The sequence below is a fragment of the Kitasatospora sp. NPDC059146 genome (genome assembly GCF_042786665.1).
Lineage (GTDB): Bacteria > Actinomycetota > Actinomycetes > Streptomycetales > Streptomycetaceae > Kitasatospora.
This window is the reverse complement of the sequence record NZ_JBHZCY010000055.1, coordinates 5,061-56,185: the sequence shown is the minus strand read 5'-3', so window position 1 is coordinate 56,185 and position 51,125 is coordinate 5,061. Positions and strand designations below refer to the sequence as shown.

The following is a 51,125-nucleotide window of genomic DNA, read 5'->3' as shown; positions in this document are numbered from 1 at the left end:
AGTACGAGGCCGACTCGGGCGCACGCCCAGCCGGGCGCCCAACGCCGCGCGCTGATCTGCCAAGATCCGCCGGACAGGCCCTAGGCCCTGTCCGGGGCCGGTCAGGGCCCGGCGGTGAAGGCGACCCGGGTGCAGTGCCGGCCGGTGCGGACGGTGAGGCCGTGCTCGGGCAGGCCGGCCGGGTCGCCGCCGTCGGAGAGCCAGCAGGCGACGGCGGAGCCGAGCAGCAGGGGGTCGAGGACGGGCTCGGGGCTGCCGAAGTCGCGTGCGGCGTGGGCTTCGAGGAGTCGGCCGCCGGGCAGCCGGAGCAGGTGCCGGGCCGGGCCGAGGGCGGCCACCGCGACGGCGAGGCCGGGCAGTTCGAGGGCGGTGTCGGCGAGCCACTCGACGGCGGGGCGTTCGGCCCGGGCCTCGGTGCGGGCGAGGACTTCGGCGGTGTACCGCAGGGCGTCGCCCGGGTGGTCGTCGGTGAGGGCGTGGAAGCCGCGCGGGGTGTGGTCGTCGGGGTGGAAGGGGTAGCGCCGCAGGCTGACCTCCGTCCCCTCGCTCTTGCCCTCGACGTCGTACGCGCTGGGCCCTTCGCCGCCTCCGGGCCGGGGCGCGGGCTTGGGGTAGGGCGGCAGGACGGGTTCGCCGGCGGGCTCGTCGAGGCCGTCGAGGAAGGAGTAGAGCAGTGGGCGCAGCAGTCGGGCGGATTCGCCGCGGTGGGCGAGCGAGCGGTCGGTGATGGCCGTCAGGTCGGTGCGGTCGTCCGGGGTCCGGGCCAGGGCGAGTTCGAGTTGGGCGGCGAGGTCGCCGTCGGGGTCGAGGACGGGTGCGGCCTGGCCGAAGGCGTAGCTGGGGGACCGCGGGTCGAGTTCGGCGGCGCCGGTGGCGACGATCATCGTGGGCCGTCGCAGGGCGGCGCCGTAGAAGGAGACCGAGCCGTGGTCGCCGATCATGACGTCGGCGGCGACGAGGGCGGCCTGCCAGCCCTGGTGGGGCGGGACGAGGCGCAGGCCCATCCGCCGGGCGTCGTCGAGCAGGGCCGCCGGGTCGTGCCGGCTCCAGATGTTGGGGTGCAGCACGACGGCCACCGCGTACTCGTCGGCGGGCAGTCGGCGGACCAGCCGCTGCGGCAGGTCGGGGTGACGGCCGAATAACGAGTGCTCGCTCCAGGTGGAGTCGACGACGACGAGTCGGCGGCCGTCGACGGCGCCGAGGGCGGCGCGGTAGCCGTCGCGGGAGCGTCGGCTGCGCAGGATCCGGTCGAAGCACGGGTCGCCGACGACCTCGGCGACGTCCAGGGCCTCGGGGCAGGAGGCCCGCAGCCGGTCCAGCTGTTCGGGGTGGGAGAGGCCGAGGACGTCGACGAACACCTCTCCGCGGTGGGTGAGTTCGTTGCGGGAGAGGCCGGCGGAGCTGACCGCGTCGCCGGTGGACTCGGTGACCAGGCGGTTGTAGCCGGCACCGTGCGGGAGGACGACCAGGCGGGCGTCCAGCCGGTGCATGGAGGCGTGGACGGCGCAGGCGACGGCCAGGTCGAAGCGGTGGCGGACGGCGTCCTCCCAGTCCAGCACGGTGTAGCCGGGCAGGCCGTGGAGGTACTCGTCCAGGGCGCGGTCGGCGAAGGCGGAGCCGGGGTTGACGGTGAAGTACCGCTCGATGCCGTCCGGGTCGAGCAGGGTGAGGACGTCCAGGACCCGGGTCGCCGAGGTGAGGGTGCGGGCGACCGCCAGCACGCGGGCCTTGACCGGGCGGGTGTTCCAGCGGTCGGCGGGCCAGACGTGGGGGTGGGACGGCACATCGTGATCGTACTCACCCCGCCGCGCCCCCGGCGTGGTTTGCCGAGTGTCGGTCAGCCCGCCGCCGCGGCGGGCTCCTCGTGGTCGGCGGCGGCGCACTCGTCGAGGAGGGGGCGCAGGGCGTCGTCCACGAGCCGGTAGCGCACCACGCGTCCGTCCTTGTCGCCGGTGACCACGCCCGCCGTGCGGAGCAGTCGCAGGGCCTGGGAGACGGCCGGGTCGCGCATGCCGGTGGCGACCGCCAGGTCGCTGACGGCGAGCGGGCCGGCCCGGTGGAGGGCGAGCAGCAGGGCGAGCCGGCCGGGGTCGGAGAGCAGGGAGAACCGCTCGGCCCAGGTCCGGACGTGGGCGGTGTCCCCGATGGCGGCGATGGCCTCGCAGACCCGGTGTCCGTCGATGGTGCGGTGGCCCGCGCGGTCGGCCGGTACGAGATGCATGCGGACATTCTGGCAGCTCACGACCTGTGATCCTGGACACCTGCACAGGTGCGCAACCTTGCGAGGGTGTGGTCCTGCCCCTACGGTGTTCCCCGCCGTGGTGCTCGGGAAGACCGGTGACGGACCCTCAACAGGTCCCATTCCGGAGCGGCCCTCGCCACTGTGATCGGGGGACAGTCGTCCGGATCCACGTGCCACTGGGTGCTTCGTGCACCTGGGAAGGCGGGTCGGGAAGCCCCGTGAGCCAGGAGACCGGCCACGGCATCTCACGAAGTCATTCCACGAGGTGCTGGAGCGTGATCCGAAGATGACCCTGCCCGAAACCGCCGCGCCCGCCGAGGCGGGCCCCGCCCCCTCCGTACTGCCCACCTTCCGGTGGAAGCGCGAGGACACCCTCCGGACCGCCGGGTTGATGGGGGTGATCCTGGCCATGCACGTGGTGGCCTTCGGGACCCTCGTCTTCCTGGTCGCGCCGCACAACTACGCCGTCGGCACCCAGGTCTTCGGGGTGGGCCTGGGCATCACGGCCTACACCCTCGGCATGCGGCACGCCTTCGACGCCGACCACATCGCGGTGATCGACAACACCACCCGCAAGCTGATGGCGGACGGCAAGCGGCCGGTCTCGGTCGGCTTCTGGTTCGCGCTCGGCCACTCCTCGATGGTGGTCATCATGGCCGCCCTGGTGGCGGGCGGCGCCCAGCTGGCGAACACGCTGATGGACGACGACTCGGCCACCCACAAGTGGCTCGGGCTGGTCGGCACCACGGCCTCCGGCGCCTTCCTCTACCTGATCGGCGCGCTCAACCTGGCGGCGCTGCTCGGCATCCTCAAGGTGTTCCGCTCGATGCGGGCCGGGCAGTTCGACGAGTCGGAGCTGGAGGCGCACCTCGACTCGCGCGGCTTCATGGCCCGGATCCTGAACCGGGCGACCCGCTCGATCACCCGGCCCGGGCAGATGTTCCCGGTCGGCATGGTGCTGGGCCTGGGCTTCGACACCGCGACCGAGGTCACCCTGATGGTGATGGCCGGTTCGGGCGCGGCGGCCGGGCTGCCCTGGTACGCGATCGTCTGCCTGCCGCTGCTGTTCGCGGCCGGGATGAGCCTGTTCGACACCCTGGACGGGACGTTCATGAACTTCGCGTACCAGTGGGCCTTCTCCAACCCGGTGCGCAAGGTGTACTACAACCTGACCATCACCGGGCTGTCGATCGCGGTGGCCTTCATCATCGGCACCATCGAGCTGGTCGGCGTGCTGCACGAGAAGCTCGACCTGACCGACCCGGTGACCGGGTTCATCGCGGACATCTCGCTGGACAACGTCGGCTACGCGATCGCCGGGCTGTTCGTGGTGGTGTGGGCGATCGCCATCGCGTACTGGAAGCTGGCGGGCGTCGAGAAGCGCTGGACGCCCACGCAGCAGCAGTAGCGGTGGCGGCAGTGCCCGCGCGTCGCGAACGGCGCCTCCCCGAGCCGGGGAGGCGCCGTTCGCGTTCCGCCGTCAGTGCCGGTCGCCGTAGCGGCGGCGGAACTGCTCGACCCGGCCGGCGGTGTCGAGCACCCGGGACTGGCCGGTGTAGAAGGGGTGGCTCGCCGAGGAGATCTCGACGTCGATCACCGGGTAGGTGTTGCCGTCCTCCCACTCGACCGTGCGGTCACCGGTGACCGTGGAGCGGGTGAGGAAGGCGAGGCCGCCGACCTTGTCGCGGAAGACGACCGGGCGGTAGGCGGGGTGGATTCCGGGCTTCATGGCTGGGCTCCTCCGAGGGGTTCGTGCGGTCAGCGCTCTTCGCGGAAGTCGACGTGCCGGCCCGCGACCGGGTCGTACTTGCGCAGGACCATCCGGTCCGGGTCGTTGCGGCGGTTCTTGCGGGTCACGTACGTGTAGCCGGTGCCGGCGGTGGAGCGGAGCTTGATCACGGGGCGCAGTTCGCTGCGGGCCATCGGGCGTCCTCCTGGGGTCTCGGGCCCGTGGACCCTCGGGGTCCGGGGGCCTCCGGGTGCGGGGTTCGCGGGGATGGATCGGAACCGTACACCGAAATGGATGTCATTTTCATCTGGTGTAACGTGACCTCCGTCCTGCCCATTCCCGGACGCCAGGGAGCACCCATGTCCGCCCACTGCCGGCTCACCGGCCGCCGGCCCGGCTTCGGCAACGCGATCTCGCACTCGCACCGCCGCACCCCGCGCCGCTTCGACCCCAACATCCAGCGCAAGCGCTACTGGCTGCCCAGTGAGGGCCGGTACGTCCGGCTGGTGCTGAGCGCCAAGGGGATCAAGACCGTCGACACGATCGGCGTCGAGGCCGCCGTCGCCCGCATCCGCGCCCGAGGGGGGAAGGTCTGATGGCCAAGCAGAGCAAGATCGCCAAGAACGAGCAGCGGCGAGTGATCGTCGCCCGCTACGCCCAGCGCCGGGCCGAACTCAAGCGGCTCATCGCCCACCCCGGCACCGCCCCCGCCGAGCGCGCCGCCGCCCAGGCCGAACTCGCCCGCCAGCCCCGCGACGCGAGCCCCACCAGGGTCCGCAACCGCGATGCCGTCGACGGCCGGCCGCGCGGCTACCTGCGCGCCTTCGGCCTCTCCCGGGTCAACCTGCGCGTCCACGCCCACGCCGGACACCTGCCGGGCGTGCGCAAGGCGAGCTGGTGAGCGGCATGGACGGCACCAGGCTCCCGGTGGTGGTGGTCGCCGGGCTGCACCCGGACGAACGCCGGTCCGCCGTCGAGGAGTTGACGGCCGCCGCGGTGGACGCCGTGGTGCTGCGGCACGACCTGCGGGACGCCGCGCGCGGCCTGGTCCACCGCGAACTGCGGGACGCCGGCGGGGCGTTCGACACCGGCTCGGTCCCGCTGGTGAACGACTGCCCGTGCTGCGCCCTGCGCGAGGACCTGCTGCCCCGGCTGCTGGAACTCGCCGACGGCGGCCGGTACGGGCTCGCGGTGGTCGAACTCTGGGGCGGCAGCGACCCGCACCCCGCGGTCGAGGTGCTCGCCGGGGGCGAGGTGGACGGCCGCCCCCTGGCGGAGGCGATCGAACTCGCGGGCGTGGTCACCGCCGTCGACCCGGACCGGCTGGTCGGCGAACTCTCCGTGCCCGACGAGCTGGTGGAGCACGGGCAGCACACCGCCGCCCGGGACGAACGCACCCGCGCCGAGGCGCTCGCCCACCAGGTCGAGTACGCCACCACGCTCGCCGTGCCGCGCGCCACCGCGCACGCGCCGGGGCTCGCGCTGCTGCGCCAGCTCCACCCGACCGCCCGGGTGGTCCGGCTCGGCACCGGTGCGCTCGCCCGGGCCGCCCTCGGCGGCTTCGACGTGGCCGCCGCGCGCGACCGCGTCAACCCGGCGATCGCGCTGCTCCCCCAGGAGAGCGACGAGGCCGGGGTGAGCACCCTGGTCTGGGAGCGCCGCCGGCCGCTGCACCCGGAACGGCTGCACCGGGCCCTCGAACTGCTCGTCCCGGCCGCCCAGCGCAGCCGCGGCAGGTTCTGGCTCGCCAACCGGCCCGACCTGATGCTCGCCTGGGACGCGGCCGGGGCCAACCTCGCGGTCGAGGAGTGCGGGCCCTGGCTGATCGCCCTGCCCGACGCCGCCTGGGACCTCTACCCGCCGGCCCGCCGCGCCGCGGCCGCCCTCGACTGGCACCCCCTGCACGGGGACCGGGTGCAGCAGCTCAGCTTCACCGCGGAGGGGTTGGACGTCGACGGCCTCACCGAACTGCTCGACTCCTGCCTGCTCACCGACACCGAACTCGCCGCCGGCGAACCCGGCTGGAAGGCCCTCCCGGACGGCTTCCGGGACCTCCTCGACCCCGTCCACCACTGACCGACACCGCCCACCACCGCAAGGGAGCACCCGTGCGCAACCGCACCGCCGCGCCGAAGGCCCGGCCCAACCCGCTGGTCGCGGCCGGCATCGAGTACGTCGACTACAAGGACACCGACCTGCTGCGCCGCTTCGTCTCCGACCGCGGCAAGATCCGCAGCCGGCGGGTCACCCGGCTCACCGTCCAGCAGCAGCGGGCGGTGGCCCGGGCGGTCAAGAACGCCCGCGAGACGGCCCTCCTCCCGTACGCCTCCGGCACCACCCGTTAGCCCGGACCCGACGGCCCGGCACCACCCGACAGGAGCCCCCGATGGCAGTTCCCAAGCGCAGGACCTCGCGCAGCAACACCCGGCACCGCCGCGCCCAGTGGAAGGCGACCGGCCCGAAGCTCGTCCCGATCACCCTGAACGGCCGGGAGATGCTCGTCCCGCAGAACCTCGTCCCGGCCTACCGCCGGGGCCTGATCGACCCGGAGGGGAGGTGACGGCGGTCAGCGGGGAGTGCGCGGGGGCGCGCGGGGCGCAGTGGGGTGCCGGCGCATCCCTCGGGGGTGCTCGGCGGGCGCTTCGGGCCGGGGGTTCGTAGGCTCGACGCATGGCGGATGCGTACGCGGGGCGGCGGGAGCGGGTGAGGGAGCACTGCAGCGCGGCCGGCGCCGACGCGGCGCTGATCACCCGGGCGGCGAACGTGCGGTACCTGACGGGCTGCGCGCCCTGCGGGGCGACCCTGCTGCTGACCCGGGACCGGGTGCTGCTGACGCTCCCGGACGACCTGCCGCCGGACGACTCGGGGGAGCACCTGATCGCCGCGGACGTCACCCAGGTGCCGGTGGCGGCCGGGGCGGACACCGCCCTGGCGGCCGCCGCCACCGCGGACCGGCTGGGGGTGCGCGACCTGGCGGTCGAGGAGCACGACCTGACCGTCACCCGGCACCGGGCGGTCGCGGGCCTGCTGGAGGGCGGCCGGCTGGCGGACCTCGGCCAGGTGGTGGAGCGGCTGCGGGTGGTCAAGGACGAGCACGAGATCGCGGACCTGCGGATCGCCGCCGAGATCGCCGACCAGGCGCTGGGCGAGCTGCTGGAGTCGATCCTGGTCGGCCGGACCGAGCGGCACCTGGCGATGGAGCTGGAGCGCCGGATGATCGACCACGGAGCCGACCGGGCGGCCTTCCCGGTGTCGGTCGGCACCGGCAGCCACTCCGGCCAGCCCGCCCACCAGCCCACCGACCGCCGGGTGGAGGAGGGCGACTTCCTCACCGTGGTGATGGGCGCCCAGTACCGGGGCTACGGCGTCTCGACCGCCCGGACCTTCGTGATCGGAGCGGCTCCCGCGCCCTGGCAGGTCGAGCTGCACCGGCTGGTCTTCCGCGCCCAGCGGGCGGGTCGGGAGGCGCTCGGCCCGGGCGTCGAGCAGTGCGTGCCCGACCGGGTGGCCCGGCAGGTCCTGGAGGCGGCCGGGCACGCCGAGGCCTCTCCGCACCCGGTCGGCCACGGCATCGGGCTGGAGATCCGGGAGGCGCCGCGCCTCGGTCCGTCGGACATGGGTAAACTGGACAGCCGCGTGCCGGTCACCGTCGGTCCAGGGGTCCACCTCCCGGGCAAGGGCGGGGTCCGGATCGAGGACACGCTCGTGGTGCGCCCCCTCGAGGAGGGCGGGCCCGAGCTGCTCACCATCACCACCAAGGAGCTCCTCGCCCTGTGACGGCGGCCCCCGGGCCGGCGGCAGGACGCGAACCCTTGGTTCCTTGACAGCTATATCCAGGAGTAAGTGCGCCCGTGGCTTCCACGAACGATCTCAAGAACGGCATGGTCCTCAAGCTGGAGGGCGGCAAGCTCTGGTCCGTCGTCGAGTTCCAGCACGTCAAGCCCGGCAAGGGCCCGGCCTTCGTGCGTACGAAGCTCAAGGAGGTCCTGACGGGCAAGGTCGTCGACAAGACCTTCAACGCCGGCACCAAGGTCGAGACCGCCAACGTCGACAAGCGCGGCATGCAGTTCTCGTACAAGGACGGCGAGAACTTCGTGTTCATGGACATGGACACCTACGACCAGATCACGATCGAGCCGGCCGTCGTCGGTGACGCCGCGAACTACCTGCTGGAGGGCTTCGAGGCCCTCGTCGCCACCAACGAGGGTGCGGTGCTCTACATCGAGCTCCCGACCTCCGTCGAGCTCGTGATCTCCCACACCGAGCCGGGCGTGCAGGGCGACCGCTCCACCGGTGGCACCAAGCCGGCCACCCTGGAGACCGGTGCCGAGATCCAGGTCCCGCTCTTCGTCGTCACCGGCGAGAAGGTCAAGGTCGACACCCGCGACGGCAGCTACCTCGGCCGGGTGAAGTAAGTCCGTGTCGGCCGCACGTAGCAAGGCCCGTACCCGGGCCTTCCAGATCCTCTTCGAGGCCGACCACCGCGGGGTCGACCCGCAGCAGGTCCTTGCCGACTGGGTGGCGCGCGCCCGCGAGCCCAAGCCCGACGAGGGCACCCCGCAGGTGGGCGAGTACACCATGGAGCTGATCGAGGGGTACGTCCAGCACGCGCGTCGCATCGACGACCTGATCGAGCAGTACGCGGTGGGCTGGACCCTCGACCGGATGCCGATCGTGGACCGCAACGTCCTGCGGCTCGGCGCGTACGAGCTGATCTGGGAGGACGGCGTCCCGGACGCGGTCGTCCTGGACGAGTCCGTCGAGATCGCCAAGGAGTTCTCCACGGACGACTCCCCGGCCTTCGTCAACGGCATGCTGGCCCGCTTCCTGGAGCTGAAGCCGAGCATCCGCCGCTGATCGGTGCTGTTCGCAGACGGCCGCAGGCCCCCGGAACTCCGGGGCCTGCGGCCGTTCCGCGTTTCACCCGGTGGGCGTAGGGTGGGTGCTACTCGTCAGTAACTTCGCCGACGGCGCCGTCGGCGACCCGAAGGGCAGGCCACACCCATGAGCACCGCGACCCGCAGCGAGTTCGACCGGGGCATCGCCCTCACCAGACACCCCGAGGAGGCCGGCCGCTACGAGGCCGAGCTCGGCGCCGGCTGGCAGATCGGCGGCGGGGTCAACGGCGGGCTGCTGCTCGCGGTGGCCGGACACGCGCTGTCGCTGGAGCACGGGCAGCACCCCGACCCGGTGTCGATCAGCGGTTACTACCTGTCCGCCTCCACCCCCGGCCCGGCCACCGTCCGCACCGAGGTGCTGCGCACCGGTCGCGGGCTGTCCACCGGCACCGCCTCGCTCAGCCAGGACGGCGTCGAACGCCTGCGCGTGGTGGCCAGCCACGGCGACCTCGCCGCCGACGACGGCGAGGTGCGCACCACCGCGACCCCGCCGCAGCTGCCGCCGCCGGACCAGTGCATCGGCGTCGAGCACGCCCCCAGGCAGCTGATCGAGCAGGCCGCCCTGCTGGAGCGCTTCGACCTGCGGCTCGACCCGGCCACCGTCGGCTGGGCGCTCGGCCAGCCCTCCGGCAACGGCCGGATCCAGGGCTGGTTCCGGCTCGCCGACGGCCGCGACCCCGACCCGCTGCTGCTCCTGCTGGTCGCCGACGCGCTCCCGCCGGTCACCTTCGACCTCGGCCTGCCGGGCTGGGCCCCGACCGTCGAGCTGACCGTCCACCTGCGGGCCAGGCCCGCCCCGGGCTGGCTGCGGGTCGTCCACTCCACCCGCAACGTGGCCGGCGGCTACTTCGAGGAGGACGCCGAGGTCTGGGACGAGGCCGGACGCCTGGTCGCCCAGTCCCGGCAGCTGGCCCGGGTGCCGCGCTGAGGCCGCGACGACCCCTATTACCGGTGGTTACATTTCCGTGACACGCCGTACGTGTGTGGCGCGCGGAACTGGGGAGTAACACGGTCAGCGGCGAGCCCCGCCGCTGACCGTCACCGTACCGTTCGACGGCCCCCAGCAGATGTCAGGAGCCACCGATGACCAGCCGCAAGGGCCGCGCCCGCCGCAACTCCGACTGCACCGCCGGCGGCCTGCGCCCCGCGCTGCGGGCGCCGCACCGGCCGCGGCGGGTCGAGGGGGCCGAGCAGGCGTTCGTCCTCGGTGTGCTCACCAATGCCGCGGACTTCGCGCGGGCCCGGGCCTGGGGCGTGTGCGACGCCCCCGACTACGAGCGCTACCTGGCCGACACCGCGGAGCTGCTGGCCGACGCGCTGGAGCGGTTCGAGACCGTCCGGGCCCGGATGTTCCACCCGCAGGACTTCGAGGAGTTCTGCCTGCTGCACGGCCTGGACCCGGCCGAGTCCGCCGCCCGCGACCGCTACCTGGTCAACCCGCCGTTGCAGACCCAGCTGCTGCCCTATCAGGGCGAGGAACTGGCCGGGGACTTCGTGCCGCGACTGGTCCGGGCCCGGGAGAACGGGCTGACGCTCTGCCACGCCGACCTGCTGCTCGACGGCGGGCTGTACGGGGGTGCGGGGGAGACCGACGAGGAGCATGCGCGCTGGGTGCGGGCCGCCTACCAGCGCGGTGGCGAGGTGTTCCGCCGGATGCTGGTGGGCGCGGGCGCCGGGGTGTACGAGCTGCGCCTGCGGGTGGACGCGCCGGGCGGGCGGCTGGCCGCGGCGGCCCGGGTCCTGCAGTGGGAGGACGGCGTGGCGCGGATCAACGACGAGGACCTGGAGCTGGTCTGCGCGGTGCTGTGCGCCGGGCTGGCGCTGGAGCTGCCGGGCGTCGCGGTGCTGCACGGCTCGCAGGGGTCGGCGGCCTCCGGCGGAGCCGCCGAGAGGGCCCGCGGGGGAGCCGCTGATGAGTCCCGCGGCGGAGCCGCTGACGGATGCTTCCTGCCCGCCGCCTGGGCGTGGTCGAGCAGCGGCCCGGACTGGGCGCCGGCCGCCCGCCCGGTGCGGCTGGACGGCGTGGCGGCGCAGCCGGGCTACAGCCTGGGCACGGTCTGCTGAGCCGGTGACCGCCCGGCACGCCGCGGCGCGGCCCCCGGAAACCGGGGGCCGCGCCGTGACGTTTCTGCAAGCCGTTGCAGGCCGAGGCCCGCTTTTCCGGCGGAGCCGGAGCGCGAGCGTCAGCTCGCGTCCTCCTCGCGCACCGCGCGGCGCGCGTCGGGGTTGAGCACGCCCCAGGAGATCAGCTGCTCGGTGAGGATCGACGGCGACTGGTCGTAGATCACGGCCAGCGTGCGCAGGTCGTCCTGGCGGATCGAGAGGACCTTGCCGTTGTAGTCGCCGCGCTGGCTCTGGATGGTCGCCGCGTAGCGCTGTAGCGGACCGGCCTTCTCGGACGGCACCTGGGTCAGTCTCTCCAGGTCGAGGACCAGGCGCGGCGGCGGCTCGGCCGCGCCGCCGGGGGTGCCTCCGGGCAGCAGTTCCTGCACCGGCACGCCGTAGAACTCGGCGAGCTCGGCCAGCCGCTGCACGGTGACCGCACGGTCGCCGCGCTCGTACGAGCCGACGACGACTGCCTTCCAGCGCCCCTGGGACTTCTCCTCGACACCGTGCAGGGAGAGCCCCTGCTGAGTGCGGATCGCTCGGAGCTTGCCTCCGAGCTGCTTCGCGTAGTCGCTGGACATTGATCTCCCCGGACGAGATTGCTTCGCGTTCAGTGGTGGGTCACGGGCGTTGCCGGCGTCGTTACCGGTGGGTTCGACGCCTGTCTCGTAACTCACTGTGAGGTTACGTAGAGTAAGGTAGTTGCGTCAAGCCGAATGGGGCAGTCGTGCGAATGGCCCGCATCATCGGCGCATCCGGTGCGTGAACCCGGAGAAGCGGAATGATGGAGGTCCGTTTGCCGTGCGGCGCGCTGATAGGATGACCCGAAGCCCACGCCCGGTCGGCGGGGGCCCAATCCCAGACATCCTTTAAAGCCCGTCCAGTGAGGCGGGGAAGGAGGTCCGCTTCGGCATGACCACACATCAGGAACCCACGCCGCGACCGCCGCACCAGGTGCTGGACGGCACGGACATCGCCCGGGTCGTCACCCGGATAGCGCACGAGATCGTCGAGCGCGCCAAGGGCGCGGAGGACGTCGTGCTGCTCGGCATCCACACCAGGGGCGTCCACCTCGCCCGCCGCCTGCACGGCCGGCTGGCCCAGATCACCGGGCGCGAGATCCCGCTGGGCACCCTGGACATCACCATGTACCGGGACGACCTGCGGTTGAAGCCCGCCCGCGCCCTGGAGCACACCGAGATCCCGCCCGGCGGCATCGACGGCAAGCTGGTCATCCTCGTCGACGACGTGCTGTTCTCCGGCCGCACCATCCGCGCCGCGCTGGACGCGCTGAACGACATCGGCCGCCCGCGCGCCGTGCAGCTCGCCGTCCTGGTCGACCGCGGCCACCGCGAGCTGCCGATCCGGGCGGACTACGTGGGCAAGAACCTCCCCACCTCGCTGCGCGAGGCCGTGCAGGTCCGCCTGGCCGACACCGACGGCGTGGACGCCGTACTGGTCGGCGACCGCGACCACGCCGCCCGCAGCTCGCAGGCCATGGCCTCCCAGCCCACCGAACCGCACCTCCCGGAGTAGCCGCGTGAAGCGCCACCTCGTCTCCGCCGCCGATCTCAGCCGCGACGACGCGCTGCTGATCCTGGACACCGCCGAGGAGCTCGCCCAGCTCTCCGGCCGGGCCGTCAAGAAGCTGCCCACGCTGCGCGGCCGCACCGTCGTCAACCTCTTCTTCGAGGACTCCACCCGCACCAAGACCTCCTTCGAGGCCGCCGAGAAGCGACTGTCCGCGGACGTCATCAACTTCTCCGCCAAGGGCTCCTCGGTCTCCAAGGGCGAGAGCCTCAAGGACACCGCGCTCACCCTCCAGGCGATGGGGGCCGATGCGGTCGTCATCCGCCACCACGCCTCGGGCGCGCCGGCCCGGCTGGCCCAGTCCGACTGGCTGCACGGCAGCGTGATCAACGCCGGCGACGGCACCCACGAGCACCCCACCCAGGCCCTGCTCGACGCCTTCACCATGCGCCGCCACCTCAACGCCGGCCTGGGTAACGACCTGGCCGGGCGCCGGGTCACCATCGTCGGCGACATCCTGCACAGCCGGGTCGCCCGCTCCAACGTGCACCTGCTGACCACCCTCGGCGCCCAGGTGACCTTCGTCGCCCCGCCGACCCTGCTGCCGATCGGCATCGAGAACTGGCCCTGCGAGGTCAGCTACGACCTCGACAGCGTGCTGCCCAAGACCGACGCGCTGATGATGCTGCGGGTGCAGCGCGAGCGGATGAACGCCGCGTTCTTCCCGACCGAGCGCGAGTACAGCCGCCGCTACGGCATGAACGGCCTCCGGATGGCCCAGCTGCCCGGGCACGCCATCGTGATGCACCCCGGCCCGATGGTCCGCGGCATGGAGATCACCGCCGAGGTCGCCGACTCGCCGCGCTGCACCGTGGTCGAGCAGGTCGCCAACGGCGTCTCCGTCCGGATGGCCGTCCTGTACCTGCTGCTCGGCGGGGCCACCCTCGCAGACACCGCCGCCGCCCCCCGCACCGACTCCGTGGAGACCGCCCAGTGACCAGCTACCTGATCCGCAACGCCAAGATCCTGGGCGGCGCCCCGCAGGACCTCCACCTCGCCGACGGCGTCATCCAGGAGATCGGCACCGGCCTGGCGGTCGAGGCGGACATCGAGATCGACGCCACCGGCATGATCGTCCTGCCCGGCCTGGTCGACCTGCACACCCACCTGCGCGAGCCCGGCCGCGAGGACGCCGAGACCGTGCTCACCGGCACCCGGGCCGCCGCGATGGGCGGCTTCACCGCCGTGCACGCGATGGCCAACACCACCCCGGTGGCCGACACCGCGGGCGTGGTCGAGCAGGTCTGGCGGCTCGGCCAGGAGGCCGGCTACTGCGACGTGCAGCCGGTCGGCGCCGTCACCGTCGGCCTGGGCGGCAAGAAGCTCGCCGAGCTCGGCGCGATGCATGAGTCCGCGGCCGGCGTCCGGGTCTTCTCCGACGACGGCAAGTGCGTGGACGACGCGGTGCTGATGCGCCGCGCCCTGGAGTACGTCAAGGCCTTCGACGGCGTCGTCGCCCAGCACGCCCAGGAGCCGCGGCTGACCGAGGGCGCCCAGATGAACGAGGGCCAGGTCTCCGGCGAGCTCGGGCTCGGCGGCTGGCCGGCCGTCGCCGAGGAGTCGATCATCGCCCGCGACGTGCTGCTCGCCGCGCACGTCGGCTCCCGGCTGCACGTCTGCCACCTCTCCACGGCCGGCTCGGTCGAGATCGTCCGCTGGGCCAAGTCCAAGGGCTGGGACGTCACCGCCGAGGTGACCCCGCACCACCTGCTGCTCACCGACGAGCTGGTCCGCTCCTACGACCCGGTGTACAAGGTGAACCCGCCGCTGCGCACCGCCGAGGACGTCCAGGCGCTGCGCAAGGCGCTGGCCGACGGCACCATCGACGCCGTCGCCACCGACCACGCGCCGCACCCGGCCGAGGACAAGGACTGCGAGTGGGCCGTGGCCGCGATGGGCATGGTCGGCCTGGAGACCGCGCTGTCGGTCGTCCAGCAGACCATGGTCGACACCGGCCTGCTGAACTGGGAGGGCGTCGCCGACCGGATGTCGCACCGCCCGGCCCGGATCGGCCGTCTCACCGGGCACGGCCGGCCGATCTCGGTGGGTGAGCCCGCCAACCTGGTGCTCTTCGATCCCGCGTACCGTGGGGCCGTGAACCCCGAGAGCTTCGCCACCCGCAGCCGCAACACCCCCTACAAGGGCATGGACCTGCCCGGACGGGTGCACGCCACCTTCCTGCGCGGCCGCGCCACCGTGCTGGCCGGCGAGCCGGCCGAGCAGGGCGGCCTGGCGTGACCGGCTACGCGTCGCTGGCCAGGGAGCAGGCGAGGGTCACCGACTGGCCGGACTACATCGGCTGGGCGGTCGGACTGATGCTCGTCATCGGCCTGATCTACTGGCTGATGCGCCAGGGCTGGAACTGGCGCCGGACCCTGCAGTCCGGGATCCCGCCGCTGCCCGCCGTGCCGGCCCGCGCCGGACGCACCATCCTGGAGACCAGCGGGCGGTACCACGGCAGCACCACCGCCGGGAACTGGCTCGACCGGGTCGTCGCGCACGGCCTGGGCACCCGCAGCCGGGCCGACCTCACCCTCGGCACGGACGGGCTGCTGGTGCAGCGCCCCGGCGACGTCGACTTCTGGATCCCGGCCGAGCACCTCACCGGTGCCCGGACGGACTCCGGGATCGCCGGGAAGGTCGTCCCCTCCGGACTGCTGGTCGTCACCTGGGCCCACGAGGGCACCGAGCTGGACTCCGGCTTCCGGGCCGACCACCCCGACGAGCACGCCGCCTGGGTCGAGGCGATCAACGAGCTCGCAACACGTACCACGAAGACGAAGAAGACGGAAGAGGCCGCGCAATGACCGCACCTGCCCCCACCACGCAGCGCCAACGGCGGGAGCGCATCCCGGCCGTGCTCGTCCTGGAGGACGGCCGGACCTTCCGCGGCCAGGCCTACGGCGCGACCGGCGAGACCTTCGGCGAGGCGGTCTTCAACACCGGCATGTCCGGCTACCAGGAGACCCTCACCGACCCGTCGTACCACCGCCAGGTGGTCGTGATGACCGCGCCGCAGATCGGCAACACCGGCTGGAACGACGAGGACGACGAGTCCAAGCAGATCTGGGTCGCCGGCTACGTCGTGCGCGACCCCGCCCGGGTGGCCTCCAACTGGCGCTCCCGCCGCTCGCTGGACGAGGAGCTGACCCGCCAGGGCGTCGTCGGCATCAGCGGCATCGACACCCGCGCGCTGACCCGCCACCTGCGCGAGCGCGGCGCGATGCGCTGCGGGATCTTCTCCGGCGAGGCGCTGGCCGACCCGGCCGCCCTGCTCGCCCGGGTGCAGCAGTCGCCCGAGATGAAGGGCGCCGACCTGTGCGCCGAGGTCGCCACCACCGAGCCGTACATCGTGCCCGCCGTCGGTGAGAAGAAGTTCACCGTCGCCGCGCTGGACCTCGGCATCAAGGCGATGACCCCGCAGCGGATGGCCGAGCGCGGCATCGAGGTGCACGTGCTGCCCGCCAACTCCAGCCTGGAGGACGTCTACGCCGTCAACCCGGACGGCGTCTTCTTCTCCAACGGCCCGGGCGACCCGGCCACCGCCGACCACCAGGTCGCCGTCGCGCAGGGCGTGCTGGAGCGGGCGACCCCGTTCTTCGGGATCTGCTTCGGCAACCAGATCCTCGGCCGCGCCCTCGGCTTCGGCACCTACAAGCTCAAGTACGGCCACCGCGGCATCAACCAGCCGGTGCAGGACCGCACCACCGGCAAGGTCGAGGTGACCGCCCACAACCACGGCTTCGCCGTGAACGCGCCGCTGGACAAGGTGAGCGACACCCCCTACGGGCGGGTCGAGGTCTCCCACGTCTGCCTCAACGACGACGTGGTCGAGGGCCTCCAGGCACTCGACGTCCCCGCCTTCAGCGTGCAGTACCACCCCGAAGCGGCCGCCGGCCCGCACGACGCCGCCTACCTGTTCGACCGCTTCGTGAAGCTCATGGAGGGCCAGCGTGCCTAAGCGCAGTGACATCAAGTCCGTCCTGGTGATCGGCTCCGGCCCGATCGTCATCGGCCAGGCCGCCGAGTTCGACTACTCGGGCACCCAGGCCTGCCGCGTCCTCAAGGCCGAGGGCCTGCGGGTCGTGCTGGTCAACTCCAACCCGGCCACGATCATGACCGACCCGGAGATCGCCGACGCCACCTACGTCGAGCCGATCACCCCGGACTTCGTCGAGAAGATCATCGCCAAGGAGCGCCCCGACGCCCTGCTGCCGACCCTGGGCGGCCAGACCGCGCTCAACACCGCGATCTCGCTGCACAGCGCCGGCACGCTGGAGAAGTACGGCGTCGAGCTGATCGGCGCCGACGTCGTGGCGATCAACAAGGGCGAGGACCGCGAGCTGTTCAAGGGCGTCGTCGAGGCCGTCAAGGCCAAGATCGGCCACGGCGAGTCCGCCCGCTCGGTCATCTGCCACACCATGGACGAGGTGCTGGCCGGCGTCGACACGCTCGGCGGCTACCCGGTCGTGGTGCGCCCCTCCTTCACCATGGGCGGCGCCGGCTCCGGCTTCGCCCACCACGAGGAGGACCTGCGCCGGATCGCCGGCCAGGGCCTGGCCCTCTCGCCGACCACCGAGGTGCTCCTGGAGGAGTCCATCCTCGGCTGGAAGGAGTACGAGCTGGAGCTGATGCGCGACAAGAACGACAACGTCGTGGTCGTCTGCTCCATCGAGAACTTCGACCCGATGGGCGTGCACACCGGTGACTCGATCACCGTCGCCCCGGCGATGACCCTCACCGACCGCGAGTACCAGATCCTGCGCGACATCGGCATCGCCGTGATCCGCGAGGTCGGCGTCGACACCGGCGGCTGCAACATCCAGTTCGCCGTCAACCCCGACGACGGCCGGGTCATCGTCATCGAGATGAACCCGCGCGTCTCCCGCTCCTCGGCGCTCGCCTCCAAGGCCACCGGCTTCCCGATCGCCAAGATCGCCGCCAAGCTGGCCGTCGGCTACACCCTGGACGAGATCCCCAACGACATCACCGAGCAGACCCCGGCCTCCTTCGAGCCGACCCTCGACTACGTCGTGGTGAAGGTCCCGCGGTTCGCGTTCGAGAAGTTCCCGAGCGCCGACGCCACGCTGACCACCACCATGAAGTCGGTCGGCGAGGCCATGGCCATGGGCCGCAACTTCCCCGAGGCGCTGCAGAAGGCGCTGCGCTCGCTGGAGAAGAAGGGCTCCCAGTTCACCTGGACGAGCCCGCTCGGCGAGAAGACCGAGCTGCTGGTCAAGGCCACCGTGCCGACCGACGGCCGGATCAACACCGTGATGGACGCCATCCGGGCCGGCGCCACCCCGGAGGAGGTTTTCGAGTACACGAAGATCGACCCGTGGTTCGTCGACCAGCTCTTCCTGCTGGACGAGATCGCCGGCGAGCTGGCCGAGGCCGAGGAGCTCACCCCCGAGCTGCTGCGCCACGCCAAGCGGCACGGCTTCTCCGACCAGCAGATCGGCGAGATCCGCGGCCTGCGCCCGGACGTCGTCCGCGAGGTGCGCCACGCGCTCGGCATCCGCCCGGTGTTCAAGACCGTCGACACCTGCGCCGCCGAGTTCGCCGCCAAGACCCCGTACTTCTACTCGTCCTACGACGAGGAGAGCGAGGTCGCCCCGCGCACCAAGCCGGCCGTGATCATCCTCGGCTCGGGCCCCAACCGCATCGGCCAGGGCATCGAGTTCGACTACTCCTGCGTGCACGCCTCCTTCGCGCTGGCCGAGGCCGGGTTCGAGACCGTCATGGTCAACTGCAACCCGGAGACCGTCTCCACCGACTACGACACCTCCGACCGGCTCTACTTCGAGCCGCTCACCCTGGAGGACGTGCTGGAGATCGTCCACGCCGAGCAGCAGGCCGGTCCGCTGGCCGGTGTGATCGTCCAGCTCGGCGGCCAGACCCCGCTCGGCCTGGCCCAGGCGCTCAAGGACAACGGCGTGCCGATCGTCGGCACCCAGCCCGAGGCGATCGACCTCGCCGAGGAGCGCGGCGCCTTCGGCCGCGTGCTGCGCGACGCCGGACTGCCCGCCCCCAAGCACGGCACCGCCTTCTCCTTCGCGGAGGCCAAGGCGATCGCCGACGAGATCGGCTACCCCGTCCTGGCCCGCCCGTCCTACGTGCTCGGCGGCCGCGGCATGGAGATCGTCTACGACGAGGCCTCGCTCGCGTCCTACCTGGAGCGGCACGCCGGTCTGATCTCCGAGCACCCGGTGCTGATCGACCGCTTCCTGGACGACGCGGTGGAGATCGACGTCGACGCGCTCTACGACGGCACCGAGCTCTACCTCGGCGGCGTCATGGAGCACATCGAGGAGGCCGGCATCCACTCCGGCGACTCCGCCTGCGCGCTGCCCCCGATCACCCTCGGCGGCTACGACATCAAGCGCCTGCGCACCTCCACCGAGGCCATCGCGCGCGGTGTCGGCGTCCGCGGCCTGATCAACATCCAGTTCGCGCTGGCCGGGGACATCCTCTACGTGCTGGAGGCCAACCCGCGCGCCTCCCGTACCGTCCCCTTCACCTCCAAGGCGACCGCGGTGCCGCTGGCCAAGGCCGCCGCCCGGGTCTCGCTCGGCGCCACCATCGCCGAGCTGCGCGCCGAGGGCCTGCTCCCGGCCGAGGGCGACGGCGGCACCCTGCCGGCCGACGCGCCGATCGCGGTCAAGGAGGCCGTGATGCCGTGGAGCCGCTTCCGCGACATCCACGGCCGCGGCGTGGACACCGTGCTCGGCCCGGAGATGCGCTCGACCGGTGAGGTCATGGGCATCGACAAGGTCTTCGGCACCGCCTACGCCAAGGCCCAGGCCGGCGCCTACGGCGCGCTGCCGACCAAGGGCAAGGTCTTCGTCTCGGTCGCCAACCGGGACAAGCGCAACCTGGTCTTCCCGGCCCGGGCGCTGGTCGGCCTCGGCTTCGAGGTGCTCGCCACCGCCGGCACCGCCGAGGTGCTCCAGCGCGGCGGCATCCCGTCCACGCTGGTGCGCAAGCACAGCGAGGGCGAGGGCCCGAACGGTGAGAAGACCATCGTCCAGCTGATCCACGACGGCGAGGTCGACCTGATCATCAACACGCCGTACGGCACCGGCGGGCGCCTGGACGGCTACGAGATCCGCACCGCTGCGGTCTCCCGCGGGGTGCCCTGCCTGACCACCGTCCAGGCGATGGGCGCGGCCGTCCAGGGCATGGACGCGCTGCTGCGCGACGAGGTCGGAGTGATGTCGCTCCAGGAGCACGCCGAGCTGATCAACGCCGGCCGCAAGTAGCACCACCGCAGTGGGGGGCACCGGAGCCGGATTGGTGCCCCCCACTCGTATGCCCGCCCGTCGCCCGCCACCACCCTTCCTTCGACGGGCTGCGCCCGCGCCCTGAACCCGCTGCTGCCTTCGGAGTTGATCCCGCTTTGTACAAGTTCCTGTTCGACCTCGTCTTCAAGAGGATGGACCCGGAGAAGGCCCACCACCTGGCCTTCTTCTGGATCCGCCTCGCCTCCTCGGTGCCCGGCCTGCGCACCCTGGTGCGGCTGGTGCTCGCCCCGCGCGACCGGGCGCTGCGCACCCGTGCCCTCGGCCTCGACCTGCCCGGCCCGTTCGGGCTCGCGGCCGGCTTCGACAAGAACGGCGTCGGCATCGACGGCCTGGCCATGCTCGGCTTCGACTACGTCGAGATCGGCACCATCACCGGGGAGGCCCAGCCCGGCAACCCGGCGCCCCGGCTGTTCCGCCTGGTCGAGGACCGCGCGCTGATCAACCGGATGGGCTTCAACAACCAGGGCTCGGCCCGGGTCGCCGCCCGGCTGGCGGCCCGCCCGCACACCAGCTCCACCCCGGTGATCGGCGTCAACATCGGCAAGACCAAGGTGGTCGAGGAGGCCGACGCCGTCGCCGACTACGTCAAGTCGACCGAGCGGCTGGCCAAGTACGCCGACTACCTGGTGGTCAACGTCAGCTCCCCGAACACCCCCGGGCTGCGCAACCTCCAGGCCGTCGACCACCTGCGCCCGCTGCTCGCCGCCGTGCGCGAGGCCGCCGACCGCGCCACCGCGCACCACGTGCCGCTGCTGGTCAAGATCGCCCCGGACCTGGCCGACGAGGACGTCGACGCCGTCGCCGACCTCGCCCTGGAGCTGGGCCTGGACGGCATCATCGCCACCAACACCACGATCGGCCGCGGCGGCCTGCTCGCCGACCCGCAGCGGGTCGAGGAGATCGGCATGGGCGGCCTTTCCGGCGCCCCGCTCAAGGCCCGCGCCCTGGAGGTCCTCCAGCGGCTGCGCGCCCGCACCGGCGGCCGGCTGACCCTGGTCTCGGTCGGCGGCGTGGAGACCGCCGAGGACGCCTGGCAGCGGATCATCCACGGCGCCGACCTGGTGCAGGGCTACAGCGCCTTCATCTACGAGGGTCCGTTCTGGTGCCGCCGGATCCACAAGGGCCTCTCCGCCCGGATCCGGGCCGCGGGCTTCCGCGACCTCGCCGCGGCCGTCGGCAGCGCCGTCCGCGGCGCCTGAACCCCCTGACCGGTCTCGCAGCAGGCCGTACCACCCCTGGAAAGGACGACATGACCCTCGCCCCGTTCGGCGCCCGGCTGCGCCAGGCCCTCGACACCCGCGGCCAGCTCTGCGTCGGCATCGACCCGCACGCCTCCCTGCTCTCCGCCTGGGGGCTCGGCGACGACCTCGCGGGGCTGGAGACGTTCAGCCGCACCGTGGTGGAGGCCCTGGCCGACCGCGTCGCGGTGCTCAAGCCGCAGGCCGCCTTCTTCGAGCGCTTCGGCAGCAAGGGCGTCGCGGTGCTGGAGAAGGCCGTCGAGGAGGCCCGGTCGGCCGGCGCGCTGGTGCTGATGGACGCCAAGCGCGGCGACATCGGCTCCACCATGGCCGCCTACGCGGAGGCCTTCCTGTCGCCGAGCAGCCCGCTGTTCTCGGACGCCGTCACGGTCAGCCCGTACCTGGGCTTCGGGTCGCTGCGCCCGGCCCTCGACCTGGCCCGCGAGCAGGGCTGCGGGGTGTTCGCGCTGGCGCTCACCTCCAACCCGGAGGGCGCCGAGGTGCAGCGCGCCGTCGGGGCGGACGGCGAGCCGGTCGCGGCCTCCGTGCTGCGCCAGCTGGCGGCGGAGAACGCGGACGCCGCGCCGCTGGGCTCCTTCGGCGCGGTGGTCGGCGCGACGCTGGCCGACGCGGGCGTGGACCTGGCCATCAACGGCCCGCTGCTGGCCCCCGGGATCGGCGCCCAGGGTGCGACCATGGCGGACCTGCCGCGGGTGTTCGGCGCCTCGGTGATCAACGTGGTGCCGAGCGTCAGCCGGGACGTGCTCAAGCACGGGCCGTCGGTTCCGGCGCTGCGGGCGGCGGCGGAGCGCTTCGTCGGCGAGTTCGCGGACGCCGTCAAGTAGGCACCGGCGGACGCCGTCAAGTGGCCGGAGCGGTCCGGCCGGTGGGGCCGCGGTAGCCGATCGGTGACCGTGCGCAGTGTCCGCAGGACGGCGGGGCGGCACCGGAGTTGACGTGAGCGCCGTCACATCGAGCCCGCCAAAGTCTCGCAATCGCGGTCATTTTGCCCTGGAAAGTCCTGGTCGGCCTTGGCTGACCAGGACTTTTCGTGTTCTTTTCCTGACGCGGCGCCGCAATCCGGGTAGTGTCCGGCGATAGGTCATCGGCGAGCCGCGAACCCGTAGCTCCCGCAGGTCAGGGCCCTGTGGTTCCCCATTGGGCTCCCCTTGCGGACGGTGTCCTAGGTACCGAACCAGTCATAGCTCAATCCCTTCCTTCCACACCCTGAGGTGAACGGCGTGGCTCTTCCGCCCCTTACCCCTGAACAGCGCACCGCCGCGCTCGCCAAGGCCGCCGAGGCTCGCCGGGAGCGCGCCGAGGTCAAGAACCGGCTCAAGCACTCCGGCGCCTCCCTGCACGAGGTGATCAAGGCCGGCAAGAATGACAACGACGTCATCGGCAAGATGAAGGTCTCGGCCCTGCTGGAGTCCCTTCCGGGCGTCGGCAAGGTTCGTGCCAAGCAGATCATGGAGCGCCTCGGCATCAGCGAGAGCCGCCGTGTCCGCGGTCTCGGAACGAACCAGATCGCCTCCCTGGAGCGGGAGTTCGGCGGTGGCGCCGCCTGACCGTGCCCCCGTGGTCCCAGGATCGTCCGCGATCCGGGATAATCGGTGCATGAGTGAGCGTCCGCGGCTGACCGTGCTCTCCGGCCCCTCGGGGGTCGGCAAGAGCACGGTCGTCGCTCATATGAGGAAGATGTACCCCGAGGTCTGGCTCTCGGTGTCGGCCACCACCCGTCACCCGAGGCCCGGCGAGAAGAACGGGGTCCAGTACCACTTCGTCGACAACGACGAGTTCGACAAGCTGATCGCCAACGGCGAGCTGCTGGAATGGGCCGAGTTCGCGGGGAACCGCTACGGCACCCCGCGCGCGGCGGTGCTGGAGAAGCTGGAGCGCGGTGAGCCCGTCCTGCTGGAGATCGACCTCCAGGGCGCCCGCCAGGTGCGCGAGTCGATGCCCGACGCCCAGCTGGTCTTCCTGGCTCCGCCGAGCTGGGACGAGCTGGTCCGTCGGCTGACCGGCCGGGGCACCGAGCCGCAGGACGTGATCGAGCGGCGGCTGGAGGCGGCCACGATCGAGCTCGCGGCCGAGACCGAGTTCGACACAACCCTTGTCAACACCTCCGTCGAGCAGGTAGCGGCCGAACTGCTAGCCTTGCTCGGTGTAGCCTGACCTGTCAGTCTTTTCCACCCTTTCGGAAGGTTTTCGCGTGTCCTCTTCCATGACCGCGCCCGAGGGCATCATCAACCCGCCGATCGACGAGCTGCTTGAGGCCACCGACTCGAAGTACAGCCTCGTGATCTACGCCGCCAAGCGCGCGCGCCAGATCAACGCTTACTACTCCCAGCTCGGCGAGGGCCTGCTGGAGTACGTCGGCCCGCTGGTCGACACCCACGTGCACGAGAAGCCGCTGTCGATCGCGCTGCGCGAGATCAACGCCGGCATGCTGACCGCCGAGGCGGTCGAGGGCGCCGCCTGAGGCAGCTCCGCAACTTCCCCGGAGGGCCGGGCGGAATTCTTCCGCCGGGCCCTCTGGCGTTTTCCGGTAGGGGTCGCCGGGCCCTCCGGCGTTCTCCGCTCGCCGTCCCCCGGTCGGGGTGGGGCACGGTGCGAGTGATCGTCGAGGGGTCGTAGGGTGGGCGGGTTCCCGATCTGTCGGGTGCCCGATGCGGAGAAAGGCCGGTAGATGAGCGCGAGTGCGGACGCCCCCCGCGTGGTCCTCGGTGTCAGCGGCGGGATCGCCGCCTACAAGGCGTGCGAGCTGCTGCGCCGGTTCACCGAGTCCGGCCACCAGGTCACCGTGGTGCCCACCGCGGCGGCGCTGCACTTCGTCGGCGAGGCCACCTGGGCCGCGCTCTCCGGCCGCCCGGCCGCCACCGAGACCTGGGAGCGCGTGCACGAGGTGCCGCACGTGCGGATCGGCCAGCAGGCCGACCTGGTGGTGGTCGCCCCCGCCACCGCCGACCTGATCGCCAAGGCCGCCCACGGGCTCGCCGACGACCTGCTCACCAACACCCTGCTCACCGCCCGCTGCCCGGTCGTGGTGGCGCCCGCGATGCACACCGAGATGTGGGAGCACCCCGCCACCCGGGAGAACGTCGCCACCCTGCGCCGCCGCGGCGTGATCGTGCTGGAGCCGGCCGTCGGGCGGCTGACCGGCAAGGACACCGGCAAGGGGCGGCTGCCCGAGCCCGGCGCGATCTTCGAGGCCTGCCGGGCCGTGCTGCGCCGCGGCGGGGCGGTGCCGACCGACCTGGCCGGCCGGCACCTGGTGGTCTCGGCCGGCGGCACCCGGGAGCCGCTGGACCCGGTGCGCTACCTCGGCAACCGCTCCTCCGGCAAGCAGGGCTACGCGCTCGCCGTGACCGCCGCGGCCCGCGGGGCGCGGGTGACCCTCGTCTCGGCCAACGCCGAGCTGCCCGACCCGGCCGGGGTGGACGTGGTGCACGTCTCGACCGCGCTGGAGCTGCGCGAGGCGGCGCTGGCGGCGGCCGCGGCCGCGGACGCCGTGGTGATGGCCGCGGCGGTGGCGGACTTCCGGCCCGCCGAGTACGCCACCGGCAAGATCAAGAAGGTCGAGGGGGTCGAGCCGGCGCCGGTCGCGCTGGTCCGCAATCCCGACGTGCTGGCCGAGCTGTCGGCGCACCGCCCCCGTTCGGGCCAACTGGTGGTGGGTTTCGCGGCGGAGACCGACGACGTGCTCGCCAACGGCCGCGCCAAGCTCGCCCGGAAGGGGTGCGACCTGCTGGTGGTCAACGAGGTGGGCGACGGCAAGGCCTTCGGGCAGGACGTCAACGAGGCCGTGGTACTGGGCGCGGACGGCACCGAGACCCCCGTACCGGTGGGCCCCAAGGAGGTGCTCGCGGACGTGGTCTGGGATCTGGTGGCAAAGCGGCTGGAATCGGGTCGGAACTGATCGATTCCCGCTCGATTCCCGATGGATTCCCGCTGGAGAACGTTCTTGATTTCCGGAAGCGGGTGACGTTCGGCGGAAGCAGCCGGTTAGACTCCAGGAATCAAGTCTTTCCGGATGTCCCCGGTTCGCCGGGGGCCTTCAGTCAGCAGCCGCTGCAACCCCAGGGAGCGCTGTGTCTCGCCGCCTGTTCACCTCGGAGTCCGTGACCGAGGGACACCCCGACAAGATCGCTGACCAGATCAGCGACACCATCCTTGACGCTCTCCTGCGGGAGGACCCGACCTCCCGGGTCGCCGTGGAGACGCTCATCACGACCGGCCAGGTGCACGTGGCCGGCGAGGTGACCACCAAGGCGTACGCCCCGATCGCCCAGCTCGTCCGGGACAAGATCCTGGAGATCGGCTACGACAGCTCCAAGAAGGGCTTCGACGGCGCCTCCTGCGGCGTGTCGGTGTCCATCGGTGCCCAGTCGCCCGACATCGCGCAGGGTGTCGACACCGCGTACGAGGCCCGGGTCGAGGGCGACGAGGACGACCTGGACAAGCAGGGCGCCGGCGACCAGGGCCTGATGTTCGGCTACGCGTCCGACGAGACGCCCGAGCTGATGCCGCTGCCGATCACCCTGGCGCACCGCCTCTCCCGCCGCCTCACCGAGGTGCGCAAGAACGGGACCATCCCGTACCTGCGCCCCGACGGCAAGACCCAGGTCACCATCGAGTACGACGGCGACAAGGCCGTCCGCCTCGACACCGTGGTCGTCTCCACCCAGCACGCCAGTGACATCGACCTGGAGTCGCTGCTCACCCCGGACATCCGCGAGTTCGTCGTGGAGCCGGAGCTCAAGGCGCTGGCCGACCAGGGCATCAAGCTGACCACCGAGGGCTACCGCCTGCTGGTCAACCCGACCGGCCGCTTCGAGATCGGCGGCCCGATGGGCGACGCCGGCCTCACCGGCCGCAAGATCATCATCGACACCTACGGCGGCATGGCCCGCCACGGTGGCGGCGCCTTCTCGGGCAAGGACCCGTCCAAGGTGGACCGCTCGGCCGCGTACGCGATGCGCTGGGTGGCGAAGAACATCGTTGCCGCCGGCCTCGCCCGCCGCGCCGAGGTGCAGGTCGCGTACGCGATCGGCAAGGCCGAGCCGGTCGGCCTGTTCGTGGAGACCTTCGGCACCGAGACCGTCCCGGTCCTCAGCATCCAGAAGGCCGTCTCCGAGGTCTTCGACCTGCGCCCGGCCGCGATCATCCGCGACCTGGACCTGCTGCGCCCGATCTACTCCCAGACCGCCGCGTACGGCCACTTCGGCCGTGAGCTGCCGGACTTCACCTGGGAGCGCACCGACCGCGTGGAGCAGCTCAAGGCTGCCGTCCAGGACTGACGTCCCGGCTCTGCCGAGCGGCGCCCACCCCCGTCGCGGGGTGGGCGCCGCTCCGCTTTGTGCGTCCTGTCGGTGTGACCTGGTAGTACTTGGGAGCGATGAGCAGCACAGGGGAGAACGGGGGCGCCGAGCCGGAGCAGCTGGCGTTCATCCGGGAGACGGTCAAGCGGGCCAAGCCCCGGTCGTGGCGCGGGGCCAAACGGGCCGAGCACCTGCCGGTGGCCCGGGTCGTGGTGGACAAGGGCGTGCTCACCATCGACAAGCTCTTCGACTACGAGGTGCCCGCCGCGATGGCGGAGGAGGCCCAGCCGGGCGTCCGGGTGCGGGTGCGTTTCGGAGCGCGGGTGGTCAAGGGCCAGCGCGAGGGGGGGGAACTGCACGACGGGTTCATCGTCGCCCGGCTGGAGAAGAGCGATTTCGCCGGCCCGCTCGCCCCGCTCGCCCAGGTGCTCTCGCCCGAACCCGTGCTCAGCCCGCAGCTGCTGCGGCTCTGCCGCACCGTCGCCGACCGGTACGCCGGGACGCTGGCCGACGTGCTCCAGCTCGCCGTGCCGCCCCGGCACGCCAAGGCCGAGGCCGAGCCCTCCCCGGCGCCGCTGCCGCGCCCCCAGGCCCCGGCGCCCGGGGGCTGGCAGCGCTACCCGGCCGGGCCGGACTTCCTCACCGCGCTGGCCGACGGCGGCTCGCCGCGGGCGGTGTGGGCGGCGCTCCCGGGGCCCGGCTGGCCGTACGAGATCGCCCGGGCGGTCGCGGCGACGCTGGCCGGCGGGCGCGGCGCCCTGGTCGTGCTGCCGGACCGCCGCTCGGTCGCCCGGGTCGACCGGGCGCTGACCGAGCTGCTCGGCCCCGGGATGCACATGGCACTGGAGGCGGACCTCGGCCCGCGCGAGCGCTACCGGCGCTGGCTGGCGGTCAGCCGCGGCTCGGTGCACGCCGCGATCGGGACCAGGGCCGCCATGTTCGCGCCCGTCCGCGACCTCGGCCTCGTCGTGGTCTGGTCCGACGGGGACGGCAGCCACAGCGACCCGCGCGCCCCCCACCCGCACGTGCGCGAGGTGGCGCTGCTGCGCGCCGCCGAGGAGGGCGCGGCCGTGCTGCTCGGCGGGCACACGGTGACCGTGGAGGGCGCCCAGCTGGTCGCCACCGGCTGGGCCCGGCCGCTGGTCGCCGACCGGGAGACGGTGCGGCAGGTCGCGCCCCGGGTGCGGACCGTCACCGACCAGGACCAGCACCGGGACGCCGCCGCCCAGGCCGCCCGGCTGCCCTCGGTCGGCTGGGAGGCCGCCCGGGAGTCGCTGGCGGCCGGGCACCCGGTGCTCATCCAGGTGCCCCGGCGCGGCTACGTGCCCCGGCTCGCCTGCGGCCGCTGCCGCACGCCCGCCCGCTGCCGGCGCTGCGAAGGGCCCCTGGAGGCGCCCTCGGCCGACGCCCCGCTCAGCTGCGGCTGGTGCGGGGAGGCGGAGAACGACTGGCACTGCCCCGAGTGCGGCTCCTTCCGGCTGCGGGCCCAGGTGGTCGGCGCCCGGCGCACCGCGGAGGAACTGGGCAAGGCGTTCCCGCGGATCCCGGTCCGGACCTCGGGGCGGGACGCGGTGCTGGACACCGTGCCGGACGAGCCCTCGCTGGTGATCTCCACCCCGGGCGCGGAGCCGGTGGTCGAGGGCGGCTCCGGGTACGGGGCGGTGCTGCTGCTGGACGGCTGGGCCCTGCTCGGCCGGCCCGACCTGCGGGCGGGGGAGGAGACCCTGCGGCTCTGGCTGGCCGCCGCCGCCCTGGCCCGGCCCGCCGGGGAGGGCGGGACGGTCGTCGTGGTCGCCGAGCCCTCGGCCCGGCCGGTGCAGGCCCTGGTCCGCTGGGACCCGCTGGGGCACGCCGGGCTGGAACGGGACGAACGGGCGCAGCTGCACTTCCCGCCGGTGTCGCGGATGGCCGCCGTCAGCGGGAGCCCGGCGGCCGTCGCCGACCTGCTGAACCTGATCCGGCTGCCGGAGGGCGCGGACGTGCTCGGCCCGGTGCCGGTGCCCGCGCTGCGCGGGGAGGAGCAGGAGCGGGCGCTGCTGCGGGTGGCGCCCGGGCAGGGGGCCGCGCTGGCGGCGGCGCTCAAGGCGGCGCAGATCGCGCGGATCGCGCTGCGGACGCCGGAGCCGGTGCGGGTGCGGGTGGATCCGACGGACATCGGGTAGCGGTGGGGGTGGCTGGGGGCTGCTGACCGGTGGTGGCCGGCGGGGGTGACGGACCTGCGGGGGCGGGGTGAGTGGGCCACCCCGCCCCGGGGCGGCCCGGTCGGCGGCGCGGGTGGTCAGCCGCGGAGGGGGATGCCGGTCGGCGGGCGCTCGGTGGGCGTGCGGTCGCGGTCGACGGGGGTGCGGTCGAGCGGCGTCCGGTCGACGGGGGTGCCGACGGGGGTGCGGTCGAGGGGCGTCCGGTCGACGGGGGTGCCGACGGGGGTGCGGTCGATCGGGGTGCGGTCCAGGGCGTTGCGCTCCAGGCTGGAGCGGTCCAGGCCGCCCTGGCGGGCCGCCGGGACGGTGGCGGCCAGGCCGCCGCTGCGCTCGGCGGGGACGGGCAGCTCCTCGGAGCGGTCCGGGCGGGCGGGGCCGGGGACGGCGCCGCTGGCGGCGAGGAGTTCGCTGGTCGGGCGGCGCATCCCGTAACGGCGGTGGACCGCCTGCTTGGTGACCCCGAGGGCGGAGCCCACCGAGTCCCAGGAGAAGCCCAGCGCCCGGTCGAACTCGACCGCCGCCGCCACCAGGGTCTCCACGCTCTCCCGCAGCTCCTGCGCCAGGCGCACGGTCGGCGCGGGCGCCCGCCCGTACACCACGAAGCCGGCCGAGGTGCTCGGCCGGCGGGGTCGGTAGACGTTGCCCAGCTGGGCGGTGAGCGTCCGCAGCGCGTCGACCTGGCGCCTCACCCGCTCGATGTCCCGCACCAGCAGGTGCAGGCTCGCCCGCGCCCGGGCGTCGTGGTTGATCTGCTCGGCCATGGCCTACGTGCCACCTTCCGTACGGTTCAGCTCGGCCGGAGCGCGGTGTCCCGTGCGCCCGGCCCCGGTCAATCTCTCTTGACCAACGCCGAAGCGGGGGCCGGGGTAACGCGGCTCGGCAGACTCGGGATATGCCAGAAGCCGGTGCGGGCGTCCGAGGACGGCCCGTCGGAGCGCCCGGGCGGGTTGCATAGACTTGGCGGGAACCAGCCGTTGCCCGCAGCCCGAGCCCAGTCCGGACAGGAGCCCGTACCCCGTGGCGATCCAGCCGATCCGTCTCTTCGGAGACCCCGTCCTGCGGGCCAGCGCCCAGCCGGTGACCACCTTCGACAAGGAACTGCGCAGGCTGGTCGCCGACCTCACCGACACCATGCTCGACGCCCCCGGCGCCGGCCTCGCCGCGCCCCAACTCGGCGTCTCGCTGCGGGTGTTCACCTACCACGTGGACGGCGTCACCGGGCACCTGATCAACCCGGACCTGTCGCTCAGCGAGGACGAGCAGGAGGGCCCGGAGGGCTGCCTCTCGCTGCCCGGACTGCGCTACGACACCAAGCGCGCGTACGGCGTGGTGGCCAAGGGCTTCAACATGTACGGGGACCCGGTCACGCTGGAGGGCACCCAGCTGCTCGCCCGGTGCATCCAGCACGAGACCGACCACCTGGACGGCATCATCTTCATCGACCGGCTCGACCGGGAGCAGCGCAAGGCCGCGTTGAAGGCCATCCGGGAGGCCGACTGGGGCACCGGGCCGGCGCCCGTCGTCAAGGTCTCGCCGCACAGCACCTTCGGCTCCGCTCGCTGAGTTCGTTCCTCGATTCCCGTATGCAGAAAGGCACTTGATGCGTCTCGTCTTCGCCGGCACCCCTGAGGTCGCCGTTCCCGCCCTCGACGCGCTGATCGCCTCCGACCGGCACGAGGTCGTCGCGGTGGTCACCCGCCCCGACGCCCCCGCCGGGCGCGGGCGCAAGCTGGTCGCCAGCCCCGTCGCCCAGCGCGCCGAGGAGGCCGGGATCGAGGTCCTCAAGCCGGCGAAGCCCAGCGACCCGGACTTCGTCGCCCGGCTCACCGAACTCGCCCCCGACTGCTGCCCGGTGGTCGCCTACGGCGCGCTGCTGCGCCCCGGCACCCTGGAGATCCCGAAGCACGGCTGGGTCAACCTGCACTTCTCGCTGCTGCCCGCCTGGCGCGGCGCGGCCCCCGTCCAGCACTCGGTGCTGGCCGGAGACGAGGTGACCGGCGCCTCCACCTTCCTGATCGAGCAGGGCCTGGACTCCGGCCCGGTCTACGGGGTGATCACCGAGGAGGTCCGCCCGAGCGACACCAGCGGCGACCTGCTCACCCGGCTCTCGTTCTCCGGCGCCCGGCTGCTCGCGGCCACCATGGACGGCATCGAGGACGGCTCGCTGCACGCCGTGCCGCAGCCCGCCGAGGGCGTCACCCTCGCGCCGAAGATCGCCGTCGAGGACGCCCGGATCGACTGGACCCACCCCGCGCTGCGGATCGACCGGGTGGTGCGCGGCTGCGCGCCCGCGCCGGGTGCGTGGACGGAGTTCCGGGGAGAGCGGCTCAAGGTCACCGGGCCGGTCAAGCTGCTGCCGGAGTCGGCCGAGCTGGCAGCGGGCGAGGTCGCGATGGTCGGCAAGAACAGCGTGCGGGTCGGCACCGGCTCCCACGACCTGGAGCTGGGGGAGGTGCGTCCGCAGGGGAAGAAGGAGATGCGGGCCGCCGACTGGGCGCGCGGGGCGCGGCTGGAGGCCGGGGAGCGGTTCGGAGGCTGAGCCTCCGGTTTGGCGTTACTGTTCGTTTGATCCGTACGATCCGCATGTTTCGTACGAAAAATAGCCACCGCAGCACTTTGAGGTATCTGTGAGCACGCCCCCGAACACCCCCGCAGGCGCCAAGCGCGCCCCCCGTCCGCACCGGCGGCCCAAGAAGGACCCGGCCCGGATCGTCGCGTTCCGCGCGCTGCGCGCCGTCGACGAGCGTGACGCGTACGCCAACCTGATCCTGCCCTCCCTGCTCCGCGAGGCCGAGCAGAAGGGCATGGACCGGCGCGACGCCGCCCTCGCCACCGAACTCGTCTACGGCACCCTGCGGCTCCAGGGCACCTACGACGCGGTCATCGCCGCCTGCATCGACCGGCCGCTGAGCAAGGTCGACCCGCCGGTGCTGGACGTGCTCTCGCTCGGCGCCCACCAGCTGCTCACCACCCGCATCCCCAGCCACGCGGCCGTCTCGGCGACCGTCGAGCTGGCCCGGGTGGTGCTCGGCGACGGCAAGGCCAAGTTCGTCAACGCCGTGCTGCGCCGGATCAGCGCCCACGACCTGGACGCCTGGATCGAGCGGGTCGCCCCGCCGTACGACAAGGACGCCGAGGACCACCTGGCGGTCGTGCACTCGCACCCGCGCTGGGTGGTCTCCGCCCTCTGGGACTCGCTCGGCCGCTGGCAGCCGGACGCCTCCGGGCGCACCGCGATCGAGGAACTGCTGCGGGCCGACAACGCCCGGCCCGAGGTCACCCTGGTCGCCCGGCCCGGCCGGACCACCGTGGGCGAGCTGGCCGAGGTGCTGCCCGAGGCCGAGCCCGGGCGCTGGTCCCCGTTCGCGCTGCGGCTCGCCGAGGGCGGCGACCCCGGTGCGCTGACCGCCGTCCAGGAGAACCGGGCCGGCGTCCAGGACGAGGGCAGCCAGCTGGTCGCCCTGGCGCTCGCGAGCGCGCCGCTGGACGGCCCGGACCGGCTCTGGCTGGACGGCTGCGCCGGCCCGGGCGGCAAGGCCGCCCTGCTCGCCGCCCTGGCCGCGGAGCGCGGCGCGGGACTGGTCGCCAGCGAGAAGCAGCCGCACCGGGCCCGGCTGGTGGCGCGGGCGCTGGAGGGCAACCCCGGCCCGTACACGGTGATCGCGGCCGACGGGACGCGCCCGGCCTGGCGCTCCGGCGGCTTCGACCGGGTGCTGGTCGACGTCCCCTGCTCCGGCCTGGGCGCGCTGCGGCGCCGCCCGGAGGCGCGCTGGCGGCGCCGGCCGGCCGATGTCGCGGCCTTCGGCCCGCTCCAGCGGGACCTGCTGCGCTCGGCGATCGAGGCCACCCGGATCGGCGGCGTGGTCGGCTACGCGACCTGCTCGCCGCACCTCGCGGAGACCCGGGCGGTGGTCGACGACGTGCTGCGCGAGCAGGGCGGCCGGGTCGAGTGGATCGACGCCCGGCCGCTGCTGCCCGGCGTTCCCGCGCTCGGCGACGGGCCGGACGTGCAGCTGTGGCCGCACCTGCACGGGACGGACGCGATGTACCTGGCGCTGCTGCGGCGGACGGCCTGAGCCACTGGTCGCCCGGGCGGCCTTGGGGGCTTGGGCTGCCGGGGTCGCCTTGGTTGCCGGGGTTGCACCTCCTGTAGGGGGAGGCGGCAGGGTGGCGGGCATGAACGGCGATGCGCTCCCCACCCTCCTCACCATCGGTGAACTGGCCCGGCGGACCGGGCTGACGGTGAAGACCGTCCGGTTCTACTCGGACCAGGGGATCGTGTCGCCGGCCGACCGCAACCCGGCCGGCCACCGGCGGTACGGCGCGGACGCCGTCGCCCGCCTGGACCTGGTGCGCACCCTGCGCGAGCTCGGGCTCGGTCTGCCGGAAGTCCGGCAGGTGCTCGGCCGCGAGCGCGCGCTGTCCGAGGTCGCGGCGGCGCACGCCGCGGCGCTGGACGTCCGGATCCGGGTGCTGCGGCTGCGGCAGGCGGTGCTGCGGACGGTGGCCGCGCGCGGGGCGACCACGGAGGAGTTGACGCTCGTGCACCGGCTGGCCCGATTGACGGAGGACGAACGGGGGCGCCTGGTCGGGGAGTTCCTGGCCGCGGTGTTCGGAGCGGCCGCGGTGCCCGGCGGGGCTGCGGTGTCCGGCGGGTCTGCGGTGCCCGGCGCGGAGGGGTGCTGGGGTGGGGTGGCCGAGTCGCTGACGCCCCGGCTGCCGGAGCGGCCGTCGGACGAACAGGTCGAGGCCTGGGTGGAGTTGGCGCTGCTGGCCGGGGACGACGGGTTCCGGGAGCTGTGGCGCGGACTGGCGGAGGACGAGGCGGCGGAGGGTGCGACCGGTGCGCCGCCCCGGCCCGGACTGGCCGTGCTGGTGCGGAGGGCGGTCGGCCCGGCGGTGGCGGCGGGGGTGGAGCCGGGATCGGCGGAGGCGGCGCGGGTGGTCGCGGTCCTGCTGGAGCGGTACGCGGAGTTGGTGGGCAGGGCCGGGGCGGGGGAGCAGCTGCGGGCCCGGCTGCCGGAGCGGCTGGTGGAGTGCCTGGTGGACCGGCTGGTGGGGCGACTGCGGGCGATGGCGGACCCCCGGCGGGAGCGGTACCTGGAGTTGCTGGCGGTCGTCAACGGGTGGGTGGCGCCGGAGAGTTCGGGTGAGGTGCTGGACTGGGCGGTGCGGGCCGTGCAGGCGGCGCGGGCAGCGCAGGCGGTACGGGCCGTACGGGTGGGCGGGGTTACGGCTGGAGGGGTGGCGGGGCCGGGCAGTTGGTGAGGAAGGCGTGGGCCTGGGCGCGGAGGTGGTCGACCGGGGGGTCCTCGCAGATCACCTCCAGGCCGAGCGCGGCGAACTCGCGCAGGTGGTGGGAGGACTGGTAGGCGAGGTACGGGCGGTGGCCGTCGTCGGGGTCCAGTCCGACGGCGAGGGTCGCGAAGAGGGTGCGCTCCCGCTCGGTGTGGGCGAAGTCCGTCCGGGAGAGCGTCCATTCGAACTCGTACGGCTCGGGCTCGGCGGGCAGGTCGAGGAGGGTCTGGGCGAGGCGGCGGACCTCGTCCGGGTCGGCGAAGGGGAGTGACTCCGAACCGAACGGCGCGGACGCGAACAGCTCCCACGCCGGTCCGTTGCGACGGACGGTCAGTTCCCACGCGCCGTCCTGGTCGTGCCAGTGGCAGCTGAGGATCGAGTCCATGGTGGTCAACCTCCCTGTGGAGCCGGGCCGTTACGTTACGTTCTCCTCATCGTGGCACACCGGTCCGACGGGGGCGCCTGGCGTGGGCCGCTCGCGGGCGGTCCGCCAGGCCTGCTGGAGGGCGTCGTAGCCGAGCACGGTGATCGCGTGCTCGGCGAGCAGGCGGCGGGCCTCGGGGGAGACCAGGAACTCGTAGTCACTGCGGCGCACGGGCCGGCCGTCGTCGGGGCCGGTGGCGAGGCCCGGGTGGACGGCCCACTCGGTCAGGCCCGGCGGGAGGGCCGCGAGCAGGCGGGCGTAGTGGGCGGGCTTGTCCTCCAGCGGTACGGCGAAGCTGTCGAGGAAGCCGTGGTCGACCACCGGCAGCCCGCGCTGGCGCAGCCGGTCCAGGGCGGGCGGCAGCCAGACCCGCACCGCCAGGTCGTACTCGGCGCCCAGGGCGAGGGCGAGGTCGAGGACGTCCTCGCGGCCGCCGTCGGCCAGGCAGTGGAAGTCCAGGTGGGTCGGGCTGAGGCCGCTCGCCCCGACGGCGTCGATCTGGGCGCGGAACTCGCGCTCCACGTCGTCGATCCGGGCGTTCGCGGTGAGCGCGGCCCGGCCGGCCGGGGTGGGGGCGTGGAACCCGCCGTCCGGCGCGAGGAGGGAGGGCACCCGGTCGCGGGCGGTGAGCGGGCCCCAGCGCAGGTGCGGTGCCTCGCAGACCAGGGTGAGGTGGACGCCGAAGGGGATCTCCGGGTGGCGGCGCAGGAGGCGGAGCGCGTGCGGGGCGGCGTGACAGGGGGTCATCAGGCTGGCGGAGGCGGCGATGCCCTGGCGGACCGCCTCGATCACGGCGAGGTTGACGGACTCGTCCAGGCCGAGGTCGTCGCAGTTGAGCAGCAGGAGGCGGGCCTCGGGAGGATGGCCGAGGAGGTGGTTGGCGCGCGGACCGTCCGGGGCGGGGACTGCGGTGGGCATGGGGGCAGTCTTCACCGGGAGGGGCGGCCGGCGCGCGGGGATTTCCGCTCGGTCGGGCTCAGTCTGTCGTGGGGGTGGGGTGCCACGGGCGGTCGGGGCGGGTCTGGACGGGGGCGGAGGTGAGGCGCAGGGCGTACACGTCGTGGTCCGGCGCCGGGGAGGGGACCGGGCCGAGGTACTCATGGCCGGTCAGGTGGCACCAGGCGGGCAGGTCGAGCGGGGCGGCCGGATCGGTCGTCAGGATGTGGACCACGGCCCCGGCCGGGAGGTGGGCGATCTGCTTGCGCAGGCGGAGCAGGAGTTGGACGCAGAGCAGGCCGGTGCCGTCGACGGTGAGCTCGGGGGCCGTACCGTCGGCGGCGGGGCGGACAGCGTCGTCGGGGGTGGTCATCGGGGGATCTCCTGGGTGATGCGCCGGAGGCGGCGGGGCAGGTCGCCCTCCTCGAAGACGTGGACCTCGGCGAGGGCGGGCTCCCGGCGCGGCGCCGCGCCGGGCGGCGGGCCGGGAGTGCGGGTCATGGTGGTGCCCTTCGCGGAGGTGAGGCGTGGTGCGGGTAGGGCTGGTGGTGGCCGTGGTGCCGGTGTTTCGGGTCCAGCCTAGGGCTTCGGGATGTGGCGGTGTTCGGGGGCGGTGCCGCCGAGGCGGGTGAGCAGGGCGGAGAGCCGGGTGAGGTCCTCGCCGCTCCACTGGTCGGCGGCGAAGTGCTCGGTGGCGACCTGGCGGGCGGTGTACAGCATCTCGGCGAGCCGCTCGCGACCGGTCGGGGTGAGGGCGGCGTACGCGACCCGGGCGTCGCGGGCGGCGGCCTCGCGGGTCACCAGGCCGATCCGCTCCAGCGGGGCGAGGCCGCGGGTGACGCCGGAGGCGGTGAGGCCGAGGGCCTCGGCGAGGTCGACCCGGCGCATCCGGCCGCCGGGGGCCTGGGCGAGGTGCAGCAGCAGGGTGAAGTCGGACAGGCTCACGCCGTGCAGGCCGCTGAGGCTCGCGTCGAAGCGCTTGACCACGGCGGTCTGGGCGCGGACCAGGCGTAGTGCGGTGTCGAGCGGGTCGGGGCGGGGGGTGGTGTCGGGGCTCGGGACGGGGTTGGTGCTGGGGCTGGGACGGGTGCTGGGGCCGGGGCTGGGGCTCGTGGGGTTTGTCATTGCCACCTCCTTGACTGCTCAAGTATATGCACGGGCGGAGCCGTCAAGGAGGTGGCAGAGGGAGGGGGTCGGTCAGCCGGTGGTGTTGGCGGCTCGGCGTTGGCGCTTGCCCAGTGGCGCCTGGGAGAGGTCCTCGGCCTGGGAGCGGAGGTTCTTGTAGCCGTAGCCGCGGTCCGTCAGCCAGGACTGCGCGACCTGTTCGGCCCGCTCGGTGGCCTCCAGGATGTCCTCCTCGGCCTCGCCCTCGTCCAGGAAGCGGAAGGTGAAGGCGGTGCGTGCGGCGAGGTCGTAGCTGAGGTGGCCCTCGCGGGTGAAGGCGGCGTGCAGCACGTCGTGCTCGGGGGCGGCGGCGAGGAGCTCGGCGCGCTGCTCGTCGCTGAGCCCGTCGAAGACGCCGCGCACCATGATGCGGAAGGTTCGGGTGGTCATGCCCCGACGATAGGCAGTGGAGGTGGCGGACCGCCAATGCGATTCGCGGTCGAGGGGAAGGGGCGGGAGGGGCGGGGACGGGTCGGGTCACCGGTGGTCGGCCGGGGTGGGGAGGCCTGCCGTGAAGGACTCGACGGCGTCGGCGAGGGCGGCGGGCGCTTCCAGCGGGAGCAGGTGGCCGGCGTCCGGGACGACCGTGAGGCGGGCGGGCGGGAGGTGGGGGAGCAGATGGGTGCGGAGCAGGTCCGCCGGCTCGACCCGGTCGTGTCGGCCCGTCAGGACCAAGGTGGGTATCCGGATCCGGGCACTGGCGGCGCTGATGTCGGTGGCGAGGCCGTGCAGCGGCCACTCCTCGCGGGCCGGGACGTCGGCGGCCAGGCTGTCCTGGACGGCGGCGGCGCGGAGCTCCGGAGGCAGCGGGGCGGCGGTCAGGACGTGGTCGAGGGCATGGCCCGCGGACTGCGGCGAGTCGTAGGCGCGGGCGAGCGCCTGCCGGTGGTCGAGGGTGGCGGTGGGGGCCGGCCGCGGTGGGGCGGGGGCGACCAGGACGAGCCCGGCCAGGCCCTCCGGCCGCCGCGCGGCGGCGAGTTGGCACACCTTGCCGCCCATGGAGTGGCCGACCAGGACGAAGTGGTCCAGGTCGAGCCGGCGGGTGACGGCGAGGAGGTCCTCGGCGAGCTGTTCCAGGTGGTACGGGCCGGGCAGCGCGCGGGACCGGCCCCAGCCGCGCTGGTCGTAGCGCACGGTGCTGCGCTCGGGCGGCAGGTGGCCGACGAACGCGTCCCAGGTGCGGGCCGAGCCGCCCCAGTAGTGGGCGAGGACCAGGGTGGGGCCGCCCCGCCCCTGGCGCTGGGCCTGGAGGGTGCCGCCGTCGACGGGGACGTGGATAGGGACGGGGGTGTGGGGAAGGGCAGAGGCAGGGGCGGGGTGGATGGTGGATTCCGGCAGCATGGTGGTCTCCTCGGGAGGGGTACTCCTCGGAGGCTACGGTCAGGAGTGGGCCTGAGGCCCGGTCGAAAGGTGCACGGTGATGGTGGAAAGCGGACACGTGCCCGGGATCCGGCAGGTGCGGTACAGCCCGGAGGCCGGGTCGGCGGGGTTCGGGGTGGAGGTGCTGAGCTTCGAGCGACTGCGCCGGATGGACCGGGCCCGGCGCCGGGAGCGGCCGCAGCGGCCGGACTTCCATGTGCTGGCGCTGGTGCGGTCGGGCCGTGGCCGGCAGGTGGCGGACTTCGTCGACCACCCGCTGGGGGAGCGGAGCGTGGTCTGGATCCGCCCGGGTGTGGTGCACCGGTGGGCGGAGGTCGACGGGGTGGACGGGCCGCTGGTGCTGTTCGAGCCGGAGGTCCTGGCGGGAGCGGTCGGGGTAGCCGAGGCAGCTGGGGTGGCCGGGGCTGCCGGGGTGGCCAGGGCTGCCGGGGTTGCCGCGTTCGGGGCGTCCTGCTGGCAGGTGGACCAGGAGGACTGGGGGTTGGTGCTGGCCGGGGTCGAGCACCTGGCGCGGGAGCACGCGGCTGCGGTGGCCCGGGAGGAGCCCTTCTCCAGGGCGTTGCTCGGGCACCTGCTGGCGGCGCTGCTGCTCCGGGCGGGCCCGCCCGAGGCGCTGCGGCCGTCAGCGGCGGCCGGCGACCGGGAGGTCTTCCGGCGGTACCGTGCGGCGGTCGAGGAGGGCTTCGCCCGGCGGCACCACGTCGCCGACTACGCCCGCGAACTCGGCTGCACCGTGCGGACCTTGACCCGGGCGAGCCGTGCGGCCAGTGGGCTCGGGGCGAAGCGCTTCCTGGACGAGCGCATCCTGCTGGAGGCCGAGCGGCTGTTGGCGTACACGGACCTGCCGCTGGCCCGGTGCGCGGAGCGGGTCGGCTTCGACGACGCCGCCAACTTCGCCGCCTTCTTCCGACGGCTCGCCGGGGAGTCGCCCGGCCGCTGGCGCGAGGCTGCGGCCGGGCGTTGAACCGGTGGGGGAAGCGTTGATGAAGGTCGCGTTGACGAAGGTCAGCGGGCGAAGGGGCCGAAGACAGTGGCGGCCAGGCGCAGGGCCTGGGGCGGCGTGCCACCGCTGGAGCCGACGGAGTAGACCAGGCGCTTGCGCAGGTCCGCGGTGGCGAACACGCCTCCGGAGTAGCCGAGATCGTGCCCGGTCTTTCCCCAGACCACGGTGCCGTCCGACAGTGGGAGGGACAGCAGCCCGGCGCTGTAGCAGGCCTTGCCCTTGTCCGGCCCCAACTGGCAGTCCCCGGTGCCGCGGTAGGGCAGCAGATGCCCGGAGGCGTCGTGCGGCAGGGCGAACAGGTCGTGCCGTTGCTGCGGGGGCAGGAGCTCGCCGTCGAACAGGGCGCGCAGGAAGCGGTCCAGGTCGGCCGGGGTGGAGACCATCGATTCGGAGTTGCCGCCCTGCTCGGAGACGTCCGTCGGGACGCGGGCGTTGCTGTCGAGGTATCCGGCCAGGTGCGGTTCGGGCATCTGCGGCGCGCCCCCGGTCAGTTCGGTGTGCCGCAGGTGGAGGGGTTCGAGGATGCGGGTGGTCACCTCCTGCTGGAGCGGGTGGCCCGTCACGTGTTCGATGAGCAGGCCGGCCAGGCGGTAGTTGAAGTTGTTGTACTCCTGCTCGGCGCCCGGCGTGGTCGGTACGGGCCAGGGCCGGTCGGTGGGCCGCAGGGTGCGCTGGACGACCTCGTCGAAGGTCTCGACCCCGAAGCGCTGGGCGATCAGGCCGTCGTTGTCGCCGTCCTTGACTCCGGCCGGGCCCTCCACGGCCTGCGGCAGCCCGCTGGTGTGGTCGAGGAGTTGGCGGACGGTGACCGCCGGGTAGACCGGGCTGCCGTTCGCCCCGTCGGGCAGCACCCCGGGCAGGTACTGCTGGACGGTGCCGTCCAGGTCGATCCGCTGCTCGGCGGCGAGCTGGAGCACCACGGCGGCGACGAAGGTCTTGTTGATGCTGCCGATCCGGAAGGCGGCGTTCGGGGCGACCGGCTGCCCGCTCACTCGGTCGTCGGCCGTGCCGCGCCAGGTCCGGCCGTCGACCGTCACCCGGGCGAGCGCACCCGCGGTGGGATCCCCTGGTCGGGTGGCTATGGCGGCGTTGAGGGCGGCTCGGTCGGGGCCGCCCCGGGGCGCGGTGTCGTCGGCCAGGGCGGCCGTTGGCGTGGCGGCGAGGAGCAGGCCGCCGAGGGCGAGGGCGGTGCGCTGGGCGATGGGCATGGGTGCTCCGGGGCTGGTGGGGCGGGCGGGTTCTGCGGTGGCAGCCTTGGAGGGGGACGCGGGGTGACGGTCGGTCAGTTCCTTTCGCCTCGGGGGCGTGCGGGCGGGTCCGGTACGCGCTGGTGCAGACGGCCGCCCAGGACAGCGGCCACCGGCGCGGCAGCTGCTTCGGGCCGGGTCAGGGGCCGGACGGGGTGGGCAGTTCGACGGAGTGGACCGTGAAGCCGCCGCTGGTGACGGGGGCGAAGGGGGCCAGCGCCATGCAGGTGCCCACGACGGGCTGGTAGGGCTTGCCGTCCTTGTCCACGTCCACGTTGCCCACGCCCCAGGAGAAGCCGAGGCGGTCCCGCCCGTGGCCGGGGGCGTCGTAGATGCTCAGGCCTATTCGCTGCCCGACCGGCATGGCGTCGGACTTGGTGATCACGGCCGTCAGGGTGGCGACGGGGCCGCCGGTGGCGAGGCAGTCGACCGCGGCGTCGGCCTGGCGGACTTCGCCGGTCCCGACCACGCGGTGGGAGAAGTGGACGGTGCCCCGGGCGTCGGTGGGCAGACCGTGCGGGATGCCGGGGAGTGGGCGGCTGCCGGGGGCGGCCACGGCGTCGACCGTGAAGCGGATCTCGTCGTCCGGGCGGGGGGCGTAGTGGATCCGGCCGGATCCACTGACCCGGGCGGTGAGGGTGGCGGTGGGGTCGGTGGAAGGGGCGGTGGAGGGGGTCGCACCCGCCGGTGCCGGTGCGGTGAGCGCCACGAGGGCGAGCGCCGCGAGGGCGGCCCGGGCGGAGACCTTGCGGAAGGTACGGGCGAAGCGGAACACGGTGGAGACCCCCTTCTCCGGCGGCCCCGGTGGCCGCCGTCTCGGTGACTCCAAGACTGGCCGCCGGGACCCTCTCCCCACATGTGCCGATCGGCATAACCGATCCACCGGGTTCGGCGTCCGGCCCTGCCGATCGGCCGGGCCAGGCCAGGCCGGGCCGGACGCCGGACGCCGGACGGCCTGGGAGCCCGCCCCCGGCTACGCCCGGGCCGGCAGCCGGGTGCAGACCGCACCCGTCGCCAGCGGCGCGGCCTCGGCGCCCAGCACCGTGAGGGCGAAGTCCGTGATCAGCGCATTGATGTCGGCGCTCTGCCGGACCAGGTAGTGGCTCCCGCCGGGCACCTCGTACCGCGCGAGGTCGGGCGCGACCTCCCGGGCGCGCAGCGCGTACTCCAGGGACTGGGCGGCGTTGGCCGCGCTGTGGTCGGCGGTGCCGTGCACGATCAGTACCCGCCGCCCGGCGAGCTGGTCGACCCGGTCGCCGGTGGGCAGCCAGGGGGCGAGCCCGGCCACCCCGACGACGTTCGGGTGCCCCGCGCACCAGAACGCGGCCCGCCCGCCGAGCGAGTTGCCGATGAGCAGCACCGGCACGCCCGGGTAGCGGCGGTCGAGTTCGTCGAGCGCCCAGCGGGTGTCGACCGCGGTGTCGGCGTCGGCGCCGTTCCAGCCGCTGTAGCGGTAGTGCAGCAGGTGCACCGCCAACCCGTGCGGACGGCCGCGGTCGGTGAGTTCGGTGGCGAGCCCCTGGAGGCCGAGTTCGGCGATCCGCAGTGGTCCGCGCTTGCTCCGGAGGAACCCGCCGGGCAGCAGCAGGGCGACGCCGGAGACCGGTCCGTCGCCCTCCCACGGGGTGAGCTGTGCGGTGTGCGGGCGCTGCGCTCGGAACACGCCGGTCCTTCCTGGTGGACGGTCGGGGGTGACGGTCGGGGGTGACGGTCTGGGGTGGTGGTGTCCGGATGGGGACAGCCGGATTCTACGGTTCCGGCGGCGGGTCGCGGTGCGTGAGGAGCGCCCGCGGGGTCCAGCCGCTCACCCGGGTACGGGCGGGAGTTGGTCTACTCGCCGGGCCGCTCGCGGTCCGCCCCCGACCCGTTCCGCCCGGCCGCCCGGGACCGGTTCCCGAGCAGCTCCTGCACGCTCGGGAGCCGCCGCCGCTGCTGTGCGGGCGGGGCGATCGGCTGCTGCCGGGGCTCCGGGGCCGGGCCGAGCCCGACCTTGGCCGCCGCGTCGGCCAGGAAGTCCGAGGCCTGCCGTCGGGCGTTGTCCACGCTGTGCCGCAGCTGCTCGGCGTCGCCGCGGAGCTTGTCGGCCTGGCGGCTCAGCAGGTCGTCGCGCTGTTCGGTCCCGCCGCGCTGCTGGAGGCCGGCCGCGGCCCGGGCGGCGGATTCGCGTTCGAGCTGCTCGCCGCGGGCCCGGGCGTCGGCGATGATCTGCTGCGCCGCGGACTCGGTGAGGGTCCGGATCTCGGCCATGTCCTGCTCGGCCTGGCGGCGGAGGAAGGCGGCCTCGGCCTCGAACTGCTCGCGGAGCCGGGCGACTTCCGTGCGGGCGCGGTCGAGCAGGGCGTCCGCCTCCTGGCGCCGGGCCAGGACGTACGGGTCCGGTTCGGCGGTGCGGGCGTCCAGGAGGGTGGGCCGGTGCCCTGCGGTCCGCGGCGGTTCGGCGATCCGGCGCAGGCGTTCGGCGACGCCGCCGGCGTCGGCCGGTCGGTGGGCCGGGTCCTTGGCGAGCAGGTCCAGCACCAGGGCGTCGAGTTCGGCCGGCAGTCCGGGCCGCAGGGCACCGGGGGCGGTCGGCGGGACCTCGCCGTGCATCCGGATCAGCTCGTACAGGGTGCCGCTGAACGGCGGGCGGCCGGTGAGGACTTCGTGCAGCAGGCAGCCGAAGGCGTAGAGGTCGGAGCGGGCGTCGAGGGCGCGGTTCTCGAAGCGCTCGGGGGCCATGTAGGCGGGGGTGCCGACGATCACGTTGGTGCTGGTGACGCCGTCGTCGGCGGTGCCGGTGCGGGCGATGCCGAAGTCGACCACCTTGACCGCACCGGCGGACTGGACCATCACGTTGGCCGGTTTGACGTCCCGGTGGACGACCCCGGCCCGGTGCGCGGTGGCCAGTGCCCCGGCGATCTGGGCGGCCCAGTCGAGGGCCAGGGGCAGCGGTGGCGGCCCGGCGGCCAGGTGGCGGCTGAGCGGGGCGCCGTCGAGCAGCTCCATGACCAGGAAGAACACCGGGCGGTCGGCGGTGCGGTGCTGCCCGAAGTCGTGCACGGTGACGATGGACGGGTGGTTGAGCGCGCCGGCGGTGGCCACCTCCCGGGCGAACCGGGCGGCGTCCTTTCCGGAGCCGGCACCACCGGTGGCACCGGGGAGCAGCACCTTGACGGCGACGAGGCGTCGGATGCGCGCGTCGCGGGCCTTCCAGACCGCGCCGAAGGCGCCCTCGCCGATCTGCTCGACCAGTTCGTACCGCCCGTCGAGTACCTCGCCCGGCTGCATCCCCCGCCCCTTCCGCGCTCCGGCGCCCGTGCCCCGCTCCGGCGGCCGTGCCCCGGTCCGTTTCAACCTACCCCGGGGGCACGGGCGTTCGTCACCCGGCGCGGGCGGGCGTCAGCTCGTCCAGGACGGCGCCGAGCAGGCCGGGGAGGCGGGCGTCGAGCGCGTCGCGGCGGAGCGTGACCAGGCGGGCCTTGCCGCTGGTGCGGACGGTGACCAGGCCGGCCTCGCGCAGGATCCGCCAGTGGTTGGAGAGGGTCGACTTGGGGACGGTGAGCCCCTCGGGGCTGCAGGTGGTCTCGCCCTCCTCGGCGAGGCGGCGGACGAGTTCGAGCCGGACCGGGTCGCCGAGGGCGTGCAGGACGGTGGCGAGGTCGAAGTCCTCGGGGTGGGGCTGGGGCAGGGTCCGCATCTGGGTCCTCGGGTTCCTCGGGTTCCTCGGTGGCTCCGGCCGGCCCTGGCGGTGGGGCGGCGCGCTGTCTAGTATCTCAGTTCGACAGTTCGGGAAAGCCGAACTGATCTTGGTGGTCGAGTGGATCCTCCGGAGGTTGTGACGATGAAGGTGCTGGAGACTCTGGCCCGGGTCTACGTGGACGACCTGGAGGCCGCCCTGCCCACGCTGCGCGAACTCACCGGCGAGCGCGAGGGGTTGCGCTTCCCGTACGCCGGGGTGGAGGTCGCGCGGATCGGCGGTCTGCTGGTCGTCGCGGGCCCGGAGGAGGCGGTGGCGCGCTTCCGCAGGGTGCAGAGCACGCTGCTGGTCGACGACCTGGACGGCCTCGGGCCGCTGCTGGCCACCCTGGGGGGCGAACTGCTGGACGGCCCCAACGAGGTGCCGACCGGCCGCAACGCGACCGTCCGGCACCCGGGCGGGGCGGTGTTCGAGTACGTCGAGTTCGTGAAGGACCGGCCGGTCTTCGCGGACTGACGCGACGTCGGGGCCGGGGAAATTGCCGGTGCGGACGGGCGTTTCCGGGGGTAGGGTCCGCCGGTGACTGGTGATCGTGGGGGAATCGTGGAGGCCGGCAGCACCGGGCCGGAGCCGGAGCCGGAGCCGGAGGCGGAACCCGGGCCGGAGGCAGGGTCTGAGGCGGAGGCAGAACCCGGCGTCGGCCCCGGCCCCGGCCCCGGCCCCGGAGCCGACGGCCGGGCGCCGCGGGTGGGCGTGCAGGTCGCCCTCGCGGTCGTCCTGGTGGGGGCGCTGTTCGCCGGCCTCTGGTACCTGACCGGGGACGGCCGGGGCTTCGGGCCGAGCAACACGCCGGCGAAGTGCAGTCCGGCGAAGCCGACGGACTCGGCCAGGTACCCGGCGCTGTGCGCCGCGCTCAACCGCCCCGACCTGCCGGTGCTGATGGGCGTGCCGAAGGAGCGGGTGCTGGTGGCGCAGGCCGGGATGACGCTGAGCGGCGGGTCGGCCCTGGACAAGGACGCCTACGGTGCGGCGGAGGTGCAGTTCGGCGAGCTCTACGTCCAGCTCGCCGACAGCGCGTACGTCGACGTGGACGACTACGCCCGGCTGTACCCGCCGGCGGACCCGCGCGCACCCGTCCTCGGGCACAAGGCGATGTTCTACCGCACCCCCACGATGACGTTCTCCTTCGCCCTCGGCGGCGGCAAGTCCACCGCGGGCACCGGCGCCCCCGCCCACGCGCTCGCCGTCGCGAAGAACCCGGACGGGACGGGCGGCAGCTTCGAGGTGAGTGCCTGGCGCAAGGACTCGCTGCCGATCGACGACGCCGCCCTCTACCGCCTCGCCGAGGCGGTGCTGCCGGGCCTCCCGGGCTGGGCGGCGGGCTGACCGGTCGTAAGCGCCGCAGGTGTGGGCGGCTGGTGGGGCGGTGGGGCGCGATTCGTCACGATCGCGCCGGTCCGGGCCTCCCATGTGCAGGGAAGGACGTGGTTTTCCCTGCTCTTTGTTCAGGATCTTGCCCCGTTCTGCGACGATCCGATGATCGACGTCCCACTGCGGGGGCGGCGCTTCGCAGGGGAGAGACGGGCATGGCCGAGCGGCCCGAGGACAGCGTCGTCCGGGCAAGGACGAGGTGGGCAGCCAGGTTCGCCGAGCACCGGGAGACCGGGGCGGTACTGACCGGCGGTGTGCTGGGGGCCATGTTCGCGAGCATGGGCCTGGCCGTGCTGTTCGGCCCCGCGAACGGGTTCGGCGGCGACAGCCTGGGCTACCTGGGCGCCGTCAGCATCCTCGGCCTGCTGCCCTGCGGCGCCGGCTTCGTCTGGGCGCTGATCCACCCCAGGCGCGGGCTGCCCGCGGCGGCGGTCGGCGCCGTGCTGGGGCTGGCGATCTTCCTCGGCTTCGCCGGGGACGGCCTCAACGACGCCTGGCGGGCCCCGGCGGACCGCCCGTCCACGGTCCGCGCGGTCGGCAGCTGGACCAGCGGCAGCCTGGTGGTGCGGGTCCGCCCCGATCAGGTGGTCGCCTACCGCAGCAGCGGGGGAGCGGTCGCCTGGCAGTGGACGCCGCCCGGCTCCGACTCCGTGTGCACGATGAGCCGGGGGATCGGCGCGGGCGGCATCGGCCTGGTCGGGCACTCCCCGCACGGCAAGCCCTGCGCGGCGGTCACCTCGCTGGACCTCGCGGACGGCAAGCAGGGCTGGACCGCCACCGTGAACGCACCCGCCCGGGACGGCGACACCGCGGACTCCGACCTCGTCGCGGTGGCGGGCGCCCAGGCCGTGCTGCAGGGCACCGACGGCTGGCGCGCCGTCCGGCTGACCGACGGCCGGGAGCTGTGGCGCAGCGCGCCCGACGCCGGGTGCACCCCGGTCGAGGTCGCGGGCGCGGACCAGGACGTGGTGACGGCCGCGGAGTGCGGTGACGGGACGGCTGTCGTGCACACCCTGGCGTCCGGGGACGGGCAGGGGCGGACGCGGGCTGCCATGCCGGCCGAGGGCGGGCTCAAGAACTTCATGGTGGTCTCCGTCGACCCGCTCGTGGTCTGGGTCGACGCCCAGGCCGAGCGCGGCACCCACGCGGTGTTCAGCTTCGACCGGACTGGTCGCCAGCGGGCGTCGATCGCGGTCTCCGGCGGCGAGTACGACCTCGATGTGATGCTGGGCGGCGTCCACGCCTTCGACGAGTTCACCGCCCGGCCGCTGCTCGGCGCGGTGGTGGTCGGGGACCTGTTCATCGTGCCGGGGGAGCGGCAGGGCGACGTCAGCATCAGCGGCGGTCCGCACCCGAGCCGCACCGCCACCGGGCGGCTGGTCGCGTACTCCCTCGCGGACGGCACCAAGCAGTGGACGGCGGCCCTGGACGACCAGGTGACGGGCGTGCTGGTCGACGGGACGTCGGTGTGGGCGATGACCCGCGACCGGCTGGCCCGGATCGACGCGGCGACCGGCCGGCAGAGCCGCGAACTGGACGTCAACGACACCTCCTCGCTCTACCCGGTGGACCTCTCGGCGGCCGGCCGGGAGGAGTTCACGGTCGTCGCCGAGGACGGCACCAGGGACGAGCCGCCGGTCCGCGGCATGGGCTGAGAGGGCCGGACGCGACCCGAGGGCGCGGCTACTGTGCCGGTCATGTCTGATGATCTGCGGAACATCCGCCCGGGTGCTGAATCCTCCGTACCGTGGGGCGTCGAGCGGGCCACCGGCTCCCCGCCCGACCGCTCCGAGCGTCGTATCGCGACCGGCCACACCGAACCGCTGCTGGCGGTGGCGACGGCGGTGGTCGACGGCCGTCCCCTGGCGGTCACCGGCAGTTGCGACCGGACCGCGCGGGTCTGGGACCTGGCCACCGGCCGGCAGATCTGCCCACCCCTCGCCGCCCACACCGGCGAGGTGTGCGCGGTGGCGACGGCGGTGGTCGACGGCCGCCCTGTGGCGGTCACCGGCAGTTGCGACCGGACCGCGCGGGTCTGGGACCTGACCACGTGCGAGCAGGTCGGCGAACCGCTCACCGGCCACGCGGCCGCGGTGGCGGCCGTGGCGACGGCGGTGGTCGACGGCCGCCCCGTCGCAGTCACCAGCGGCGGGGACGAGACGGTGCGGGTGTGGGACCTGACCGCGTGCGAGCAGGTCGGCGAGCCGCTCACCGGCCACGACGGCTGGGTGCTGTCGGTGGTCACGACGACGATCGGAGGCCGCCCCCGCATCGTCAGCGGAGGCGAGGACTGGACGCTCCAGGTGTGGGATCCGGCGACGGTCAGGCGGGTCGGCGCGCCGGTGGTCGGCCATGCCGACAAGGTGCGGGCGATGGCGACCGCGGTGCTGGACAGCCGCCCCCATGTGATCTCCGGCAGCCAGGACGGGATGCTGCGCGTGTGGGACCTGGCCCCGAGCGGCCAGGTGGGTGAGCCGTAGCGGCCCGGCCCGTTGGTGAACGGGCCGGGCCGGGATGGTAGTTGGGTGTACGGCAGCGCGGCAGGATCTGGGGCGGGGGGCCGTGTCGGGCGGGAGAGGTCCGCGGGGGCGGGGACTCTGCGGGCCCCCTTGTTCCGCAGGGCGGAGCGCGGGGCCGGGCGGCGGTGCGGTCCGTCGGGGGGCGGGCATGTGCGGTGTCTCGGTGCGGGCCGGCCTCCGGGCTCTCCGCAGGACAGGCTTGGGTGCGGGATCTACGGTGGAACCGGGTAGCCGCTCTTTGCCGAATGAGTGTCCACGTCGGTTCTTGTCGGCGAGTCTTCCGGCACCGGCTTCGTCCGACCTGGCGAAGCGCAGCCTCGTTCTCCCAGGAGGGGTTATGGCTACTGGGACAGTCAAGTGGTTCAACGCCGAGAAGGGCTTCGGATTCATCGAGCAGGACGGCGGTGGTCCGGACGTGTTCGTGCACTACTCGAACATCGACAGCCAGGGCTTCCGTGAACTGGTGGAAGGCCAGAGGGTCGAGTTCGACATCACCCAGGGCCAGAAGGGACCGCAGGCCGAACGCGTCCGCCTCGCAGGGTGACGGGTCGGCCCGGGCCCGCCCTGGGGCCGGAGCCAGGCGAGCCCGGGCCCGCCCGGGCCGACACGCGGGAGGACATGATGAGCGTTCGGCACACCCTGAACATCATGGACTGGCACGAGGACGGCTCCTCGACCTGGCTGCGCTGGGCCGTCAGCGCGGATCAGATGAGGATGGTCCGGGACCTCCTCGACCGGGCGCCGGACGCCGAGGGCGTCGTGACCCCGGAACAGGCGGACCAGGCACGCGCGGCCGCCGATCGGTGGCTGACCTGCGCGAACCAGGACTGGTCACCCCCGGGGTGAGGTCACACCGGAGTCGGTGCGGGGCAGCGGACACCGCCCTCTCGCGCCGTCTTCTCGCGCTCACGGCCGTTTCGTGGTGCCGAACCTCGGGCCGGGAAGGTTCAGCACGCCGACCCGTCGCGGTGTGGCGACCACCAGAGCGGGCTTGACGCCGAACGCCATCACCCGTGCGGCGACGGCCCGTTCGCCGAGCCCGGGCAGTTCGGCGACGACCTGGCGTTGGTTCAGGTCCCAGACCCGGATGGCGTCGTCGAGGACGTGAACCACGACGACCCGCCGGAGGAAGTCGTACACCAGGGCCAGTTCCCCGGACTGTTCGCCCCCGGCCGTGGCGATCGGCAGGCGGCCGAGTTCCGTGCCGGTGGCCGTCTCGTGGACGGCGACGGCGTCCGGGCCGGACACGCAGGCCAGCGTGCCCGAGGTGCTGAGGGCGAGGCCGGTCACCACCGGGCTGCCACCGAAGGCGTGCAGGACCCGGCCGTTCGACCCGTCCCAGGCGACGGCACCGGCCGGGGCCCGGCCCGTGCCGTCGCCCCAGCCGATCACGATGCCCTCGGCGGCGGACAGCAGCTGCCGGGGGTGCGCGCCGCCCGCGAAGCGCAGGCGACGGTTCGGTCCCGTCAGGGCGAAGGGTGGTACGCCCGGCCCGGCCAGGGCGATCGCCCGTATGCCCTGGTGGGGGAAGGCGGCGCCGGTGGTGTACGGCTGCGACCCGTCCGGTGCGTCCAGTGCGTCCAGTGGTCGGCCGAGGACGGGTGCCTGCCCCCGCAGATCGGCCTCGACGAGGACCTGCCGGGGCCCCTGGGAGGACGGGTCCGGCATCCGCTGCAGGACGGTCAGGGCCGCGGTGTCCGGCCCGTCCGCCAGCACCACCCCTTCGTCCGGGCCGAACAGCCCGGGCACCGGCAGGGCCGGCGACAGCCTCATCAAGCCGTGGACCTCCACCGACGACCAGAGCCGCCCCAGGGCCTGCCCGCGCAGGCACACCGCCAGTGCGGGCGAGCCCTGGGCGCGGACCGGCTGCAACCACGCCTGCTCGACGACCTGTTCGGGCGTGCAGGTGAACAGCGGCCGCAGGGCCGCCAACGAGGTCGGGCCCTGGACCGGCGGGTGGTTCGGCGGAGGCGGAAGCGGAGGCGAAGACGGAATCGGGTTCGGGTTCGGGCTCGGGACGTGGTCGACCCTCGTCGGTACGACCACGGTCGGGGTGTAGCCCGGCAGCGGGCTCCGGAGGCTGCGGCGCAGCGAGTCGGCCGTCGCGAGCGCGTCCGGGCGCAGCGACGGGTCCTTGCTCAGCAGCGTCCCCAGCAGATCGGCCAGTGGCCCGGCGTTCCTGAACGGCGCGGGCTGCTGGGTGAGGATCGAGACGTACAGCGCCGTCAGCGTCGTCGCGTCGAACGGGCGGCGGCCCTCGACGATCGTGTACAGCGTCGCGCCCAGCGACCACATGTCGCTGGCGGGCGCGGCCTCGACGCCCTCCAGTTGCTCGGGCGACATGTAGTGCGGGGTGCCGATCGCAACGCCGGTGCGGGTGAGTTGGGTGGTGGCGTCCAGGAGCCGGGCGATCCCGAAGTCGGCGATGACGGCGCGGTCGCCGGCGAGCAGGACGTTCTCCGGCTTCAAGTCGCGGTGCACGACGCCGGCGGCGTGCGCGTGGGCGAGTGCGTCGGCCATGGCGGCGCCGAGTTCCGCGACCCGGCGCCAGTCCATGGCCCCGCGTTCGCGGACCTCCTCACCGAGGGAAGAGCCGCGGACCAGCTCCATGACGATCCACGGGATGCCGCCGTCGGTGATGACGTCGTGGACGGTGATCACCCCGTCGTGCCGCAACCGGGCCGCGACGCGCGCCTCGCGCATCGCCCGCTCCACCAACTCGCGTCGCTCCTCAGGGGGGAGGTCGTCCGGGAGCATCAGCTCCTTGAGCGCGACGACCCGGTCGAGGTTGGCATCGTGGCCACCCCACACCCGGCCCATCCCGCCGCGCCCGATCAACCGGTCGAGCCGGTACCGGCCGCTGACCACGTATCCCACCCCGATAGACATGCGGGTCACTGTAGGCAATGCCTGATCGACGGGCGAGCCGCACCGGGGGAGCCGGCCCGCGCCCCTGCCCGGCCCGTTGGTGAACGGGCTGGGCAGGGGCAGCAGTTAGGCGGTGAAGCGGGGGTCGCGGGCCTCGATGGCTTGGACGAAGGCGGTCCACTCGCTGTGGTTGAAGGCGAGGTGGGGGCGGTCGGGGTTCTTGTCGTCGCCGAGCCAGACGTCGCCGTTGTCGAACCGGGCGATGATCACGCAGTTGCCATTGGAGTCCCCGGAGAACGGGGACTTGACCCATTCGGCGTCGGCAGGGTCGTGCGCGTAGGGGTCGTGCATGAGACCTCCCCTTTGGGCAGCGGCCCGGCCCGTGGGTGAACGGGCCGGGCTGGAGGAGCAGTTAGGCGGTGAAGCGGGGGTCGCGGGCTTCGATGGCCTGGATGAAGGCGGTCCACTCGCTGTGGTTGAAGGCGAGGTGGGGGCGGTCGGGGTTCTTGTCGTCGCCGAGCCAGACGTCGCCGTTGTCGAACCGGGCGAT

At 73.7% G+C, this 51,125-nt stretch carries 56 protein-coding genes, 1 pseudogene and 1 riboswitch; of the genes and pseudogenes, 36 read left to right on the top strand and 21 right to left on the bottom strand.

The genetic code is table 11. From position 1 onward, the window contains the following. Positions 1 to 101: 101 nt before the first annotated feature. Both ACFXPX_RS23345 and ACFXPX_RS23340 read right to left on the bottom strand, forming a co-directional pair. Positions 102 to 1,784: a hypothetical protein gene (locus ACFXPX_RS23345; RefSeq protein WP_375889965.1), complete on the bottom strand. Its 1,683-nt coding sequence runs from the start codon at positions 1,782 to 1,784 to the stop codon at positions 102 to 104. Between the two features lie 53 nt (positions 1,785 to 1,837). Next, entirely contained in the window at positions 1,838 to 2,221 is a 384-nt protein-coding gene (locus ACFXPX_RS23340; protein WP_380401448.1) for an ArsR/SmtB family transcription factor, read from the bottom strand. Positions 2,222 to 2,302: 81 nt separating this feature from the next. Next, positions 2,303 to 2,497: riboswitch (cobalamin riboswitch) on the top strand. Between the two features lie 31 nt (positions 2,498 to 2,528). On the opposite strand from ACFXPX_RS23340, the gene ACFXPX_RS23335 reads away from it, so the two are divergent. Beyond that, complete coding sequence (locus ACFXPX_RS23335) at positions 2,529 to 3,650, top strand: HoxN/HupN/NixA family nickel/cobalt transporter (protein ID WP_375889961.1); 1,122 nt, start codon at positions 2,529 to 2,531, stop codon at positions 3,648 to 3,650. Between the two features lie 72 nt (positions 3,651 to 3,722). Here ACFXPX_RS23335 and ACFXPX_RS23330 read toward each other — a convergent pair whose 3' ends face one another. Together ACFXPX_RS23330 and rpmG are read right to left on the bottom strand one after the other, a co-directional pair. After that, positions 3,723 to 3,971 carry a type B 50S ribosomal protein L31 gene (locus ACFXPX_RS23330; RefSeq protein ID WP_375889960.1) on the bottom strand — a complete coding sequence of 83 codons (249 nt, stop codon included), beginning with the start codon at positions 3,969 to 3,971 and terminating at the stop codon, positions 3,723 to 3,725. A gap of 29 nt (positions 3,972 to 4,000) precedes the next feature. Beyond that, complete coding sequence (gene rpmG / locus ACFXPX_RS23325; protein WP_350508653.1) at positions 4,001 to 4,165, bottom strand: 50S ribosomal protein L33; 165 nt, start codon at positions 4,163 to 4,165, stop codon at positions 4,001 to 4,003. Positions 4,166 to 4,330: 165 nt separating this feature from the next. Here rpmG and rpmB point away from each other — a divergent pair, with 165 nt between their 5' ends. The 10 genes from rpmB to ACFXPX_RS23275 all read left to right on the top strand — a co-directional run bounded on the left by rpmB (position 4,331) and on the right by ACFXPX_RS23275 (position 10,933). Then, positions 4,331 to 4,567, top strand: coding sequence for a 50S ribosomal protein L28 (rpmB, locus tag ACFXPX_RS23320; RefSeq protein WP_350508652.1), 237 nt, complete (start codon positions 4,331 to 4,333; stop codon positions 4,565 to 4,567). After that, the gene (rpsN, locus tag ACFXPX_RS23315; protein WP_375889956.1) at positions 4,567 to 4,872 is read left to right on the top strand and encodes a 30S ribosomal protein S14; all 306 of its coding nucleotides are present in this window, start codon (positions 4,567 to 4,569) and stop codon (positions 4,870 to 4,872) included. The genes rpmB and rpsN overlap by 1 nt, the downstream gene beginning before the upstream one ends. A gap of 5 nt (positions 4,873 to 4,877) precedes the next feature. Further along, the gene (locus tag ACFXPX_RS23310) at positions 4,878 to 6,047 is read left to right on the top strand and encodes a CobW family GTP-binding protein (RefSeq protein WP_380524866.1); all 1,170 of its coding nucleotides are present in this window, start codon (positions 4,878 to 4,880) and stop codon (positions 6,045 to 6,047) included. A gap of 32 nt (positions 6,048 to 6,079) precedes the next feature. Continuing rightward, on the top strand, positions 6,080 to 6,316 hold the full coding sequence (gene rpsR / locus ACFXPX_RS23305; RefSeq protein ID WP_375889954.1) for a 30S ribosomal protein S18: 237 nt from the start codon (positions 6,080 to 6,082) through the stop codon (positions 6,314 to 6,316). 41 nt (positions 6,317 to 6,357) lie between these two features. Further along, positions 6,358 to 6,531, top strand: a complete 174-nt coding sequence (rpmF, locus tag ACFXPX_RS23300; RefSeq protein WP_375889952.1) for a 50S ribosomal protein L32 — start codon at positions 6,358 to 6,360, stop codon at positions 6,529 to 6,531. A 110-nt stretch (positions 6,532 to 6,641) separates the two neighbouring features. Continuing rightward, the gene (locus ACFXPX_RS23295; RefSeq protein WP_375889951.1) at positions 6,642 to 7,748 is read left to right on the top strand and encodes an aminopeptidase P family protein; all 1,107 of its coding nucleotides are present in this window, start codon (positions 6,642 to 6,644) and stop codon (positions 7,746 to 7,748) included. Between the two features lie 74 nt (positions 7,749 to 7,822). Beyond that, positions 7,823 to 8,386 carry an elongation factor P gene (gene efp, locus ACFXPX_RS23290; protein WP_375889949.1) on the top strand — a complete coding sequence of 188 codons (564 nt, stop codon included), beginning with the start codon at positions 7,823 to 7,825 and terminating at the stop codon, positions 8,384 to 8,386. Positions 8,387 to 8,390: 4 nt separating this feature from the next. Further along, positions 8,391 to 8,828: a transcription antitermination factor NusB gene (nusB, locus tag ACFXPX_RS23285; protein WP_350508646.1), complete on the top strand. Its 438-nt coding sequence runs from the start codon at positions 8,391 to 8,393 to the stop codon at positions 8,826 to 8,828. Positions 8,829 to 8,975: 147 nt separating this feature from the next. Beyond that, positions 8,976 to 9,797 (top strand): thioesterase family protein, encoded by an 822-nt coding sequence (locus ACFXPX_RS23280; protein ID WP_380643025.1) that lies wholly within the window; start codon positions 8,976 to 8,978, stop codon positions 9,795 to 9,797. 155 nt (positions 9,798 to 9,952) lie between these two features. Then, on the top strand, positions 9,953 to 10,933 hold the full coding sequence (locus ACFXPX_RS23275; protein WP_380524822.1) for a hypothetical protein: 981 nt from the start codon (positions 9,953 to 9,955) through the stop codon (positions 10,931 to 10,933). A gap of 119 nt (positions 10,934 to 11,052) precedes the next feature. On the opposite strand, the gene ACFXPX_RS23270 is transcribed toward ACFXPX_RS23275, so the two are convergent. Beyond that, a complete protein-coding gene (locus ACFXPX_RS23270; protein ID WP_030056198.1) occupies positions 11,053 to 11,556 on the bottom strand; it encodes a transcriptional regulator in 504 nt (167 codons plus the stop codon). 331 nt (positions 11,557 to 11,887) lie between these two features. Between ACFXPX_RS23270 and pyrR the strand changes: the two genes are divergently transcribed. The 14 genes from pyrR (at position 11,888) to ACFXPX_RS23200 (ending at position 28,590) form a co-directional block, all read left to right on the top strand. Next, complete coding sequence (gene pyrR / locus ACFXPX_RS23265) at positions 11,888 to 12,511, top strand: bifunctional pyr operon transcriptional regulator/uracil phosphoribosyltransferase PyrR (RefSeq protein ID WP_380401474.1); 624 nt, start codon at positions 11,888 to 11,890, stop codon at positions 12,509 to 12,511. Positions 12,512 to 12,515: 4 nt separating this feature from the next. Beyond that, the gene (locus ACFXPX_RS23260) at positions 12,516 to 13,502 is read left to right on the top strand and encodes an aspartate carbamoyltransferase catalytic subunit (RefSeq protein WP_375889941.1); all 987 of its coding nucleotides are present in this window, start codon (positions 12,516 to 12,518) and stop codon (positions 13,500 to 13,502) included. Continuing rightward, positions 13,499 to 14,803, top strand: a complete 1,305-nt coding sequence (locus tag ACFXPX_RS23255; protein ID WP_380524823.1) for a dihydroorotase — start codon at positions 13,499 to 13,501, stop codon at positions 14,801 to 14,803. Before ACFXPX_RS23260 ends, ACFXPX_RS23255 begins: the two co-directional genes overlap by 4 nt. Then, on the top strand, positions 14,800 to 15,372 hold the full coding sequence (locus ACFXPX_RS23250) for a hypothetical protein (protein WP_375889937.1): 573 nt from the start codon (positions 14,800 to 14,802) through the stop codon (positions 15,370 to 15,372). Before ACFXPX_RS23255 ends, ACFXPX_RS23250 begins: the two co-directional genes overlap by 4 nt. Further along, positions 15,369 to 16,526 carry a glutamine-hydrolyzing carbamoyl-phosphate synthase small subunit gene (carA, locus tag ACFXPX_RS23245; protein WP_380643023.1) on the top strand — a complete coding sequence of 386 codons (1,158 nt, stop codon included), beginning with the start codon at positions 15,369 to 15,371 and terminating at the stop codon, positions 16,524 to 16,526. The genes ACFXPX_RS23250 and carA overlap by 4 nt, the downstream gene beginning before the upstream one ends. Next, positions 16,519 to 19,827 (top strand): carbamoyl-phosphate synthase large subunit, encoded by a 3,309-nt coding sequence (carB, locus tag ACFXPX_RS23240; RefSeq protein ID WP_375889933.1) that lies wholly within the window; start codon positions 16,519 to 16,521, stop codon positions 19,825 to 19,827. Before carA ends, carB begins: the two co-directional genes overlap by 8 nt. A 137-nt stretch (positions 19,828 to 19,964) precedes the next feature. Beyond that, entirely contained in the window at positions 19,965 to 21,068 is a 1,104-nt protein-coding gene (locus tag ACFXPX_RS23235) for a quinone-dependent dihydroorotate dehydrogenase (RefSeq protein WP_375889931.1), read from the top strand. 50 nt (positions 21,069 to 21,118) lie between these two features. Further along, entirely contained in the window at positions 21,119 to 21,952 is an 834-nt protein-coding gene (gene pyrF, locus ACFXPX_RS23230) for an orotidine-5'-phosphate decarboxylase (protein WP_380643021.1), read from the top strand. A 396-nt stretch (positions 21,953 to 22,348) separates the two neighbouring features. Then, complete coding sequence (gene mihF, locus ACFXPX_RS23225; protein ID WP_030290269.1) at positions 22,349 to 22,675, top strand: integration host factor, actinobacterial type; 327 nt, start codon at positions 22,349 to 22,351, stop codon at positions 22,673 to 22,675. Positions 22,676 to 22,724: 49 nt separating this feature from the next. Beyond that, positions 22,725 to 23,282, top strand: a complete 558-nt coding sequence (gene gmk / locus ACFXPX_RS23220; RefSeq protein ID WP_375889928.1) for a guanylate kinase — start codon at positions 22,725 to 22,727, stop codon at positions 23,280 to 23,282. 37 nt (positions 23,283 to 23,319) lie between these two features. Then, a complete protein-coding gene (rpoZ, locus tag ACFXPX_RS23215; protein ID WP_188297240.1) occupies positions 23,320 to 23,589 on the top strand; it encodes a DNA-directed RNA polymerase subunit omega in 270 nt (89 codons plus the stop codon). 207 nt (positions 23,590 to 23,796) lie between these two features. Continuing rightward, positions 23,797 to 25,026: a bifunctional phosphopantothenoylcysteine decarboxylase/phosphopantothenate--cysteine ligase CoaBC gene (coaBC, locus tag ACFXPX_RS23210; protein ID WP_380524826.1), complete on the top strand. Its 1,230-nt coding sequence runs from the start codon at positions 23,797 to 23,799 to the stop codon at positions 25,024 to 25,026. A 172-nt stretch (positions 25,027 to 25,198) separates the two neighbouring features. Further along, on the top strand, positions 25,199 to 26,407 hold the full coding sequence (metK, locus tag ACFXPX_RS23205; RefSeq protein WP_375889924.1) for a methionine adenosyltransferase: 1,209 nt from the start codon (positions 25,199 to 25,201) through the stop codon (positions 26,405 to 26,407). 98 nt (positions 26,408 to 26,505) lie between these two features. Next, the gene (locus tag ACFXPX_RS23200; protein ID WP_380593315.1) at positions 26,506 to 28,590 is read left to right on the top strand and encodes a primosomal protein N'; all 2,085 of its coding nucleotides are present in this window, start codon (positions 26,506 to 26,508) and stop codon (positions 28,588 to 28,590) included. 454 nt (positions 28,591 to 29,044) lie between these two features. On the opposite strand, the pseudogene ACFXPX_RS23195 reads toward ACFXPX_RS23200, so the two are convergent. Further along, positions 29,045 to 29,390, bottom strand: a pseudogene (locus ACFXPX_RS23195) (hypothetical protein); the annotation flags it as partial. A gap of 256 nt (positions 29,391 to 29,646) precedes the next feature. On the opposite strand from ACFXPX_RS23195, the gene def reads away from it, so the two are divergent. The 4 genes from def (at position 29,647) to ACFXPX_RS23175 (ending at position 33,897) form a co-directional block, all read left to right on the top strand. Then, positions 29,647 to 30,192, top strand: a complete 546-nt coding sequence (gene def / locus ACFXPX_RS23190; protein ID WP_375889921.1) for a peptide deformylase — start codon at positions 29,647 to 29,649, stop codon at positions 30,190 to 30,192. Between the two features lie 37 nt (positions 30,193 to 30,229). Continuing rightward, positions 30,230 to 31,168, top strand: a complete 939-nt coding sequence (fmt, locus tag ACFXPX_RS23185; RefSeq protein ID WP_380524830.1) for a methionyl-tRNA formyltransferase — start codon at positions 30,230 to 30,232, stop codon at positions 31,166 to 31,168. Positions 31,169 to 31,256: 88 nt separating this feature from the next. Then, the gene (locus ACFXPX_RS23180) at positions 31,257 to 32,705 is read left to right on the top strand and encodes an RsmB/NOP family class I SAM-dependent RNA methyltransferase (RefSeq protein ID WP_380593314.1); all 1,449 of its coding nucleotides are present in this window, start codon (positions 31,257 to 31,259) and stop codon (positions 32,703 to 32,705) included. Positions 32,706 to 32,805: 100 nt separating this feature from the next. After that, positions 32,806 to 33,897 carry a MerR family transcriptional regulator gene (locus ACFXPX_RS23175; RefSeq protein WP_380643019.1) on the top strand — a complete coding sequence of 364 codons (1,092 nt, stop codon included), beginning with the start codon at positions 32,806 to 32,808 and terminating at the stop codon, positions 33,895 to 33,897. On the opposite strand, the gene ACFXPX_RS23170 is transcribed toward ACFXPX_RS23175, so the two are convergent. From ACFXPX_RS23170 to ACFXPX_RS23140, 7 genes are all read right to left on the bottom strand, one after another. After that, positions 33,860 to 34,312: a hypothetical protein gene (locus ACFXPX_RS23170; protein WP_375889914.1), complete on the bottom strand. Its 453-nt coding sequence runs from the start codon at positions 34,310 to 34,312 to the stop codon at positions 33,860 to 33,862. The two genes, ACFXPX_RS23175 and ACFXPX_RS23170, sit on opposite strands and share 38 nt — an antisense overlap. A gap of 30 nt (positions 34,313 to 34,342) precedes the next feature. Next, on the bottom strand, positions 34,343 to 35,269 hold the full coding sequence (locus tag ACFXPX_RS23165; protein WP_380643017.1) for a polysaccharide deacetylase family protein: 927 nt from the start codon (positions 35,267 to 35,269) through the stop codon (positions 34,343 to 34,345). A gap of 58 nt (positions 35,270 to 35,327) precedes the next feature. Further along, complete coding sequence (locus tag ACFXPX_RS23160; protein ID WP_380524835.1) at positions 35,328 to 35,660, bottom strand: sulfurtransferase TusA family protein; 333 nt, start codon at positions 35,658 to 35,660, stop codon at positions 35,328 to 35,330. Further along, positions 35,657 to 35,788, bottom strand: coding sequence for a hypothetical protein (locus tag ACFXPX_RS23155; RefSeq protein ID WP_380524836.1), 132 nt, complete (start codon positions 35,786 to 35,788; stop codon positions 35,657 to 35,659). Before ACFXPX_RS23155 ends, ACFXPX_RS23160 begins: the two co-directional genes overlap by 4 nt. A 78-nt stretch (positions 35,789 to 35,866) precedes the next feature. Next, positions 35,867 to 36,412, bottom strand: a complete 546-nt coding sequence (locus ACFXPX_RS23150) for a MarR family transcriptional regulator (RefSeq protein WP_380643015.1) — start codon at positions 36,410 to 36,412, stop codon at positions 35,867 to 35,869. Positions 36,413 to 36,484: 72 nt separating this feature from the next. Next, positions 36,485 to 36,841 carry a DUF6204 family protein gene (locus tag ACFXPX_RS23145; protein ID WP_375889906.1) on the bottom strand — a complete coding sequence of 119 codons (357 nt, stop codon included), beginning with the start codon at positions 36,839 to 36,841 and terminating at the stop codon, positions 36,485 to 36,487. Positions 36,842 to 36,928: 87 nt separating this feature from the next. Further along, positions 36,929 to 37,792, bottom strand: coding sequence for an alpha/beta fold hydrolase (locus ACFXPX_RS23140; protein WP_380643013.1), 864 nt, complete (start codon positions 37,790 to 37,792; stop codon positions 36,929 to 36,931). A 79-nt stretch (positions 37,793 to 37,871) separates the two neighbouring features. On the opposite strand from ACFXPX_RS23140, the gene ACFXPX_RS23135 reads away from it, so the two are divergent. Continuing rightward, the gene (locus ACFXPX_RS23135) at positions 37,872 to 38,795 is read left to right on the top strand and encodes a helix-turn-helix domain-containing protein (protein ID WP_380643011.1); all 924 of its coding nucleotides are present in this window, start codon (positions 37,872 to 37,874) and stop codon (positions 38,793 to 38,795) included. A 41-nt stretch (positions 38,796 to 38,836) separates the two neighbouring features. Here ACFXPX_RS23135 and ACFXPX_RS23130 read toward each other — a convergent pair whose 3' ends face one another. From ACFXPX_RS23130 to ACFXPX_RS23110, 5 genes are all read right to left on the bottom strand, one after another. Beyond that, on the bottom strand, positions 38,837 to 40,042 hold the full coding sequence (locus tag ACFXPX_RS23130; RefSeq protein WP_380643009.1) for a serine hydrolase domain-containing protein: 1,206 nt from the start codon (positions 40,040 to 40,042) through the stop codon (positions 38,837 to 38,839). Positions 40,043 to 40,220: 178 nt separating this feature from the next. Then, the gene (locus ACFXPX_RS23125) at positions 40,221 to 40,856 is read right to left on the bottom strand and encodes a hypothetical protein (protein ID WP_380643007.1); all 636 of its coding nucleotides are present in this window, start codon (positions 40,854 to 40,856) and stop codon (positions 40,221 to 40,223) included. Between the two features lie 198 nt (positions 40,857 to 41,054). After that, a complete protein-coding gene (locus tag ACFXPX_RS23120) occupies positions 41,055 to 41,744 on the bottom strand; it encodes an alpha/beta hydrolase (RefSeq protein ID WP_380524842.1) in 690 nt (229 codons plus the stop codon). Between the two features lie 167 nt (positions 41,745 to 41,911). Continuing rightward, entirely contained in the window at positions 41,912 to 43,348 is a 1,437-nt protein-coding gene (locus ACFXPX_RS23115; RefSeq protein WP_380643005.1) for a protein kinase, read from the bottom strand. Between the two features lie 91 nt (positions 43,349 to 43,439). Continuing rightward, the gene (locus ACFXPX_RS23110) at positions 43,440 to 43,757 is read right to left on the bottom strand and encodes an ArsR/SmtB family transcription factor (RefSeq protein WP_375889894.1); all 318 of its coding nucleotides are present in this window, start codon (positions 43,755 to 43,757) and stop codon (positions 43,440 to 43,442) included. Between the two features lie 144 nt (positions 43,758 to 43,901). On the opposite strand from ACFXPX_RS23110, the gene ACFXPX_RS23105 reads away from it, so the two are divergent. The 6 genes from ACFXPX_RS23105 to ACFXPX_RS23080 all read left to right on the top strand — a co-directional run bounded on the left by ACFXPX_RS23105 (position 43,902) and on the right by ACFXPX_RS23080 (position 48,553). Beyond that, the gene (locus ACFXPX_RS23105) at positions 43,902 to 44,273 is read left to right on the top strand and encodes a hypothetical protein (RefSeq protein ID WP_380593305.1); all 372 of its coding nucleotides are present in this window, start codon (positions 43,902 to 43,904) and stop codon (positions 44,271 to 44,273) included. A 63-nt stretch (positions 44,274 to 44,336) separates the two neighbouring features. Next, positions 44,337 to 45,143, top strand: coding sequence for a DUF6215 domain-containing protein (locus ACFXPX_RS23100; protein WP_380643003.1), 807 nt, complete (start codon positions 44,337 to 44,339; stop codon positions 45,141 to 45,143). 200 nt (positions 45,144 to 45,343) lie between these two features. Further along, positions 45,344 to 46,843: a PQQ-binding-like beta-propeller repeat protein gene (locus ACFXPX_RS23095; RefSeq protein ID WP_380643001.1), complete on the top strand. Its 1,500-nt coding sequence runs from the start codon at positions 45,344 to 45,346 to the stop codon at positions 46,841 to 46,843. Between the two features lie 42 nt (positions 46,844 to 46,885). Next, positions 46,886 to 47,668 (top strand): hypothetical protein, encoded by a 783-nt coding sequence (locus tag ACFXPX_RS23090; RefSeq protein ID WP_380642999.1) that lies wholly within the window; start codon positions 46,886 to 46,888, stop codon positions 47,666 to 47,668. Between the two features lie 376 nt (positions 47,669 to 48,044). Then, positions 48,045 to 48,251, top strand: a complete 207-nt coding sequence (locus ACFXPX_RS23085; protein ID WP_375889879.1) for a cold-shock protein — start codon at positions 48,045 to 48,047, stop codon at positions 48,249 to 48,251. A 77-nt stretch (positions 48,252 to 48,328) separates the two neighbouring features. Then, entirely contained in the window at positions 48,329 to 48,553 is a 225-nt protein-coding gene (locus ACFXPX_RS23080; protein WP_375889877.1) for a hypothetical protein, read from the top strand. 60 nt (positions 48,554 to 48,613) lie between these two features. Here the strand turns inward: ACFXPX_RS23080 and ACFXPX_RS23075 are convergent, their stop codons facing one another. The 3 genes from ACFXPX_RS23075 to ACFXPX_RS23065 all read right to left on the bottom strand — a co-directional run bounded on the left by ACFXPX_RS23075 (position 48,614) and on the right by ACFXPX_RS23065 (position 51,125). Next, positions 48,614 to 50,596, bottom strand: a complete 1,983-nt coding sequence (locus ACFXPX_RS23075) for a serine/threonine-protein kinase (RefSeq protein ID WP_380642997.1) — start codon at positions 50,594 to 50,596, stop codon at positions 48,614 to 48,616. Between the two features lie 105 nt (positions 50,597 to 50,701). Then, positions 50,702 to 50,926, bottom strand: a complete 225-nt coding sequence (locus ACFXPX_RS23070; RefSeq protein ID WP_380642995.1) for a DUF397 domain-containing protein — start codon at positions 50,924 to 50,926, stop codon at positions 50,702 to 50,704. A 61-nt stretch (positions 50,927 to 50,987) separates the two neighbouring features. Then, complete coding sequence (locus ACFXPX_RS23065) at positions 50,988 to 51,125, bottom strand: DUF397 domain-containing protein (RefSeq protein ID WP_380643027.1); 138 nt, start codon at positions 51,123 to 51,125, stop codon at positions 50,988 to 50,990.

What these genes read in the sequence shown, in the direction of transcription:
- ACFXPX_RS23135 (WP_380643011.1), top strand. Translation starts at nt 37,872, where the DNA reads ATGGTGGAAAGCGGACACGTGCCCGGGATCCGGCAGGTGCGGTACAGC.
- ACFXPX_RS23140 (WP_380643013.1), bottom strand. Translation starts at nt 37,792, where the DNA reads ATGCTGCCGGAATCCACCATCCACCCCGCCCCTGCCTCTGCCCTTCCC.
- ACFXPX_RS23310 (WP_380524866.1), top strand. Translation starts at nt 4,878, where the DNA reads ATGGACGGCACCAGGCTCCCGGTGGTGGTGGTCGCCGGGCTGCACCCG.
- ACFXPX_RS23105 (WP_380593305.1), top strand. Translation starts at nt 43,902, where the DNA reads ATGAAGGTGCTGGAGACTCTGGCCCGGGTCTACGTGGACGACCTGGAG.
- pyrR (WP_380401474.1), top strand. Translation starts at nt 11,888, where the DNA reads ATGACCACACATCAGGAACCCACGCCGCGACCGCCGCACCAGGTGCTG.
- gmk (WP_375889928.1), top strand. Translation starts at nt 22,725, where the DNA reads ATGAGTGAGCGTCCGCGGCTGACCGTGCTCTCCGGCCCCTCGGGGGTC.
- ACFXPX_RS23165 (WP_380643017.1), bottom strand. Translation starts at nt 35,269, where the DNA reads ATGCCCACCGCAGTCCCCGCCCCGGACGGTCCGCGCGCCAACCACCTC.
- ACFXPX_RS23280 (WP_380643025.1), top strand. Translation starts at nt 8,976, where the DNA reads ATGAGCACCGCGACCCGCAGCGAGTTCGACCGGGGCATCGCCCTCACC.
- rpsN (WP_375889956.1), top strand. Translation starts at nt 4,567, where the DNA reads ATGGCCAAGCAGAGCAAGATCGCCAAGAACGAGCAGCGGCGAGTGATC.
- ACFXPX_RS23085 (WP_375889879.1), top strand. Translation starts at nt 48,045, where the DNA reads ATGGCTACTGGGACAGTCAAGTGGTTCAACGCCGAGAAGGGCTTCGGA.
- ACFXPX_RS23150 (WP_380643015.1), bottom strand. Translation starts at nt 36,412, where the DNA reads ATGACAAACCCCACGAGCCCCAGCCCCGGCCCCAGCACCCGTCCCAGC.
- rpmF (WP_375889952.1), top strand. Translation starts at nt 6,358, where the DNA reads ATGGCAGTTCCCAAGCGCAGGACCTCGCGCAGCAACACCCGGCACCGC.
- ACFXPX_RS23160 (WP_380524835.1), bottom strand. Translation starts at nt 35,660, where the DNA reads ATGACCACCCCCGACGACGCTGTCCGCCCCGCCGCCGACGGTACGGCC.
- ACFXPX_RS23170 (WP_375889914.1), bottom strand. Translation starts at nt 34,312, where the DNA reads ATGGACTCGATCCTCAGCTGCCACTGGCACGACCAGGACGGCGCGTGG.
- fmt (WP_380524830.1), top strand. Translation starts at nt 30,230, where the DNA reads ATGCGTCTCGTCTTCGCCGGCACCCCTGAGGTCGCCGTTCCCGCCCTC.
- ACFXPX_RS23090 (WP_380642999.1), top strand. Translation starts at nt 46,886, where the DNA reads ATGTCTGATGATCTGCGGAACATCCGCCCGGGTGCTGAATCCTCCGTA.
- rpmG (WP_350508653.1), bottom strand. Translation starts at nt 4,165, where the DNA reads ATGGCCCGCAGCGAACTGCGCCCCGTGATCAAGCTCCGCTCCACCGCC.
- ACFXPX_RS23145 (WP_375889906.1), bottom strand. Translation starts at nt 36,841, where the DNA reads ATGACCACCCGAACCTTCCGCATCATGGTGCGCGGCGTCTTCGACGGG.
- ACFXPX_RS23330 (WP_375889960.1), bottom strand. Translation starts at nt 3,971, where the DNA reads ATGAAGCCCGGAATCCACCCCGCCTACCGCCCGGTCGTCTTCCGCGAC.
- ACFXPX_RS23175 (WP_380643019.1), top strand. Translation starts at nt 32,806, where the DNA reads ATGAACGGCGATGCGCTCCCCACCCTCCTCACCATCGGTGAACTGGCC.
- coaBC (WP_380524826.1), top strand. Translation starts at nt 23,797, where the DNA reads ATGAGCGCGAGTGCGGACGCCCCCCGCGTGGTCCTCGGTGTCAGCGGC.
- ACFXPX_RS23270 (WP_030056198.1), bottom strand. Translation starts at nt 11,556, where the DNA reads ATGTCCAGCGACTACGCGAAGCAGCTCGGAGGCAAGCTCCGAGCGATC.
- ACFXPX_RS23155 (WP_380524836.1), bottom strand. Translation starts at nt 35,788, where the DNA reads ATGACCCGCACTCCCGGCCCGCCGCCCGGCGCGGCGCCGCGCCGGGAG.
- ACFXPX_RS23070 (WP_380642995.1), bottom strand. Translation starts at nt 50,926, where the DNA reads ATGCACGACCCCTACGCGCACGACCCTGCCGACGCCGAATGGGTCAAG.
- ACFXPX_RS23130 (WP_380643009.1), bottom strand. Translation starts at nt 40,042, where the DNA reads ATGCCCATCGCCCAGCGCACCGCCCTCGCCCTCGGCGGCCTGCTCCTC.
- ACFXPX_RS23200 (WP_380593315.1), top strand. Translation starts at nt 26,506, where the DNA reads ATGAGCAGCACAGGGGAGAACGGGGGCGCCGAGCCGGAGCAGCTGGCG.
- ACFXPX_RS23115 (WP_380643005.1), bottom strand. Translation starts at nt 43,348, where the DNA reads ATGCAGCCGGGCGAGGTACTCGACGGGCGGTACGAACTGGTCGAGCAG.
- rpmB (WP_350508652.1), top strand. Translation starts at nt 4,331, where the DNA reads ATGTCCGCCCACTGCCGGCTCACCGGCCGCCGGCCCGGCTTCGGCAAC.
- ACFXPX_RS23075 (WP_380642997.1), bottom strand. Translation starts at nt 50,596, where the DNA reads ATGTCTATCGGGGTGGGATACGTGGTCAGCGGCCGGTACCGGCTCGAC.
- ACFXPX_RS23340 (WP_380401448.1), bottom strand. Translation starts at nt 2,221, where the DNA reads ATGCATCTCGTACCGGCCGACCGCGCGGGCCACCGCACCATCGACGGA.
- ACFXPX_RS23080 (WP_375889877.1), top strand. Translation starts at nt 48,329, where the DNA reads ATGAGCGTTCGGCACACCCTGAACATCATGGACTGGCACGAGGACGGC.
- ACFXPX_RS23335 (WP_375889961.1), top strand. Translation starts at nt 2,529, where the DNA reads ATGACCCTGCCCGAAACCGCCGCGCCCGCCGAGGCGGGCCCCGCCCCC.
- ACFXPX_RS23295 (WP_375889951.1), top strand. Translation starts at nt 6,642, where the DNA reads ATGGCGGATGCGTACGCGGGGCGGCGGGAGCGGGTGAGGGAGCACTGC.
- ACFXPX_RS23110 (WP_375889894.1), bottom strand. Translation starts at nt 43,757, where the DNA reads ATGCGGACCCTGCCCCAGCCCCACCCCGAGGACTTCGACCTCGCCACC.
- ACFXPX_RS23095 (WP_380643001.1), top strand. Translation starts at nt 45,344, where the DNA reads ATGGCCGAGCGGCCCGAGGACAGCGTCGTCCGGGCAAGGACGAGGTGG.
- pyrF (WP_380643021.1), top strand. Translation starts at nt 21,119, where the DNA reads ATGACCCTCGCCCCGTTCGGCGCCCGGCTGCGCCAGGCCCTCGACACC.
- carA (WP_380643023.1), top strand. Translation starts at nt 15,369, where the DNA reads ATGACCGCACCTGCCCCCACCACGCAGCGCCAACGGCGGGAGCGCATC.
- ACFXPX_RS23275 (WP_380524822.1), top strand. Translation starts at nt 9,953, where the DNA reads ATGACCAGCCGCAAGGGCCGCGCCCGCCGCAACTCCGACTGCACCGCC.